Origin of the sequence: Paucibacter sp. TC2R-5 (assembly GCF_025717605.1) — a bacterium.
GTDB classification, from domain to species: domain Bacteria; phylum Pseudomonadota; class Gammaproteobacteria; order Burkholderiales; family Burkholderiaceae_C; genus Paucibacter_A; species Paucibacter_A albus.
Genome location: NZ_JAJIRQ010000012.1, coordinates 1 through 57,671, shown reverse-complemented (window position 1 = coordinate 57,671; position 57,671 = coordinate 1). Strand labels below are relative to the sequence as shown.

Below are 57,671 nucleotides of genomic sequence, written 5' to 3'. Positions count from 1 at the left end.
CCTTCGAGGTGGCGAAACCGGTTCCGCTCTATTCCTACTATGCGCTAGGCGATGTCAACGCCCCGGTCACCGCGCCGGCGTCCCGCCCCACACCATCTTTTGTGCTGATGGGCGGCGGTCCGGATGTGGATGCTGCTTTTCGTTGGTTGATTCAGCGTGCGGCCATCACTGCGGGAAGTGGCGGGCGGTTCGTGGTGATTCGGGCCACGGGGGATGACGCTTACAACCCCTATGTTTTCTATAGTGATGACTCTTTGTCGACTTCGAAGGACGTGAAAGAGCTTTGGGTCGGCGGCGCATCTTCTGGCCTGACGTCCGTTGAAACGCTGGTCATTCCAAGTGTCAAGGCCGCCAATAGCCCAGCGGTCAACGCGATTGTCGCCAAGGCGAACGTCGTCTTCATCGCCGGTGGTGACCAGAGCCATTACGTTCGCTTCTGGAAGGGCACAGCGCTGGAACAAACGCTCAAGGGATTGATGAAAAAGAATGTCCCAATCGGCGGGACAAGTGCGGGCTTGGCAGTACTGGGGCAGTTTGATTATTCGGCGCTTTACAAGTCTGCCACTTCCGAGAAATCGATGCTTGACCCTTACTACAAGGACATTACCTTCGATCCTTCGCCCTTGAGTTTGAGTGGCGGCTTCATCGCGCCGCCCGAGTTGGAGAGTCTCATTCTCGATTCTCACTTTGACAGCCGGGATCGCATGGGTCGCTTGGTGACATTCATTTCGAGAATCGTCGCTCCGACAGCCACTCCGAGCGGTAGTTTCGGATGCAGCGGTGGCGTACTCCCTGCCTCGTCTAGCGGGAACAAGACGGCGCGCGGCATTGGCATCGGCGTTGAAACCGCCTTGTTGGTGCAGGGCAATGGTGTTGGCAACCCCGTCACTGCGACGCGCGTCACCAACCCTTCGACGACGAGTGAAAGCGCGGTCTATTTTGTCCGCCCTTCCGTTCCTCCAAGCGTCTGCAAGCCGCAGCAGCCGCTGTCAGTGTCGACCGTTGAGGTAAGAAAACTGGCGGATCCCACAACCGTGTTCAACCTCACTGACTGGACTGGCGTCCCAACGTACAAGTATGTTGACGTGAATGCGGGCCAGTTGATTCCCGCAGACTGGTACTAGGCTGAATCGTCCGGAGGCTGGCGGCGGGCACCATAAGGATCTGTGCTCAGCCCGCCACAGCCGCTTCGAGCCGCATCGCCAGCAGCTCGGTCGTGGCCCTGTATCAATGGCAACTCATACTGCTTGCACCGTATGGCTGATGTTCAACCTCAGCCACTGGCCGGGCTGCTGAGGCAGCTGGACCTGGTACTCCTGGCCCTGGTGTTCGTAGCGCACGGTGTAGTCGCGCACCTGTTCGCGCTGCGCGCTGACCGGCCGGCAGACATGGACTTGCTGCTGGCTGTAGGTTGCGTAGCTTGCCGCCGGGCTGGACTGTTCTGCCAGGCTTTTGCCGACCAGGGCGCCGGTGGCGCTGCCGGCGGCAATCGCCGCATGCTTGCCATTGCCCTTGCCCACTTGGGCTGCCAGCAAGCCTCCGGCCACGGCGCCGAGCAGCGCGCCGCCGGTGCTGCCCATGCCGGCTTGATGGGGTGCTTGCGGGCTCAGCACTTGCTGAGTCTCGTAGCCGCATTGCTGGCGAGTTTCGGTGATGCGTTCCAGATTGGGCGTGGACGAAATCACGCGCACCAGGGTGCTGCTGCTGCTACCGGCTTGCTGGCCCTGATTCAGGGTCTGGGCGCGCACTTCAGAGGGCAAGGCGGCAAGCAAAACGGCGCTAATTGCCAGCGCCAGCAACGCGGCGGTCAAGTTTTGCGCTGGGCTGCGGCCGGCGATGGCTTGGGGCCTGACATGCGGCTCCTGGATGCGCTTGAGCCGCCTGCCCAGGCGGCAATTGAACTTGTGCTGAAAAGGGCTGGGAGTGGCGGCCAATGTGTGCATGGAGAAGGTCTCGGTCAAAACTGTTGTGTCGATGAACAGCATTGTCAAAAACCCCGGCAGATAAGTCTGTCGTGCTTGCGTGTGCAGACTGTGACGGTTTGTGACCGGCCTGCACCCTGGCTCGGCTGCTTTTCGCGGCCTATTTGAAAGTCCGCGAAGTGTCCTAAGCAGTCGTTCCTTGTCGGTCGAAGAGTGTCAGCCCCAGTTCCGAAGCAGCCAATCGGCAACGACAGGTATCCCAACTGACGGATGATCGCCTGGATGCGCTTGCCGAGCTTGATGTACAGCTCGACTGCTCGAATCCGGGCTTCGTATGAATACATGAACTACCTCCTGGTCGTCCAAGACTTCATCCGCGTCCCCACCGTGCCGACATTTGAGTGAGCCGTCTTTGGTGACCAAGACTTCAGTTCCTATGCGGGCCATCAGTCAATCCGCATGGCTCAACGGAATGTCGGCACTGGTGCCAAAAGTGGCTTAATTCGGCGTCGGCGCCAACAGTTTGGGGGCTAGCGCCCCCAAACCCCCTCAAAAGACCCAAAGAGACCGAAACGTCAAAGCCTCAAAGTGCCCGCCGACGACGCGCCAACAGCACCCCAGTCAAGCCCAGCAGTGTCAAGGCCCAAGTTTGCGGCTCCGGCACCGCGGCGGTCACATCTCCGGGACGCACAGCCAGCGCGTGCAAACGACTGAACTCGTCGAAGTTGGTCTGGATGCCGTAGTAGGTTTTGAAGATCCACGCGCGGTTTGAATGCGGCACGTACTGCGCATACTCCGTACCGGACCAGTAGTAGTTGGACTGCACACCGTCAAAATGCCCAGACAAGGAACTAAAACTTCCACCTGCCGCGTCCCAAATGGCCTTGAATTGGTTACCGCTGCCGGCTGAGAAGCCATTGCCTGTTGGCAAGAACCAACCCTTGAAGTTGGTCTGCGAAGCACCTGCCGATTCAGCCAGGGCCTGGGCCGAACCTGCGGCAGCCGTGGCGCTCCAGAAGCCGGTGCCGATGTTCCAGTCGTTTAGGATCGTCAAGTCAAGCGTCTTGTTGAAGAACATCGCGCACTTGTCCGCGCCGGATACCGTGCAAGTGGCGCTGGCCGTGCCATTGGCCAGGCGACCTTCGAAAGCCGACGTCGCTTGTGCCGCACCCACCAAGGTCATTGCGCCCAGCAAGGCGGCCGTCTTGAAGGTCTTCTTGAGTAGTTGATGCATCGTCTTTTCCCTGGATAAATGGTGTTGAAGGCCAAGTCAATCAGCTCACCCAAAAAGCTCACATATTCACCAGGCGCCGGAGTGTAGCAATGACTGCGGCGGCAAGCCCCCCGCGAATTGAGGGGTTAGGAATGCGAATTCCTCCCAAACATACCCGAGGCCCAGGGCCGACTTTCCGAATCTTTTTTTTGGGCGCTCACTTGCGTGCGCTTGTGTGTTTTGACTCTATCGGGTGCGATGGCGAATGCAAGCAATGGGCACTTCGCCGCCATCCAAACCCCGACGATCCAGCTCAAGCGCCCAAATGCCTTGCCCGCTGCATCGCCTCTTCGCGCGAGCCGATATTGAGCTTGCTGTAAACGCGGTTGATATGCGTCTTGACCGTCGCGACCGAAACAAAGAGCGCGCTGGCGATTTGCTCGTTGCTGTGCTGCTCGCCGATCAGGCGCAGCACCTGCCATTCGCGGCCGGTCAGTCCAGGGGGGGGCGCGGCAAGCGGCGCTGCTTGCGCCTCGCTGCTTGCCGGCTTGGGCGCTGCGTTGCGCAGCAGGGCCAAGAGGTTGTTGGCGCGGCTGCGGGCTTGGGGCTGGTGGACGATAGAGGCCGAGGCCAGCAGCGCGGCCAAGGGGCCGACGAGCTTGGGCGCCAGCCAGCGCGCATCGGCCTCGAGCAGTTCATCGTCGCTGTTCAACCATTGCAGCAGCGCCGGCATGTCGGCGCCGGCGGCCGCGCCCAGCGCTTTGATCAGGTGCAGGCGGCGCAGCAATTGCGGCAGCGGACGCAGCTGCAGCTCGGTCTCGAGGGCCAGCAGGGGTTCGGCGGGCAAGGGCCGTGCCGCCAGCAGCGCGCAGCCGGCTTGCAGCACCGCCAGTTCCAGCTCGTAGAGCGAGCTGCCGGCGAAAGAACCAGTTAGGGCATCTGAGCGAAAGCCGGCGGAGATGCCGGTTAGCGTCGCGTCCTGATGCCGCAGCGAAGCCAGCCAACTCTGCGCATGCAGCAGGCGGTTGCGCCATTTGAAGCAGTAAAAGGCCTTGCGCTCGCGCTGCTCCAGCTCGGCCAAGCCGGCGGCAGCGGCGGCTATGTCGGCCAGGTGGCCGGCGAACAGCTGCTGCGTGGCGCAGTCCAGCAGTTGCGGGAAGGCGTTGTAGGCCTCGTCGGGCCAGGGCGCTTGCGGCTCGCGCAGGCCGAGCTGGCGGCGCAGGCGCTGCGCCTCTTGGGCATAGAGTTCGGCGGGCGCGGCCAGCTCCAAGACCTCATGCACCTCGCTCAAGGCCTGCAGGGCGTCGATTTGCAGCAAGGTCGCGCCGTCGCGGTTGGCACCTTTGAGGGCGGCGCTCAAGGGGGCTATTGCCGCCTGAGGCTGGCCGGCATCGAGCAGCGCCAAGCCGAGCGAGTAACGCGCCAACAGTGCGGGTAGGACCAGGTCGTTGGGAAAGCCCTCAATGGCGATCTGCGCCTGTTGAATGGCGCGCGGCGCTTGGTCAAACATCTGCGCGATACGGGCTTGCAGCGTGGCCCGCAGCGCAGCGCTCAAGCCGGTAGACGCGGGCAGGCGGCGCTCGACTTGATGCGGCTCGCCGGCAACTTCGATGGTCCAGATGTGTTGCAGGCCCAGCAACTCCCCCTGCTGCAGGCGCGGCTGCAAGGCGTTCAGGCTCAGCAACTGGCCCAGCAGCGGGCGGGCAGCGGGGCTGTAGAACAAGGCCCAGCCGGCTTGTTCCAAAAAGTCCAGCTGCTGCGCGGGCGTGCCGTGTTGCAGCACCAGCTCGGCGGCGCGCACGACCTGCTCGGCATTGAGCAAGAGCTGCAGCGCGCGCGGCAGCAGCTCGGCCAAGAGCCGTGCGTCGGGGGCTGGGCTCGGCGCGGCCGGCCCGCTCGCGGCCACCTTCAGCAGCGCCTGCTCGATCTGCTGGGGTGCTTGCGCCAGCAAGGCAGCCAGCGTCGGCACGTCCGCCGCGCCCAGCAGCCCTTGCGCGGCTAGCACTTGCGTCGTCAGGCTTGGGGCGGGTGGGGTCATTGCAGAGCAAACTCAACTGAGGGGGTGGACGCCGGCACGGCGCTTGGGGGCAACAATCGATGACGCAAGTAATGCTGCTGCTCTTGTATTCGCTGCAGCAGCGGCCTGCAGTCTAAGGTCTTGTTTGTTTTCGCCTGTTTTCTCGATGCCTTCTTCTTCCCCTGTGCTGCCTGCTCCCCGTTTACTCAGCGTCGTCTGGCCCTTGTTCATGGAGCTGTGGCTGGCGATGGCGCTGGGCCTGTTCGGCACCACCTTGGCGGCGCGCATCTCCGACGCTTCGGCCGGCGCCTTTGCCTTGGGCCTGCAAGTTTCGGCGACGCTGTTCATCTTGTTCCGTGTCATCGGGGCCGGCGTCAGCGTGGTCTTGACGCAAAACCTGGGCGCCGGCCAGCGCGCGGCGGCCGACGGCGTGGCGCGCGCGGTCTTGGGGGCCAGCACCTGGATAGGCGGCATCGCGGCCCTGGCCGCCGTGCTTGGCGCGGCACCGCTCTTGCGCCTGCTGAATGCACCGGCCGAGGTGATGCCGTTGGCGACGCCCTTCTTGCAAGTCTTGGCGCCGGCCCTGCTGCTGGATGCCTGGAATGCCACGATGTCCAGCGTGATGCGCGCTCACTTGCGCAGCCGCGAGGCGCTGGCCGTGGTGGTGGCGATGCAGCTGTGTCACCTGGCCTTGGCCCTACCCTTGATGCTGGGCTGGGGCTTTGTGCCGGCGATGGGCTTGACCGGCTTCGCCCTGGCGCTGGGCCTGAGCCGGGCCTTGGGGCTGGCGCTGCACCTGCTGCTGTGGCGCGTCCGCCTGGGGCTGCGGCCGCGTTGGTCGGATTGGTGGCGCTTGCCGGGTGCGGAGCTGGCGGCGGTCTTGCACATCGGCCTACCGGGCGCAGCCGAGAACATCGCCTACCGGCTGGCCTTTATGGTCAGCGTCAGCGTGGCCGCCAGCCTGGGCGCCACGGTCTTGGCCACGCAGGCTTATGCCTTGCAGCTGATGAGCTTTGTGATGATGTTCGGCATCGCCACCGGTTTCGCGGTGGAGATCGTGGTGGGCCACATGATTGGCGCCGGGAATCTGCACGCGGCGCATGGCTTGGTGCGGCGGGCGCTGGCGCGGGGCTTGGTGGTCAGTGTGGTCGTGGCGCTGGCTGCGGCCTTGGCCGGGCCGTGGTTGATGGGCTGGTTTACCCAAGATCCGGACATCATCGCGGCGGGTGTGACGCTGCTGTGGCTGACCGTGCTGCTGGAGCCGGGCCGAACCTTCAATCTGGTCGTCATCAATGCGCTGCGTGCCGCTGGGGATGCGCGTTATCCGGTCATCGCCGGCGCGGCCTCAATGCTGGTGGTCTTGGCCGGCGGTAGCTGGTTTTTGGGCGTCCACTTGGGGCTGGGCTTGCCGGGTTTGTGGATGGCCTATGCGCTGGATGAGTGGATCAGGGGGCTGCTGATGTGGCGCCGCTGGGCCACGCAGGCCTGGGTGCCCAGCGCCCGCGCGGCGCATCGGCGGGTGCGGGCAGCTGGCGCTGCTTAGCGGCTGTGTGACGTCAGGCGCGCCAAGGGCGACGCCAAGCTGACGCCCGGCGCGGTGCGTTTGGCGCGTGCTGGGCCGCCAGGGCCGCTGCCGCTTGCTTCCTCCTCGGCGCTGGCGGCTTCATCCAGGCCCAGCAGCGGCGAATCGGCGAGCGGGTCCAGCCCGTCCGCATTGCGGCGCATTGCCACGCCTACCGCCAGGATGTCGATCACCAGCAGGTGCAGGATGCGGCTGACCATGGGCACATGGGTTTCCACATCCTCGGCATGGTCGACGATCAAGGTCACATCGGCCTTGCGCGCCAGCGGCGACTGGCCGGCCGTGATGGCCACGACCAGGGCGCCGCGCTGATGCGCCCGCTCCACCACCTCCAACAGCTCGGGCAGGCGGCCGCTATTGCTGATCACCACGGCCACATCGCCGGGCTTCAGGACATTGGCAGCCAGCAGCTGCAGGCGCGGGTCGGTATAGGCCGAGCTGGGCATGCCGAAGCGCAGGAATTTGTACTCGGCGTCTTGCGCCACCACGCCGTAATGGCCCAGCGCATAGAACTCGATCCGCCCCGCATGCAGCAGCAGGTCTACCGCGCGCGCCATCATGTCGCGGTTGAGCTGGCTGCGCACCTGCAGAATCGCCGAGGCGGTATTGCCCAGCACCTTGGCACCCAGCTCCAGCATCGAGTCGTCCAAATTGACTTGGGTATGCGTGACCGGCACGGTGCCGGTCAGGCCCGAAGCCAGGCGCAGCTTGAAGTCGGACAGGCCCTCGCAGCCCAGCGTGCGGCAAAAGCGGATGACGGTCGGCTGGCTGACCTGGGCGGCGCGGGCAATCGTGGCGATCGGGTCGTTCAGCGCCGAGCGCGGGTGCGCCAGGATGTGTTCGGCCACGCGCAGCTCGGCCGGTGACAGCTCCGCGCGCGCGCGCCTGATCTGGCCCAGCAGGCCGGCGCCGGGCGTGGTCTGCAGATTGCGCAGCTGCGCCTCAAGAATGGCCGAGGCGCCCTTGAAGGTGGCGTGTTCGGCGGTGATGACAAAAGTCGGTATGGCCGAGACATAGGCGGTAAAGCGGCCCTTGTCCTCGAAGCGCGCCCGGAAGCAGGAGCGCGCGAAATACTCGCCCAGCTTGGGCACGATGCCGCCGCCGATATAGATGCCGCCAAAAGCTCCCAGCGTCACCGCCAAGTCGGCCGCCGCCGTGCCCAAGACGGCGCAGAAGACTTCCAGTGTTTCTTCACACAAGGCGTCGCGCTGCTCCAGCGCGCGCAGCGTGATTTCGGGCGCTTGCAAGTCTTCGGCCACTGTGCCGGCGCGCTCGGCCAGGGCGCGATAGATCAAGGCCAGGCCGGGGCCGGACAGCAGGCGTTCGAACGAGACATGCTCGAACTGCTTCATCGCATAGCGCAGCACCGCGATCTCGCGTTCGTCGCGCGGCGCAAAAGCGGTGTGGCCACCCTCGGTGCCCAGCGCCACCCAGGCGTCGGCGGCCGGGATCAGGCCCGACAGCCCCAAGCCGGTGCCCGAACCCAGCAGGCCGATCACGCTAGGCATACGCGCCTGGCCGCCGCCGATTTGCTGCACCTCATTGGCGTTGAGTCTGGGCAGCGCCATCGCCAGCGCGGTGAAGTCATTCACCACCACCAAGGTGTCGAACTTCAGGCGCTGGCGCATTTCTTCGATCGAGAACTGCCAGTGGTAATTGGTCATGCGCACCAAGTCATCTTCGACCGGGTAAGCGATCGCTATTGCCGCATGCTCGATCGGGGTGCTGGCGCTCATGCCGGTCAGGTTGGCCAGGTAGGCGCTGACAGTGGCATGGAAGTCGGGGTAGTCGGCGCAGCGCAGCGAGGCAATCTGGCTGAATTCGCCGGGGCTTGTTTCAAGCGCGAAACGGGCGTAAGTGCCGCCGATGTCGGCAATCAGGCGCGGGCTGTCAAAGGTCGAGGGCATGGTGAGGAGGGCGGGCTGATTGGGCAGAGCTGTGGGTGCGGGCCTGCAAGGCTTGAGTGTGCGCCGCATTATGAGGCTGCCATCAGCGTCAGGCCTTGGGTCTTTTCAGGCCTTGGCGCAGCGCAGAGGCAGGCCCGCTGCAAATGGACGGCGCTGCAGAGGCGCGCATGGAGGTTTGTAGCTGGACTACATTCGCAAATTGCCAGACTTTTGCCGGTGCTTTGCCTTGAATTTGCAGAAAACAGGCCAGTTGGCATTCGTGAATAGCTGAAGATTCAAAGAAATGCTGCGATTCGGGAAAGGCGCTATTGCGCAGGCGATGTAGTTTTGTTACCTTCTGCGCAACAATTCAATGAAGTGCTTGGTGGCGTGGTGTTGGCTGCCGGGGTCTGTATCGGCTTGGGGTGGTCTTGTGCTGCCTTGAGCGTTTCGAGTCGAGAGCTATCGTGCGAGCAAATTCTTTCTGTGGTCGGTTTGTGCTGTCATCCCTGGGAGGGTTGGCATGAGCGCCAGGGCCTACCCCTGTCTGGTGGCTGATATTGGCGGCAGCAATGCGCGCTTTGGCTGGGTGGCCGCGCGCGGCGCCGAGGTCATGCATATCGCGGTGATGCCGGTGTCTGAGCATGCCGGCCCGGTCGCGGCGGTGCAGGCGTATCTGCATGGGCTGCGGCCGTTGCTGGCGCAGGCTGGGCTTGAGTCGGTGCCCCGGCGGGCGGCTTTTGCCGTGGCCACGGCGGTGGTTGGTGATCGTGTGGAGCTGACCAATGGGCATTGGAGCTTCTCGCGTACCGAGGTGCAAGCCTCGCTGGGCCTGGAGTCCTTGTTGGTCTTGAATGATTTCGAGGCGCTGGCGCTGTCCTTGCCCAAGTTGCAGTCAAGCCAAATGCGGCAATGGTGCGCGACCACGGGTGTGCCCGGTTCGGGTCGGTCTGCCAATGCCACGACTTTTGCCGTGATTGGCCCTGGCACCGGCCTGGGCGTAGCTGGCGTGGTGTTTGCCAATGGCGAATGGGTGGCGCTGCCGGGCGAGGGTGGGCATATGACGCTGGCCCCGGCCGATGCCTTCGAGAGCGAACTGCTTGCGCATATGCGTCGCAGTTTCGAGCATGTGTCGGCCGAGCGGTTTTTGTCCGGCATTGGCCTGCCGCTGTTGCATGGCTCGGTGGCGGCGGTGCGTGGGGTGCCGGGCTTTCAGGCGCTCAGCGCCGAGTTGATTGTTGAGCGCGGCTTGGGCGGCCAGGATGCGATCTGCAGTGAAACCTTGGATGTGTTTTGTGCCTTGCTCGGCGGCTTTGCCGGCAATGTGGCGCTGACCCTGGGTGCGCGCGGCGGCGTCTATATCGGCGGCGGCATCGTGCCGCGCCTGGGTGAGCGCTTTTTTGCTTCGCGCTTTCGCGAGCGCTTCGAGGCCAAGGGGCGCTTTCGCGACTACCTGACCCAGATCCCGACTGCCTTGATCATCGACACCTTGGCCGCACTCAGTGGCGCGGCCTTGGCGTTGGAGCAGCAGCATGAGTAATCCAAGCGCGGATGGCTTTCTCTGTAGTTCCACAAGACAGGCTATGTAGTTGAATTACACGACAAAGCTTGGGAATTGGTCTTGAAGTGGCGTTATTGCCTCATTAAGCAGCAAAATCGGGGGTAAACCCGTTGTATTTTTGCTGTAGTTTGCGTGAATTTGGTAGTAGTAAAGCAACGCCTAGGGTTTACGTTTGTATGAATTAAATCTAGTTTTGGTACAAACACGGTTGAGACGTTCGGATCTCCATCCCTTCGCACAACACCGAGTTGTCTGGGTCCACCCCTTTGTTTTTTGACGCTTGAGGAGACAAATCAATGAGTACTTCCGTAGAGAAGCGCAAGCAGATGTCCACACTGCAGCGCGAGATTTTTAAGATCAAACCGGTGGCCATTGGCTGCGGTTTGTTGGCTTTGGCATCGGCTGGCTTTGCCCAGCAGGCTCCAGCTACGCCCAACACCCTGGACACGGTCACCGTGACCGGTATCCGCCGCGGTATCGAGGCGGCCATTTCGGTCAAGAAGAATTCCGATTCGATCGTCGAGGCGATCTCGGCCGAAGACATCGGCAAGCTGCCTGACAACAGCATCGCCGAAGCGATCTCGCGCCTGCCGGGTTTGTCGGCCCAGCGTTCGGCTGGCCGGGCTTCGGTGATCAGCGTGCGGGGCTTGTCGCCCGACTTTGCCACCACCTTGCTGAATGGCCGCGAGTTGGTCAGCACCGGTGACAATCGCTCGGTCGAGTTCGATCAATACCCGTCTGAGCTGTTGGCTGGCGTGGTCGTCTACAAGACGCCGAATGCGGCGATGGTCGGCCAGGGCTTGTCCGGCACGATCGATATGCAGACTGTGCGTCCTCTGAACTTTGGCAAATCGGTGGTGGCCTTGAACGGCCGCATCTCGCAGAATTCGCTCGGCTCTGCAGCCGACTCGAGCGACCGTGGCAACCGCCTCAGCGCCAGCTATATTGACCAGTTTGCCAACCGCACTGTGGGTCTGGCCATCGGCTACGCCCACCAGGAAACACCGGTACAGGAAAACCAGACCGGCACTTACGAACCCTTCTTCGCCAACCCTTCGGACGGCGGCCAGCGCCCCGGCGTGGCCAAGGGTGCCTACATGACCGACGGTGTCAAGGCCTTGCGCCGCACCGGCTCGACCAAGCGTGACGGCCTGATGGCCACGCTGGAATGGAAGCCTTCGGCCGACTTCAGCAGCACGGTGGACATGTTCACCTCCCGGGCGACGCAAGAAGACACCGCCAACCAGTTCGAATCGCATCTGTACTACAACGGCGACTACCCTTGCCAGCCGGCTTGTAACTGGACCTCGTCCACCGTCAACGCGACCAACACCGTGGTCGGCGGCGTTGTGACCAATGTCTACCCACTGGTGCGTGGCCAGTACAACAAGCGCGAAGACAAGATCAACGCGCTGGGCTGGAACAATGCCTTCAAGCTTGGTGGCGCATCGATGGTGGCCGATCTGGGCTACTCCAAGGCTAAGCGCGAAGAGCTCTACCTCGAGAACAACACCCAGTTGGTGCCGTCCAAGCAGTTGGATGTGCTGACCGTGGCCTTCCCGAACGACGGCTTCATGACCATGAACCCGGCGCGTGACTACTCGGACCCGAGCAAGCTCTACCTGCGCAACAGTATTTACGGCTCCGGCTATGGCCGCACACCAAGCGTGGAAGACGAGCTGAAGAGCTTCAAGCTCGCCGGCAAGATCCCCGCACCTGAGTCTCTGAGCAGCTACTTTGCTGACTTTGATATCGGCTTCAACTACGCCGATCGCTCGAAGAAAAAGCGCCAGCCCGAAGGCAATATCAATCTGGGTGCGCAGGGTGAAACCACGATCTCGTCGGAGCTGCAATACGCGCCGGTTGACCTCAGCTTTGCAGGCTCCAATCTGGGCAAGATCCCAGCCTGGAATGTGCCCGGCTCGGTCGCCAAGTACATGAGCTTCAACCCGGTCGAAGACAAAGACTACCTGATCGCCAAGGCCTGGAATGTCTACGAGAAGACCACCACCGCTTACGCGATGGCCAATATCGATTCCAACCTGGGCGGCGTCACGCTGCGCGGCAATGTCGGTGTGCAGGTGCAGAACGTCGATCAATCCTCAAGCGCCAACTATTGGGACGGCACAGCGCCGGCCGGACAGCAAGTCAAGCCTTTCAGCGACGGCAAGAAGTTCACCGATGTGCTGCCACAGCTGAACTTGGTGTTCGGCCTGGGCAATGACCACACCGTGCGCTTTGGTGCGGCCCAGCAGACGGCACGCCCACGGGTTGACCAGCTGCGCGCTGCCCTTGACTTCAATGTCGACAAGGCGACCGGCAAGCCGAGTGCCAACGGCGGCAACCCGCAGTTGGACCCTTGGAAGGCCAATGCCTTCGATCTGTCCTATGAAAAGTACTTCGCGACCAAGGCCTATGTGGCTGTGGCCGCTTACCACAAGGACTTGAAGACCTATATCTACGAAGACAGCCGCGAAGTTGACTTCTCGCCTTTCGTGGCCGGCTATGTGCCGCCTCCCGGTTCGCCACCGGCGCAGAAGGTCGGCCAATTCCGCTCGGCCTACAACGGCAAGGGCGGCAAGCTGCAAGGTCTTGAGTTGTCGGCCTCTTTGCCCTTCAATCTGCTGACGCCGATGTTGAGCGGCTTTGGTCTCACGGCCAGCACCTCGATCACCAACAGCGATATCAAGATCAAGCCCGATCCAGGCAGCGTCAGCGCCGTCGGCGAGGCCAACATCACCTTGCCGGGCCTGTCCAAGAACGTCAGCAGCCTGACTTTCTATTACGAGAACTCCGGCTTCGAAGCCCGAATCAGCCAGCGTCGTCGCTCCGACTTCATTGGCGAAATCGGTAACTTCAATGGCAACCGGACCGTGCGTTATGTGGTGGGCGAGAACATCACCGACGCGCAAATCGGCTACAGCTTCAACCAAGGCAGCCTGAAGGGCCTGGGCCTGTTGCTGCAAGTCAATAACTTGGCCGACGCAGCGTTCCAGACCTATGCTGGCACCAAGGACCGCCCGCTTGAGTACATCAAGTGGGGCCGTACGGTCTTGCTGGGTGCTAGCTACAAGTTCTGAGTCTGAATTGAATCAGCGTTGAGAAAGGCCCCCGCCGGCACGTGATGCCGGCGGGGGCTTGTTTGTTTTCGAGAGTGAGTTCGCCATGCCCAGTCGTCCCAGCACCACCCTTCATCTGAAACGCCGCAGTCTGCTGGCGGCCGCATTGCTATCCGCCTGGCCTCTCAGTTATGGTCAAGCCGCGAAGTCAGCCCTTGCCGACGCCGAACAGTTCTTCCGCCCCGAGCAAATGCTGGGCGCCGAGCTGGCACCTGATGGCAAGCGCTTGGCAATGCGGGTGGTGGGGCCGCATGGGCGGGTGATGTTGTCGGTGTTGGATTTGGGGACGATGAGCTCCAAGGTCGTGTACAGCTCGGACGCGGCCGATGTGCAGCGGGTGGTGTGGGTCAACCCACTGCGCCTGGCCTTCACGCTGGAGGACCGCGAGACCGCGCAGGGCAAGCTGGAATCCGCCCCGGGCTTGTTTGCCGTCGATCATGATGGCGAAAACTACCGGCAGTTGGTCGAACGTCAGCGAGTTTTTGTCAAGGTCGGCAATGACGCCCAACTACAGCCTTGGAATACCTATTTGCTCAATGGCAGCAGCCAGCGCCGCGGCGATGAGGTGCTGGTGCTGCGCCCCGAGGCCTATAGCGAAAAAGATGTTGGCTTCGTCAAGTTGCTGAGGCTCAACACCAAGACCGGGCGCAGCGAAGAGATTGCCGCACCGCTGCACGCGGTTGGTTGGTGGGCGGACGAACACGGCAATCTGAGGGTGGTGCGAACCCGCCAGGGCGAGCAGGGCTCGATTCGCTGGAAAGATCCGCAAAGCGGCGAGTGGCGCGTCTTGAACGAGTTCAATGTCTATACGCAAGCGGGCGAGTTGCAAGTGCGCCATGTCGGCCCCGACGGCAAGCTCTATGTCACAGCGCAGCGGGGCAGCGACAAAGCGGCCATGTGGCTCTTGGACCCGAGCAGCGCTGAATGGTCGGCCAAGCCTTTGGCCTCTTCGCCTTTATTCGATGTCGATGCTGCTGTGATTGCACGTCAGGATAAGGTCTTGGGCCTGCGCTTTACTATTGATGCCGAAGTGACGCAATGGTTGGACGCCGATATGCAAGCGCTGCAGGCGCAGATTGACAAGGTGCTGCCGAACACGGTCAACCGGCTCTCGCCGCCCTGGTCAGGTGATGCGCCCTGGGTCATGATCGAGGCTTTTGCCGATGTTCAGCCCGTGCTGTTCTATCTGTACAACCGCGCGACGAAGAAGTTCAGCAAGCTCGGCGCCTTGCGGCCCGACATCAAGTCGCAGCAGATGGCCACGATGGACCTGCTCCGCATCAAGGCGCGTGACGGCCTGGAGCTGCCGGTCTGGCTGACCCTGCCCGCCGGCTCGGCGGAATCAAAGAAAAACCTGCCCATGGTGGTGCTGGTGCATGGCGGGCCATTTGTCCATGGGCCGAGCTGGCAATGGGATGCGGAGGTGCAGTTGCTGGCCGCGCGGGGCTATGCGGTGCTGCAGCCGCAGTTCCGAGGTACCTTGGGTTTTGGCGAGGCGCATCACAAGGCCGGTTGGCGCCAATGGGGCAAGGCGATGCAGACCGATATTGCCGACGCGACGCGTTGGGCAATTGCTCAGGGCATTGCCGACCCGCAGCGCATTGCCGTCGCCGGAGCCAGTTATGGCGGTTACGCGACGCTGATGGGCTTGCTGCGCGAACCCGAGCTGTTCCGCGCCGGCGTGGCCTGGGTGGCGGTGACGGACCTGGATATGCTGCACACAGTCAACTGGGATGACATCTCGGACGACTACAAAAAGCACGGTATGCCGACCCTGCTGGGCGACCGCGTCAAAGATGCCGCCGAGCTGAAGGAAAACTCGCCGCTGACCCATGCCGCCAAGTTCAAGCAGCCGCTGTTGCTGGCCTACGGCAGCGCTGACAAGCGCGTACCACTGGTGCATGGCGAGGATTTCAGTCGCGCCATCAAGGCGGCCAATCCAAAGGTCGAATACATCGTCTACCCCGACGAAGGCCATGGCTGGCGCGTGCCAGCGAACAAGGTCGATTTTTGGAACCGGACGCTGAAGTTCTTGGATCTGCAGTTGGGGGTGAAATGAGCAAAGGCACTGGAGAGATTTGAGTAGGCTTGCTACGGTCAGATGGGACGTCATGCTTGGGTAGCTTTGCGCATGTATAACAAGCCACATGCGTAAAGTTCTCTTCATCAGTCATCCGAACGTCGTGATCAGCAAAGACGTTCCCGTGCCTCAGTGGCCGCTCTCAAGCCTTGGCCGGGAGCGGATGAGGGCGGCGCTTGGCCAGCCCTGGACGTCGAAAATTTCGTCGCTTTACTGCAGCACGGAGCAAAAAGCCATCGATGGCGCTGAGATCCTGGCGTGTCATCTCTCGCTGCCTTTCACGCCAATCCACGAGCTCGGTGAAAACGATAGATCCGCGACCGGCTTTCTGCCGCCCGAAGAGTTCGAACAGATGGCGGATCAGTTTTTCGCACGACCCGAAGAGTCAGTGCGGGGTTGGGAAACAGCGCTCGCGGCCCAGCAGCGCATCGTTGCGGCGGTCAATGCCTTGGTGCAGGCTGATACCTGTGCCGGCACGATCGCCATCGTTTCACATGGCGCCGTTGGCACGCTGTTGTATTGCCATTTGTCTGGCCAGCCGATTGATAGACGCTGGGATCAGCCACCCAACGGCGGCGGCAATGTCTATTCGTTTCAACTGAATCCGACGCGGGTGTTTTCCTGGTGGCGGCCGATTGATGAGGGCAATGCCTGACCTTATGGTCCCGGCGCGAACATCCACAACACAGCCCGCTCGAACTCGCTGGCCCAGAAGGCCTCGTTGTGGCCGGCGCCGGGCGTGATCTTCAGCGAGAGATTGGCAGGCGGGTGGCCGCCCCGTAGCAAGGCGGCGTTAACTTTCTCCACATTGCTGACCATATTGCCGCCTTCTTTTTCGCCCATCAGCAGATAGAGCCGCGCATCCGTCGCCGCTGGTTTGCCGGCAAAGTGATCAAGCGCAGGCGCGCCGCCGGCCCAGTAGGAGGGCGAGAACACGCCGGCCATCCCAAAGACGCTTGGGAATCGGGTGATCGCATAGTGCGAAATCAGCCCGCCCATCGAACTGCCCATGATGCCGGTGTGGGCGGGCTCAGCTTGGGTACGGTATTGACTGTCGATCATCGGTTTGACGACCTTGACGATGAAATTCACGTAGGCCTCGCCCTCTGGCGCACCGAGTTTCGAGTCTAGGTCGGGCCAGGGATTCAACTCGGTGATGCGCTTTTCCTGGCCGTTATCAATCCCGACCACGATCAGCTCCAGCTTGCCCGCTTTGGCCAAGGCATTCAAGCTCTCATCCACCTGCCATTCGCCAGCATAGGCCGTGGCCACGTCAAACAAGTTCTGTCCGTCGTGCATATAGAGCACCGGATAGCGCTTGTCGCCGGACTCAGCGTAGCCCGGCGGCAGGTAGATGCGCAGCTGGCGCTGGCGGTTCAGGCCCGGCATATCAAGCAGTTGCGGCAGCAGGGAGACGTTGGGCTGCGCAGTTGAGGCCTTAGCCGGCACGACCTTGTCGGGCGTGGCGGCGAGCATGCCGCTGCCATCGCATCCTGTGCAAGACAGGACCAGCGCGAACGAAATCAAGCGTGTGGCGTGGACCAAAGAGCTATTCATGGAGAGACCTTGTAGACGTTGACGGACAAGGGCGCCAAGGGCAGTGTCAAGCGCCCCTGTGCATCAGATTGCGCAGCTGCGGCCTGGGCTGGGTAGGCTGCGATTAGCTTTGCATGAGCCGGCAGCTTGTCGAGGCCGACCTTGCTGGCCTCGGCGCCATAGTTGATGACCACCAAGTTCGTCTGTTTGCCCAGCTTCCGCTGAAAACTCAAGACCTGGCCCTGCGCGTTCGGGGCCTCATAGCTGCCGCGAGCCAGCGCCGGGTATTGCTTGCGCAACTTCAACATCGCTTTGTAGAAGTTCAGGATGGAGGCCGGATCGGCCTGCTGGGCTTGCGCGTTATGGCTGCCGATATTTGGCGCCAGCGGGCGAAACGTTTTGTCGCTGCTGCTGAAGCCGCTGTTGTTGCCGCCCGCGCTCCAGCTCATAGGCGCGCGCAGCGGCTCATCGCCGGGCAGGCCTGCCACACCTGCCATGCCGATCTCCTCGCCGTAATAGATGAAGGGCGTGCCGGGCTGCAGCAGATAGGTGGCGGCTGCCAGCTTGTAGCGGGCTTCATCACCACTCAGCTGATCCCAAACGCGGGCGCCGGCAAAAATGTCGTGATTGGCCAGCATCGTGGCCATGCTGGGCGGCGCGCTCAAGAAATAATCGGCCACGAATTTGATGGCCTCGGACTCGCCGCGTGCGGCCTTGATGACCTGACTCTCGAGGCCGAAGGCAAAAGCGCTGCCGCAGACCTCTGCTGCCGCGTAGACCTTTGGGTTGGCGGTCGCTTCGCAGACGGTGTAGCGATCGGGGTAGCTCTTGATCAGCGCCTGAAAATCTTTGGTCAGACGCCGGCTCTCGGGCTGGTCATTCCAATTGATGGCGTCGTTTTCGATCATGTGCGGCACGGCATCAAGCCTGAAGCCGTCTAGCCCTCGGTTGAGCCAAAAGCGCAGGCTGCTACGGTGGTAATCCACGACGGCCGGATTGCGCAGATTGAAATCCGGCATATGCGGGCCGAAAGTGCCGAAGTAGTGAGCAGATCCTGGCTCGGTCGTGTACCAGGGGTTCTTGCCCCAGATGTCCCAGCCGGTGGGCGCCGTCTGCTGCCACACAAACCAGTCGCGGTAAGGGTTCTCCGGCCCCAGCAACGCCTGTTGGAACAGCGGGTGCGCGGCCGCGCTGTGGTTGAGCACATAGTCGATGATGACGGCGATGCCGCGCTTGTGCGCCTGAAGCATCAACTCATCAAAGTCCGCCAGGCTGCCATATTGCGGCTCCACGCCTCGGTAGTCTGTCGTGGCATAACCGTGATCTTTGTCGGCGCTGGGGCTGATGGGCATCAGCCAGATGCCCTGGATGCCGAGCGTCTGCAAATAGTCCAGCCGCTGGATCAGGCCGCGCAGATCGCCGATGCCGTCGCCGTCGCTGTCCTGGTAGCCGCGCACAAAGATTTCCATGAACACGGCGCCATCGCTCCAGCCCTTGGGCAAAGGCTTGACCGCCCGCGCCATCTTGTGAGGGACCGGGCTCAGATCAATCGGCGCGGCAATCGGAGCCGCAAATGCGCTGCCGAGCAGCAATAGGGGGGAAAGAAGTGCAGCGCGCCGCATCAGATCAGCCCGCCCCATGTGCCGCTTGAATTTTGATCTAGGAACGCTTGCCGCAGCCTTGCCTGCAGTTCTGCACCGAGCGGCCCCATCGTCAAGGCTGCCAAGTTCTGCTTGAAGTGCGCGGGCTTGGACGTGCCGACGATGCAACTGGCAATACCCGGCTGAAAAGCCGTGAATCGCAGTGCCATCGCACTGACTTCTTCTGGAGCCAAGTCAGCCGCCAAGCCCATGGCCTGCCAGCGATCCCAGTACAGGCCTGCTGCATAATCGTCGGGGCGCTGTGCGTGGCGCCAGACCGCGCCGGCCAGCGGCCGCTTGGCGATCACGCCGATGCCGCGCTTGTCCGCGAGCGGCAGGCGTGTGGCCAGATTGACCTGATCGCAAATGCTGATCGAGGTCTGCACCGCGCCAAATGCGCCACTGTTCAATGCAAAGTCCAGCTCGGCGTTGTCGCCCGAATAGGCGGCCACACGCAGCTTGCCGGCTTTCCTGCAACTCAGCAATGCGGCGATCACCTCGCCTTGCTGCAGCACCGCCAGTGGGCAAGAGTGAAGATGCACGATGTCGATCTGTTCGCAGCGCATGCGTGTCAATGCGGCATCAACGCCCTGCACGATGCAGGCCGCGGTCCAGTCCGCCACACCGGGGATGCCGTAGCCGACCTTGGTCGACAGCACATAGTCTTGGCGCCGGTGGGCGATGTGGCGGCCTATGCGTTCTTCAGACAGACCGTAGCCGCGCGCGGTGTCGATCAGGTTCACACCCAGGTCCAGCACCTCGTTCAAGAGCCGACCGGCATCTGCCTCTGTGACTCGTTCGTCGTTGATGTGCATGGCGCCGAAACCCAAAGCGCTGACGCGCAGGCCGGTGTTGCCGAAGTCTCGCAATTGCATGGGATTCTTCTTTATCTTCTTGTCAGTGACTGATCAGCACGCGGCCAAACAAGGGGGGAACGGAGATTTGAAGCTGGCCCTGGTGGTCGGCCTTCAGCCAGCGGCCGCTGAAGGCATCTTTCCAGCGCAGCCCGCGCAAATTCGGCGCTAGCTTCAGCTTGACGGTCTGGGCTTTTGAGTCGTTATTGCTGGCGCTCAGTGCCCAGGTTTTGCCGTCCTGGCGAGCCAGCACGATCACATTGGCGTCCAGGTGCAGTGGCGCTCCGATGGAACCGTGGCGCAGCAGCTTGTGCTTGTGGCGCAGCTGTGTGAGCCTCTTGATATCGGCCAAGAGCGCATTGTCGGGCTGCCCGCCCAGGTCGGCCCAGGGGTAGGTGGCGCGGTTGAACGGATCTTCGCCGCCACCGACACCGACCTCGTCGCCGTAATAGATCGCTGGCGCGCCGGGCAGAGTCATTTGCATGAAGCTGGCCAGGCGCAAACGCTGTTTGGCCAGCGCTTGCGCATCCCGGTCGGCATCGTCCTGCCAGCCCAAATGATGCAGGGCGCGCGCCTGATCATGCGAAGAGAGCAGATTCATCATCGCGAAGAAGGCCTGCGGCGGATAGGCCTCGCGCATCAGCTCGATGTTGGGGTAGAGCTTGCGCGCATCGCCGCCGGCCGCGTAGTCCAGCACGGTGTTGCGGAAGATGTAGTTCATCGACGAATCAAAGCTGTCGCCAAGCAAGAACTTGCTGGCATCGAACCAGGTCTCGGCGATCAAAAAAGCGTCCGCCTTGTGCGTCTTGATGGCCGCTCGCCACTCGCGCCAGAAGTCATCCGGCACCCAGGGCGCCACGTCCATGCGCCAACCAGCCGCGCCCAGGTCCAGCCATTGCAGCATCACCGAGCCTGGGGCGCCGTAGGCAAAGGCACGGAAGGCCGGCGAGCTCTTGTCGATCTCGGGCAGGTCTTTCACGCCCACCCAGCCCTGGTATTGGTCCTCGGGTTTGGCTTGGGCTGCGTCGAGCTTGAACCAGGACGCGTAGCTGGAGGCCGGGTTCAGCGCGCCGTCATCAAAAGCGCCGCCGGCGGGGTAGTTGCCGAAACGGTTGAAGTAGGGCGAGTCGCTGCCGACATGGTTCAGCGAGGTGTCGGGGATCACACGGATGCCGCGCTTGGCGGCTTCGACCGTAAGACGCTTGAAGTCGGCGTTAGTGCCGAAGGCCGGGTCGACTTGGGTGTAGTCGGCGGTGTCGTATTTGTGGTTGCTGGCGGCGCGAAAAATCGGCGTCATATAGATCGCGTTGGCACCCAGTGACTTGATGTAGTCAAGCTTGGCAATGATGCCGGCCAGGTCGCCGCCGAAGAAGTCGTTGTTGTAGGTGTCGTCCGAGCCGTCTTGGGTGTTCGGTTTGGAGGGCTTGTCCAGCCAGTTGGCGTGGAACTCGACGTCCTTGTCCTGGTAATGATCGCGGCCCGGGCGAGGGTCGTTGTCGGTATCGCCGTTGCGGAATCTCTCGGGGAAGATGTTGTAGAACACCGCGTCACGCGCCCAGGCCGGCACCTGGAAGTCGGCCGCATAGACGGTCTGGCGATAGCGCCTGATGCGCTTGGTTTGCTCGGGCAGCGGGTCCACCAGCCCTAGGCCCATGCTGCCTTTTTCACGCGTCCAGTACACCGGGTCACGCTTGTTTTGGTAGACAAAGGTCTTGCCCTTGATCTGGACCTCAAAGTGGTAGCCGTAGATGGCGGGGGCGGCAAAGTTGTGGCTGGCAGACCAGCGCTGCACTTGGTCGCTCTTGCCGACCTTGCTTGCCGTCATCGGCAGACGCGTCGCCTCGCCATACTCCAGCAGCTCTTGATTGCCTTCCAGGCGGCGTTTGGCAATCACCAGCGTGGCCTGCTCGATGCCGGGCAGCGCCCGGAAGCTGTAGCTCACTTGCTTGCCCGGCGTGACAGCGCCAAATGGCGACTTGTCGCGGATGTCGCGCGAGTCGAAGCGGATGCTCAGGGCGACCGGGTCGGTGACGGTAGGCGCGGCAATGAGCTGCGGCGCTTCGCCTGAAAATGGGCTGATTTGAAGGCGAGCCGCGCGACTGTCGCTGAACAGCAGTTGGAACTTGTGTGCACCGCCAAAGCGCTCGCTGAGCGCACCGCCCTTGAGTTTCAATTCTGCCGCGCTGCCGCCAAAGTCTGCGTCGCTCGACCAATCCTCATCGGCGATCTTGAAACTTTGTTCACCGCTCAGCTTGGCGTAGAGCTCATAACGGTCGCAGACATAGACAAAGCGGTGCTCGTCACTGGCGCTCCAGTTGTTAAAGGTGCCGCGCAGAAACAGTTCGCGCTCGCCCAGCGGGCTGGGCTTGCAGCCCTGGGCAAAGACCTGAGCGACGGCGCAGAGCAGGACGGCGCCAATTGCGATTCGACGCATGCCCGACCTAACCCTTGACGCCACCGGCCGTCAGGCCCGAGACGATCCAGCGCTGCGCCAGCAGGAACACCAGCGTGATCGGCAATCCCGAGAGCACGGCTGCGGCGGCAAAGTCGCCCCACAAAAAGCGCTGGTCATGCAAAAAGTACTTGGAGCCCACGGCCAGAGTCAAATGGCTTTCTTCGCGCAGCAGCACCGAGGCGACCGGGTATTCGATGATGCAGCCGATAAAGGCCAGCACGAACACCACCATCAGAATCGGCACCGCCATCGGCAGCAGCACCAGGCGGAAGGCCTGCCAATGGCTGGCCCCGTCGACCTTGGCGCATTCTTCGATTTCGACCGGAATCGTCTCGAAATAGCCCTTGATGGTCCAGATATGGGTGGCCACGCCGCCCAGGTACGCCAGCACCAGGCCGCCATGGGTTTCGATGCCCAGCCAGGGGATGAAATTGCCAATGGTTTCGAAGATCGTGTAGATCGCGACCAGGGCCAAGACAGGTGGGAACATCTGCAGAAGCAGCATCGAATTCAGGATGGGCATCTTGAAGCGGAACTTCAGGCGCGCAAAGCCGAAAGCCGCCGAGGTCGAGATGGCAACGATCAAAAAGGCCGAAATCGTTGCCACCTTGATCGAGTTCCATAACCACAAAAGCACCGGGAAGGGGGGCTGTACCAGGCTGCCATCGGCCGCCTGATAGGGGATGCCCAGCGCCAAAGACCAATGCTCAAAACTGATCTGCGTTGGAATGATGCTGCCTGTGGCGAAGTTGCCGGGCCGCAGGGAAATGCTGATGATGGCCAGCAGCGGGAACAGCGTGATGGCCAGGAAGGCCCACATCAAAGCGTGGGCCGCCCAGACTCGCCAGCGTGCTTGTTTGCCTCGAACGATTGCCATGTGAAGTCCTTAAGCTTGAGCTTTGCGCATCAAGCGCAGATTGATCAAAGACATCGCTGCCACCAGGAAGAAGATCAGCGTCGAGATCGCGGCGGCGAGGCCGAAGTCTGAGCCGGAGTCCTTGAAGGCGATGCGGTAGGTGTAGGACACCAGAATGTCGGTCTGCCCGGCCGGGATCTTGGTGCTCAAGAAATCGGGCCTGCCATCGGTCAGCAGGGCGATCAACACAAAGTTATTGAAGTTGAAGGCAAAGGCACTGACCAGGAGCGGCGCCAAGGGCTTGATGACCAAGGGTGCGGTGATCTTGAAAAAATTGGTCAGCGGGCCGGCGCCGGCAATCGCCGAGGCCTCGTACAGATCTGCCGGAATTGCCTTCAGCAAGCCGGCGCACAGAATCATGATGTAGGGGTAGCCCAGCCAGACGTTGACGATCAGCAGCATGGTCTTGGCCAGCAGCGGGTCGGCAAACCAGGCCGGCTTCACGCCGAACAGCGCGTCCAGAATCGCGTTGATTTCACCGAAGTTTTGGTTGAACAAGCCCTTGAACACCAGGATGGAGATAAAGCCCGGCACCGCGTAAGGCAGGAACAAAAGCGTGCGGTAAGTGGTGCGGCCTTTGAGGTCATCCCAGTTCAGCATCACCGCCAGCAGCATGCCGATGGACGTGGCCAGTACGACGGTCAACAAGCTGAAGATGACCGTCCAGCTGAAGATGGCCAGGAAGGGCCCGCGGAACTCCGCGTCCAGCACCATGCGGGTGTAGTTCTGCCAGCCCACCACGACCTTGAAGCCGGGCTGCAGAATTTCGCCTTCAGCATTTTGAAAATTGCCGATCTCGCGGTTGGCGCTGAAGACTTGGCCATCGGCGAGCCTGGTCAGACTGCCGTCGGCGTTAGCCTGCCAGTTGCGTGTGATGGGGCCGAACTCACGCAGACCCAGATAACGCAAATCGCCCAGACCCGCCGAAGCCGGCAATACTAATTTCAGCTGCATCAAGGCTTCGCGGTGCAGGATTAACTCGTGCAGCGACAAGGCGGGCTGCAGGGGCTGATTGGCGAAGGCTTCCATTTCGACCGCCAACTCTTTGCCCGAGTTGCGCAAAGCAAGCGGTGGCGAGACCCAGGCCGGAGTCTCTTCGGCCCCTCTGAGCGCCAAGCGGAACTCCGACCCAGCGGCATGCAGGGTGAAGGGCTGGGTGAGTTCTTGCACCGCCTCATGCTGATCAAGCAAATAGTCGCGCACGCGCTGCTCGCTCAAGAGATGCGCCGAGGAGTAGTTGGTGAAGCCGATCTGCGCCGTGTAAATCAGCGGGAAGGCAATGAAGATCAGCATGCCGGCGATGCCGGGGAACAAGTAGCGGTAAGCAAAGCCTGCATTGCTGACGTAGACGTAAAACGCAGCCGCGAAAAAACTCAGGGCGCCGACCGCCCACCAAGTCTGGCCGGCGGCGTGGATCATGAAGACCATGTACAGCGAGGCCAGCATGGCCGCGCCTGTGAGCGGCCAGCGCAAGGCCTGCAGCGCGCGCTCCAGCGCGGTGGGAGGCAGCTTGCTGTAGGCGCTGAGTGCGCCCAGGCTTGTGGATGGTTGGGGTGCGGCGTTCATGTGTTTTTCTTGTACTTATTTGGCGGTCTTCAGCAGCATTCGGGCCGAGGCGCCGTCGAGCGCATCCTTGGGGCTTTGCAGGCCGTTGGTGATGGCCTCAAGCGCTGCGTCCATCGCGGTCCAGAAGCGCCCGACCTCGGGGATGTTGGGGATGGCCTCGCCCAGGCGCGCGTTCTCCATGCTGGCTCGGATCAAGGGGTTGACCGACAACTCGGCGTAGAAAGCCTTGTTGGCAGGCACGCCGATCGGCACATCGGCGTCCAGAATCTTCAGCCCTTCCGGGCGCATCAAATGGTTCTCAAGGAACTCGCGCGCGATGTCTTTCTGGGTGCTCGGTGCGGCGATCATGCAGCCGAGTACGCCGACAAAAGGCTTGGAGGGTTTGCCCGCGACCACGGCTGGGATCGGCGCGACGCCGAAGTCGATCTTGGCTTTCTTGGCGTTGTCCCAGGCCCAGGGGCCAGAGATCATCATCGCCACATCGCCCTTGGCAAAGCCGCTTTCCATCTCGGCATAGCGTGCGCCCTTGGGCATATGGCCTTCGCGCAAGAGGCGGGCAATCAACTCGGCGCCGGCCAAGGCGCCGGCATTGTTGACACTGACCTGGTTGGCATCAAGCTCGCCCTTGGCGTCGCGGCCAAAGATCTGTCCACCAGCGCCGGCCAGGATGGACCAGGTGAAAAAGCTCTTGTTGTAGTCCCACAAAATCGCGTGCTTGCCTTGCTTTTGCAACTGCTTGTCGAGCGCGATCAGCTCATCGAATGTGGCCGGTGGCGTAGGCACCAAGGCCTTGTTGTAAATCAGGCCGGTGGTCTCGATCGCGATCGGGTAGCCCCAGATCTTGCCCTGGTAGGCGAAGGCCTTCCAGGCCGCTTCTTCAACTTCCTCAAAGAGCTTTTTGCTCGGGCGCAAGGGCGTCAACAGGCCCGATTTGGCCCATTCGCCGACCCGGTCATGCGGCCAGCAAAAAATGTCCGGCCCCTTGCCCGCGCCGGCAGCTTGCTGGAATTTGTCGGTCGCATCGACCGGATGCTCGACCACGACCTTGACGCCCGAGGCCTTGGTAAACGCATCGCCGACTTGCTGCAGGCCGGTATAGGCCTTGTCGCCGTTGATCCAGACCAGCAGTTTGTGATTACTGCCAGCGTGAACGGCGCCGCTCAATAGCAAGGCGAGCAGTGGGAGGGCGCTGCCTTTCATGTCGGCGTCCCGCCCAGTCGTGGCAAGGCCACGCCCGCCGCGTCAAATACATAGCAGGCCTCGGGCGGCAGGCTCAGGCGAATGTCCTGGCCGGCGCGGATGCGCGTGCGGCCGTCGAATTCACAAGTTAGTGCATCCTCGACGCCCGGGTAGGCGCAATAAGCGTGCGTGGCGCTGCCCAAGGCTTCGACAAAGGTGACCGTGCATTGAATCGCGTTGACCGCCTCGGCCGCAGCTTCGCAAACGACGAAATGCTCGGGCCGCAGGCCCAGCGTGACCTTGTCGCCGGGTTTGGCGCTGGCGGCATGGACAGCCGCGCTGACCACCGCGCCGCTGGCCAAGCGCAGCTTGGCGCCTGCGGCATCTGCTGACACCACCTCGGCCTCCAGGAAATTCATCTTCGGCGAGCCGATGAAACCGGCCACAAACAAATTGACCGGGTGCTCATACAGCTCCAGCGGCGTGCCGACCTGCTCGATGCGGCCGGCATTGAGCACGACGATGCGGTCGGCCAGCGTCATCGCCTCGACCTGATCATGGGTCACATAGACCATCGTCGTCTTGAGCTCTTCGTGCAGCTTGGCGAATTCGTAGCGCATGCGCACACGCAAGGCGGCGTCGAGGTTGGACAGCGGCTCGTCGAACAAAAACACTTCGGGCTTGCGCACAATCGCGCGCCCAATCGCGACGCGCTGACGCTGGCCGCCGCTCAAGTCTTTGGGCTTGCGATCCAGCAGATGCTCGATGTGCAAAATCTTCGCGGCGCCGCGCACAGCGGCCTCGATCTCGGCCGGCGGCACCTTGGCCAACTTCAGGCCGAAAGCCATGTTGTCGTACAGATTCATATGCGGGTAGAGCGCATAGCTCTGGAACACCATTGCAATGCCACGCTCGGCCGGGGGCACCTCGTTGACCACGCGCCCGCCAATGCGCAGCTCGCCGCCGGTGATCTCTTCCAGGCCGGCGATGGTGCGCAAGAGCGTCGATTTGCCGCAGCCCGAAGGGCCTACAAACACCATGAACTCGCCGTCGCGAATTTCCAGGTCTATCCCATGCAGGATCTTGACCTCGCCGTAGGCCTTGGCCACGCCGCTGAGTTGAACATCTGCCATATCTTTGTCTCACGCCTTGTCTTATCTTGGAGGCAATATACCGTTCAAGATGTAGTTTAACAACAGCAAAACTACCTAGGGGCCAGGACTTTGTGGTGGCAAACCTAGGTGTGAGTGAAAAATTCGGGCTTTCACTATGTAGTGAAACTACACAAAATCCTTCGAGTAGGCGATACTTTGGGCCAAGCAGCCATCGCCGAGGGCTTCTTGCCTCGCTAAAGCAGTGCAGCCTGCAAGCTCCGCTGCGATCAAGACCGATTGTCAAGGCCATGAATTCGACCATGCAAAAAATTGCCCCAAGTATTAACAGCGCAAAGAGCGCCAGCCCTATGACTTCCAACGCAGTCCAAAAAGCCGCCCTCAACGAACAATTTGCACTGGCCTATGGCGCTGAGCTGGCGCAGGCCAGCCAGCCCACAGCGGCCGTTGCCATGCGGGCCGCCGCCACCGCGGCGCGCGGCTTGTTGGCCGAGCGGTGGGCGCGCACGCAGGCTGAGGACGCCGCGCGCGACTCTGTGCCGGGTGCTGCGCATCCGGTGCGCCGTGTGCATTACCTGTCGATGGAATTCCTGATGGGGCGTGCCTTGTCGAACGCGCTGGCCGCCCTGGGCTTGGAGCCCGAGCTGAATCGGCTCGTGGCCGCGCAGGGCCAGCAACTCGGCAATGTGCTGGAGCGTGAGCCCGACGCGGCGCTCGGCAATGGTGGCCTGGGCCGCCTGGCTGCATGCTTTCTGGATTCGTTTGCCGAGTTGGGCCTGCCTTCTTTCGGCTATGGCCTGCGTTATCAATACGGCATGTTTGCCCAGGCGATTCAAGACGGACGCCAGGTCGAAGCGCCGGACGACTGGATGCGCCTGGGTCAGCCCTGGGAAGTGCCGCGCGCCGATGTGCGCTATGCGGTCGGCTTTGGCGGCCGGGTCACGGTGGATGAAGCCGGCCAGCGCCATTGGCTGGCGGCCGAGCAGCTCGAAGCGCAGGCCTTTGACTTCATCGTGCCGGCACACCACAGCGAGCGCGTCTCGACGCTGCGCCAATGGCATGCGACTGCTGCCGCGCCCATCGACTTCAAGGCTTTTTGCGCCGGTGACTATGCCGGCGCGGCCCGTCACCGCGTCGCCGCCGATGCGCTGAACTGGGTGCTCTACCCGGACGACAGCAGCGAAGCGGGCCGCGAGTTGCGCCTGAAGCAAGAAGCCTTCCTGGTCAGCGCCTCGCTGCAAGACGTGATCGCTCGCCATCTGCGTGAAGCGGGCAGTCTGGATGGTTTGGGGCGAAGCAATGCGATTCATCTGAACGACACCCACCCGGCGCTGGCCCCGGCCGAGCTGATGCGCTTGCTGCTGGACGAGCATGGCCTGGGCTGGGATGCCGCCTGGAAGATCACGCGCCAAGCGGTGTCCTATACCAATCACACCTTGATGCCAGAGGCGCTGGAGACCTGGGCGCTGTCGCTGTTCGAGGCGCTGCTGCCGCGCCATCTGGAAATCATTTACGAAATCAACGCGCGCTTCTTGAATGAGGTGCGTGCCAAATTCCCCGGCGACGACGCCTTGCTGGCGCGCGTGTCGCTGATCGATGAAGGTCGCAATGGAGGCGAGCGGCGCGTGCGCATGGCGGCCTTGGCCATCGTTGCCTCGCACCGCGTCAACGGCGTGGCCGCGCTGCATTCGGAGCTGATGGTGCAGACCATTTTTGCCGACTATGCGGCCATCTTCCCCGGTCGTTTCCATAACGTCACCAATGGTGTGACGCCGCGCCGCTGGCTGCAGCAGGCCAACCCGCAGCTGTCCACCTTGCTGGACGCGCGTATCGGCAAGGGCTGGCGCCAAGATCTGGCCGAGCTGCGTGCCTTGACGCCGGCCGCCTCGGACGGCGCCTTCCGCCAGCAGTTCCAGGCCGTCAAATTGGCCAACAAGCAGCGCCTGGCCGACCTGATCCGCCGCGAAATCGGTGTACAGGTCGATCCGAGCTGCCTGTTCGATGTGCAGATAAAACGCATCCATGAATACAAGCGCCAGCTCTTGAACATCTTGCATGTGGTCGCGCGTTATCAGGCGATCTTGGCCAATCCTGACGCCGCCTGGGTACCACGCACCGTCATCATTGCCGGCAAGGCGGCCAGCGCCTATGTGATGGCCAAGTCCATCATTCAGCTGGCGCACGATGTGGCGCGCGTGGTCAATAGCGACCCGCGTGTCGGCGACAAACTCAAACTCGTCTATCTGCCCAATTACGGCGTTAGCCTGGCCGAGGTGATCATCCCGGCGGCCGATTTGTCCGAGCAAATCTCTACCGCCGGCACCGAGGCTTCGGGCACCGGCAATATGAAGTTCGCCCTCAATGGCGCGCTGACGATAGGCACCTGGGACGGCGCCAATATCGAGATGGCCCAGGCCATGGGTGAGGAGAATATGTTTGTCTTCGGTCTGCGCACCGAAGCGGTCGCTCAGATCAAGGCGCTCGGTTACGACCCGCGCCTGTATATGGAGCAAAACGCGCAACTGAAGCGTGTCATCGAAAGCATCGCCGCTGGCGAGTTCTCATCCGGTGATGGCGGGCGTTACCGCGCCTTGACCGAGATGCTGTTGAACCGGGACAACTACCTGTTGATGGCTGACTTTGCCGCTTATGTCGACAAGCAGCTGGAAGTGGACGAGCTCTATGCGCAGCCCGAGGCCTGGGGTGCCAAGGCGATTTTGAATGTGGCCGGCATGGGAGACTTCTCCAGCGACCGCACGATTGCCGAGTACGTTGACCGCGTTTGGTCGGTCGCCAGCCTGGGCTGAACGTGATGTTGGCGCAGCGCGAGGTCGATCAGTTGCTGGGCGGGCGGCATGCCGACCCGTTTGCGGTCTTGGGCCTTCATGCGGACTCTGGCGGTCGCATGTGGCTGCGCGCGCTGCTGCCGGGCGCGCGTTCGGTGGACCTGCTGGAGGCCGGCAGCGACAAGCTGGTCGCCAGCCTCAAGCTGCGTCATCCGGACGGGCTGTTCGAAGCCCCGGCCGGGCGGCGCCGCAAGCGCTTTGATTACCGCCTGCGCGTGTGCTGGGGCGATGGCAGCGAGGGTGTTTATGCCGATGCTTATGCCTTCGGTCCGCAATTGCCCGAGCAAGATCTGAGCCTGTTGGCGCGTGGCGAGCACCCGCGGCCCTTCGAGGCGCTGGGTGCCCATCCTCTTATCTTGGGTGATGTAGCCGGCGTGCGCTTTGCAGTCTGGGCGCCAAATGCCAGCCGCGTCAGCGTGGTCGGGAGCTTCAATGGCTGGGACGGCCGGCGCCATGCAATGCGGCGGCGCCACGAGAGCGGCGTCTGGGAGATCTTTGTGCCGCATGTGGCGGCGGGCGATCTCTACAAGTTCGAGTTGCTGGATGCCGGCGGGCAGTTGCTGCCGCTGAAGGCCGACCCCTTTGCCCGCGCCGCGCAGCTGCGCCCCGACACGGCCAGCATCGTCGCCAGCGCTTTGGCGGCGCCTATGGCTTTGCCGGTCGAGCGCGCGGCGGCCAATGCACGCTCGGCGCCGATCTCGATTTACGAAGTGCATGCCGCCTCCTGGCGGCGCGGCGCGGCGCAGTTTCCGACTTGGGATGAGCTGGCCGAGCAGTTGCCGGCCTACGCCGCCGAGATGGGCTTCACGCATTTGCAGCTGATGCCTATCAGCGAGCATCCGTTTGATGGTTCCTGGGGCTATCAGACGCTGGGCCTGTATGCGCCCAGCGCACGCTTCGGCCCGCCCGAGGACTTTGTCCGTTTTGTGGCGGCCTGTCATGCGCGTGGCCTGGGGTTGCTGCTGGACTGGGTGCCGGCGCACTTCCCCTCGGATGCCCATGGTTTGGCGAATTTTGATGGCACGCAGCTGTACGAATATGCCGACCCGCGCGAGGGCTTCCATCGCGACTGGAACACGCTGATCTACAACTTTGGCCGCAACGAGGTGCGCCAATTCCTGGTCGGTAATGCGCTGTATTGGACCGAGCGCTGGGGTGTGGACGGTCTGCGTGTCGATGCGGTCGCGTCCATGCTTTACCGCGACTATTCGCGCCCGGCCGGTGAGTGGGTTCCGAATAGCGAAGGCGGGCGCGAGAACTTCGAGGCGATCGCCTTGCTGCGCCGCATGAATGAGCAATTAGGCTTGCATGCTCCCGGCGCCATCACGGTGGCCGAAGAGTCGACCAGCTTTCCCGGTGTGTCGGCGCCGACCTCGGCCGGCGGCTTGGGCTTCCACTACAAATGGAATATGGGCTGGATGAATGACACGCTCAAATACATGCAGGAAGACCCGGTTCACCGCCGCTGGCACCATGACAAGATGACCTTTGGCCTGGTCTATGCCTTCAGCGAGAACTTTGTGCTGCCGATCTCGCACGACGAGGTCGTGCATGGCAAGGGGGCTATGTTGGGCAAGATGCCCGGCGACGCCTGGCAGAAGTTCGCCAATCTGCGCGCCTATTACGGCTTTATGTGGGGTCATCCGGGCAAGAAGTTACTGTTCATGGGCCAGGAGTTCGCTCAAAGCAGCGAATGGAATCATGACGCCGAATTGCCTTGGGCGCTGCTGGAGCAGCCCGCGCATGCCGGCGTGCAGCGCTTGGTGCGCGATCTCAACCAGCTCTACCGCCAGCAGCCGGCGCTGCACCGGCTTGACTGCGAGGCTGCCGGCTTCGAGTGGCTGGACGCGGCGGACGCCGAGCATTCGGTGCTGGCCTGGATGCGTAAAGACGCTTCTGCACCACCTGTCCTCGTCGTGAGCAACTTCACCCCGGTGCCACGCCATGGCTACCGCCTCGGCGTGCCAGCTGGCTATGCGGGCTGGACTGAAGCCCTGAACACCGATTCTGCGCATTACGGCGGCAGCAATATGGGCAATCAAGCCGGACAGCTGCTTGCCGAGCCCGTGGCCACACAGGGCCAAGCGCAGTCGATTGTGCTGAGCTTGCCGCCGCTGGCATGCCTATTTCTTGTGCCTGCTTGAGACCCTGTTGATTTATGTCTGCATTGCCAACAAAACTTTTACCCGGGCGCCACGAGCCATTGGGCGCCACGCCGCGCGACGGTGGCATCAATTTCGCCGTGTTCTCGGAAGGTGCGACGCGCATCGAGCTGTGCATCTTTGATGCCTCGGGCCAGCGCGAGTTGCGCCGCTATGAGCTGCCCGGCCATGATGATGCGGTCTTCCACGGCTTCTTGCCCGGCCTTGGCGCTGGTCTTGTCTACGGCCTGCGCGCCCATGGCCCTTACGCGCCTGAGCATGGCCATCGTTTCAACGCGCACAAGCTGCTGCTCGACCCCTATGCGCGCGAAATCGTCGGCCATTTCAATTGGGGCCCCGAGCAACATGGCTATGAGTTGGGCCATCCGGACGGCCCGCGCTCCTTCGATACGCGCGACAACGCCTTGCAAGCACTGAAGGCCCGGGTGGCGCCAGGCTTGGAGCCCGCCAGCAGCCCGCGCCTGAATGCGCCGCGCCATGCCACCTCTGACTTGGTGCTGTATGAGGTCCATGTGAAAGGCTTTTCCAAGCAGCTGCCGGGCGTCCCGGCCGAGCTGCAAGGCACTTATGCCGGTCTGGCGCATCCGGCCGCGTTGGCGCATTTCAAGGCGCTGGGCGTGACGACCCTGTCTTTGCTGCCCGTCCACTTCCACATCGACGAGCCACATCTGGCCGACCTGGGCAAGCCCAATTACTGGGGCTATAACAGCCTGGGTTTTTTCAGCCCGGACCCTGGTCTGGCGCAGGCCCGGCACCGGGACGACCCGACCGCCGTGCGGGAGGAGTTCCGTGCGATGGTGCGCGGGCTGCACGCGGCCGGGCTGGAGGTGGTGCTGGATGTGGTCTACAACCACACGCCCGAAGGCAATGAGTTCGGCCCGACCCTGAGCTTGAGGGGCTTGGACAATCGCAGCTACTACCGTCTGGTTGCCGATGACAAAAGCCGTTATGAGAATGTCAGCGCCTGCGGCAATACCGTCAACTGCGCCCATCCACGTGTCGCGCAGCTGGTGCTGGATTCGCTGCGCTACTGGGTCGGCGAGATGGGCGTCGACGGCTTCCGGTTTGATTTGGCACCGGTGCTGGGCCGCACCCACCATGGCTTTGACCCGCAAGCGGCTTTCTTTACCGCCTTGCGCCAGGACCCGCTGCTGGCCGGCGTGCATCTGATCTCGGAACCCTGGGATGCCGGCCATGAGGGTTACCAGGTCGGGCGCTTCCCCGGCCGCTTCCTGGATTGGAATGACAAGTTCCGCGATGCGGTGCGCGGCTATTGGCTGCGCTCGGACAAGCCCAGCGTCGGCCGCGGCGAGTTGGCGCGGCGTTTCATGGCCTCAAGCGATCTGTTCCACCACGGCAGCCGCCGGCCCAGCGCCTCGGTCAATTTTGTCTCTGTGCATGATGGTTATGTCTTGGCCGATGTGGTGAGCTTCTCGACCAAGCACAACTACGCTAACGGCGAAAACAACCGCGACGGACGTGATGGTGAGCTGTGCGCCAACTTTGGGTTTGAGGGGCCGAGCGATGACGCCACTATTCGCGCCACCCGTCTGCGCGTGCGCCGCGCGATGCTGGCCACCTTGCTCTTGGCTCAGGGCACGCCGATGCTGTGCGCGGGCGATGAGATCGGCAACAGCCAGGGCGGTAACAACAATGCCTATTGCCAGGACAACGCGACGACCTGGCTGAGCTGGGCCGAAGCTGAAGCAGATACGCAAGCTTTTGTCGCGCAGCTCTTGGCGCTGCGCCGCCAAGAGCCTTTGCTGCGACACGATGCTTGGTTTGCCTCCACTGGCGACTCCGCTGCACGCCTGCGCTGGTTCACGCCGGCGGGCCAAGAGATGCAGCAGCAAGACTGGTTTGATGCTTCCAGCCATGCTTTCGCGGCGCAGATGTTCGAGGCCGGCGCCAGCCAGCCGCGCCTGATGGTGGTGTTCAACCCCGAGCCCCAAGAGCTGGCCTTCAAACTCAGCGGTGGTGCCTGGCGCTTGGCGCTGGACAGCAGCGCCGTGCTGCAGCCTTCGGATCATCAAATCTTCAACGCAGGTCAGACAATGACCATCCCCGGACGCAGCTTGCTCTTGCTGCGCCACGACTGACTGAGAAACGACGCCATATGAACCTCAATCAACGCTCCGCCGGCGTGCTTTTGCACATCACTTCCTTGCCCGGCCCACATGGCACGGGTGACTTCGGCCCCGATGCTTTTGCCTTTGTGGATTGGCTGCATAGCGCCGGCCAGAGCATCTGGCAGTTGCTGCCGACCACGCCGATAGGCCCCGGCGATTCGCCTTACCAAGGCGTGTCCGCCTTTGCCGGCAGCCAGTGGATGGTGGCGTTTGAGCCGCTGATCGCCAAGGGCTATTTGGCGCCGCCGCATTTGCCGACCGACGGCTTTGACGCACAAGTAGTCGATTACGGCCGCGTGCTGCCCTGGCGCGAGCAGCAGCTGCGCTTGGCCTCCGCAGGCTTCTTCGCCAAGGCCAGCGCCGAGGACCGCGCCGCCTTTGCCGACTGGTGCGAGGCCCAGCAAGGCTGGCTGGATGACTACGCTTTGTTCATGGCGATCCGCTCGCCGCTGAATGGTCTGCCTTGGTGGAGCTGGGCGCCGGCCTTGGCGCGGCGCGAGCCTGAGGCCTTGGCCGCAGCGCGGCTCAGTCACGCCGATGAATACCGCTTCTGGCAGTTTGTGCAATGGGCATTTGACAGCCAGATCGGCGCGCTCAAGGCTTATGCCAATAGCAAGGGCGTCTCCATCATGGGCGACCTGCCTATCTTCGTCGCGCATGACAGCGCCGACTGCTGGTCGCGCCCCGAGCTCTATCACCTGGACGAGAATTTCCAGACCACGGTGGTGGCCGGTGTGCCGCCCGACGCGATGTCGTTGGAAGGCCAGCGCTGGGGCAACCCTCTTTACCGCTGGGAAGCGATGGCGGCCGACAACTACGCCTGGTGGACGGCGCGCGTCAAACGTGCGCTGAGCCAGGCCGATGTCTTCCGCATCGACCATTTCCGTGGCTTTGCCGGCTATTACGAAATCCCGGCCAGCAGCCCCGATGCGAAGCAAGGCCAATGGATCACCGGCCCTGGCCAGGCCTTGTTCGACGCCATCGCGGCGGCGCTCGGCGCTTTGCCCATCGTGGCGGAAGACCTGGGTTTCATCACGCCGGATGTGCATGCGCTGCGCGACGGCTGTGGCTTCCCTGGCATGAAGATTTTGCAGTTCGGCTTTGGCGGCGACGCGACGCATGAGTTCTTGCCGCATATGTGGCCGCGCAACTGTGTGGTCTATACCGGCACGCATGACAACGACACCGTGCGTGGTTGGTGGGACAAGGCCGCGCCGCATGAGCGCGCCTATGCCGGCGCCTACCTGGCTTGCGGCGAGCAGGATGTGCACTGGGCGATGATCCGCGCCTGCTGCAATTCGGTCGCCAATATGGCGGTGTTCCCGCTGCAAGATGTCTTGGGGCTGGGCGGTGAACACCGGATGAATGTGCCCGGCGTCTTGGGCGGCAACTGGAGCTGGCGCTTCACTTGGTCGATGTTGGGGGCCGAGCCGACCCGCGTGCTGGGTCTGATCTCGGCGGCCAGCGGGCGGGCGCCGATTGGCTTGCTGAAATTGCCAGCCTAAGCCAGGAGTTTTTCTGGATGTAGCTCACCCTATGAGCTACTGGCTTTGTACGATGGATGAACTTGCTGGCCTTTTGGCTGCAATCTCAAAAACTACTGTACAAAACCTCAGGTTGCGCCATAATTCGGCCAGCTCATTCAGGAGAACTTCATGGACGCCCCAGTCAAAACCGCCAACACCGTCAACCCAGAGAAGGCCAAGGCCTTGCAGGCCGCGCTCAGCCAAATCGAAAAGCAATTTGGCAAGGGCTCCATCATGCGCTTGGCCGATGGCGAGGTGATCGAGGACATTCAGGTTGTCTCCACCGGCTCCTTGGGCTTGGACATCGCGCTGGGCGTTGGCGGCCTGCCGCGCGGCCGGGTGGTCGAGATTTACGGCCCGGAATCCTCGGGCAAGACCACGCTCACGCTGCAGGTGATTGCCGAGATGCAAAAGCTCAGCGGCGTTTGCGCCTTCATTGATGCCGAGCATGCGCTGGACATTCAATATGCGCAAAAGCTCGGCGTCAATCTGCAAGACCTGTTGATCAGCCAGCCCGATACCGGCGAGCAGGCGCTCGAGATCGTCGACGCGCTGGTGCGCTCCGGCGCGGTTGACCTGATCGTCATCGACTCGGTCGCGGCCTTGACGCCCAAGGCCGAGTTGGAAGGTGAAATGGGCGACTCGCTGCCCGGCTTGCAAGCCCGTTTGATGAGCCAGGCGCTGCGCAAGCTGACCGCCACCATCAAGAAGGCCAATTGCATGGTCATCTTCATTAACCAGATCCGCATGAAGATCGGCGTGATGTTTGGCAGCCCCGAGACCACCACCGGCGGTAACGCGCTGAAGTTCTACGCCTCGGTGCGCTTGGACATCCGCCGCATCGGCTCGATCAAGAAGGGCGATGAAGTGATCGGCAGCGAAACCAAGGTCAAGGTGGTCAAGAACAAGGTCGCGCCGCCGTTCAAGACCGCCGAATTCGACATTCTGTACGGCGAGGGCATCAGCCGCGAAGGCGAGATCATCGACATGGGCGTGATCGCCAAGGTGGTCGAAAAGTCCGGCTCCTGGTATGCCTACAACGGCGAGAAGATCGGCCAAGGCAAGGACAATGCGCGCGAATTCCTGCGCGAGAACCCCGATATTGCGCATGAAATCGAGAACAAGGTGCGCGACTCGCTGGGCGTGCCCCTGTTGGCAGGTAGCGCCGCTGCTTGAAGCTTCGTGAGGCGCCGAGCATGAGCGGTCCAGCCGCCGACTTGAATCTGGTGCAGCGCTTTTGGGCGCTGTACCAGGCGCGTGAATGGGCCGCCGCGCAAGCCTTGCTGCATCCGGAGGCCCATTGCCAGTGGTGGGCGACGTCTGAGCGCTTCGAGGGCGCTGCGGCCATCGTCCATGTCAATGCCGTCTACCCCGAGGGCTGGGCGATTCATCTGCTGGAGTTGAATGCACTCGGCACTGGGGGCCAAGCGTCGGCGTCAGCGGACGCTCAGCCGCGCCGGCGCGTGCACAGCTTGGTGCGGGTTGATCATGGCGCTCAGTCTTTTTACGCCAATAGTTTCTTTGGTCTTGAGCGAGACTTGATCGTCAGCATTGACGAATATTGGTCGGATACGCAGGCTGCGCCGGCTTGGCGGCAGAACGGCAGCTTGCCGGGTTTGATTCCTATGGCAGTAGATCAGCGGCAGGGCCTGTCGCTGCAAGTCGCTGCGTCCTGATAGAACCGAAGTGGCCCCGCCTTGCTGCTGGCCTGCCATGCGCTGCACAAACAGAAATGAAACCGCTGTCCTTGAAAATGCGCGCCATTTCCCTGCTGTCCCAGCGCGAGCACAGCCGAGTCGAGCTTCGCCGCAAGCTACAGAACATTCTGCGCAAAGCTGCTCCGGCCGCTGAAGGCGAGCCTAGCCTTGTAATGGATGCCCAGGCCGAACTCGACTTGTTGCTGGACTGGCTGCAGGCACAGGGTTATTTGAGCGATCAGCGCTTTGTCGAGTCCCGGGTGCATGCGCGAGCCTCGCGTTATGGCAGCTTGCGTATCAAGCAAGAGTTGGCTCAACATGGGCTGAGCTTGAGTGCCGAGGCAATGTCCGAGCTCAAGGCGGCCGAGCTTGAGCGCGCCAAAAGCATCTACTTACGCAAATTCGGAGCCTATGCGCCGCCCGATGCGGCGGCCAAGGCCAAGCAGATGCGCTTCATGACGGCGCGCGGCTTCAGCCCCGAAACGATTCGAAAGCTGCTGCGTTGGGACGACGATTGAAGCTTGTCCAGCCTCACAACATCGCGCAAAAAGCCAGGGTTCATGCTCGTCTTGACAGTTTCGCGAAAGCCTTGCGGCGGCGCAGCATGCTACATTGTGAGCCTGCACATGTCCCTGCCTGCCGACCATTTGGGCCGCAGGCAGTGTTTTGTGTGAAGCCGTTTTCAAGACATGCCCCTATCCAATCCTTTCGCCGAGCGCCGTTTGATGCATCGCCGCGCCATTGATGTGCAGGTGTTCGCGCGCGCCGACGGCTTGTACGACGTCGACGCCGAGTTGACGGACACCAAAACGCGCGATATGGCGGTTGCCGGCGGTACGCGCCTGGCGGGCGAACCCATCCACGCGATGCAGTTGCGCCTGGTGGTGGACGACAAGACCAATATTCTGGAAGCTGGCTCACAAACCAGCTGGATGCCTTACCCCGGCGCTTGTGACCAGCATGGCGATGCCTACGCGGCCTTGGTCGGACTCAATTTGATGCAGGGCTTCAGGCTCGGTGTCAAAGAGCGTTTGGCGGGCATCAAAGGTTGTACCCACCTGACCGAGATGTGTCAGGTGTTGCCATCCGCCGTGATTCAGGCCTTTGCCGGCATCGTGCTGGACACGCGCGAAGGCGGTGCCGACGGCCAGGCGCCGTTTCAACTCAATCGTTGCCACGCACTTCGCATTGACGGGCCAACGGTGCAAACTCATTACCCTCGCTGGTTTCGCAACAGCTCGGCCCTGACGGCCTTGCCCGCTGCGATGCCCGCTTCCACCTCCTCTTCCTGACCTTTCCAAAAGCGAGACCCCTATGAAGATTCACGAGTACCAGGCCAAGGAAATCCTGCGCCAATTCGGCGTGCCTGTGCCGCGTGGCATTCCTGCCTTCACGGTGCAAGAAGCGGTCGAAGCCGCACAGAAGTTGGGCGGCCCGGTCTGGGTCGTGAAGGCGCAGATCCACGCCGGTGGCCGCGGCAAGGGCGGCGGCGTCAAGCTGGGTCGCTCGCTGGAAGACGTCAAGGCACTGTCCGAACAGATCCTGGGCATGCAACTGGTCACGCACCAGACCGGCCCCGTGGGCCAGAAGGTTCGCCGCCTGTACATCGAAGACGGTGCCGACATCAAGAATGAGCTCTACGTCTCGCTGGTCACCGACCGCGGCACGCAGAAGGTCGCCTTCATCGCTTCAAGCGAAGGCGGCATGGACATTGAGGAAGTGGCTCACTCCACGCCCGAGAAGATCATCACCGAGATGGTCGACCCGCTGGCCGGCCTGACCGAAGCGCAATCGCGCAAGATCGCCGCCGCCATCGGCCTGACCGGCGCTTCGATCGACCAAGCCGTCGATATCTTCGCCAAGCTCTACAAGTGCTTCATGGAGACCGACGCGTCGCTGGTCGAGATCAACCCGCTGAACTGCGACTCCAAGGGCAATCTGATAGCCCTGGACGCCAAGTTCAATTTCGACGCCAACGCCTTGTTCCGTCATCCGGAAGTCGTCGCTTACCGCGACCTGGACGAAGAAGATCCAGCCGAAGTCGAAGCTTCCAAGTTTGACTTGGCCTATATCTCGCTGGACGGCAATATCGGCTGCCTGGTGAACGGTGCCGGTCTGGCCATGGCCACCATGGACACTATCAAGTTGTTTGGCGGCGAGCCGGCCAACTTCCTGGACGTCGGCGGCGGCGCCACCGCCGAGAAGGTCACCGAAGCCTTCAAGATCATGCTGAAGAACCCGGACGTCAAGGGCATCCTGGTCAATATCTTCGGCGGCATCATGAAGTGCGACACCATCGCTGAAGGCGTGATCACCGCGTGCAAGGCCGTGAACCTGTCCGTGCCGCTGGTGGTGCGCATGAAGGGCACCAACGAAGACCTGGGCAAGAAGATGCTGGCCGAATCCGGCCTGCCCATCATCGCCGCCGATTCGATGGCCGAAGCCGCGACGAAGATCGTCGCCGCCGTTGCTTAATCTGGCTTAGGCCCACAAGGATAAGAAATCATGTCGATCTACATCAATAAAGACACCAAGGTCATCACCCAAGGCATCACGGGCAAGACCGGTCAATTCCACACCCGCGGCTGCCGCGATTACGCCAACGGCAAGAATTGCTTCGTCGCCGGTGTGAACCCCAAGAAGGCCGGCGAGGACTTCGAAGGCATCCCGATTTACGCCAATGTGACCGAAGCCGCACAAGCCACCGGCGCCACCGTGTCGGTGATCTATGTGCCGCCAGCCGGCGCAGCAGCTGCGATCTGGGAAGCTGTCGAAGCCGACTTGGACTTGGCCATCTGCATCACCGAAGGCATCCCAGTCCGCGACATGCTGATGATCCGCAACCGCATGCGCGCCAAGGAAGCCGCCGGCGGCAAGCGCACTTTGTTGCTTGGGCCTAACTGCCCAGGCCTGATCACCCCGGACGAAATCAAGATCGGCATCATGCCCGGCCACATCCACCGCAAGGGTCGGATCGGCGTCGTTTCGCGCTCCGGCACGCTGACCTATGAAGCAGTGGCTCAGCTGACCGAAATCGGCCTGGGCCAGTCCAGCGCCGTCGGCATCGGTGGCGACCCGATCAATGGTCTGAAGCACATCGATGTGATGAAGGCCTTCAATGACGACCCGGACACCGACGCCGTCATCATGATCGGTGAAATCGGCGGCCCGGACGAGGCCGAAGCTGCGCGCTGGTGCAAAGACAATATGAAGAAGCCTATCGTCGGCTTCATCGCTGGTGTCACAGCACCTGCGGGCAAGCGCATGGGCCACGCCGGGGCCTTGATCTCCGGTGGCGATGACACCGCTGACGCCAAGCTCGCCATCATGGAAGCCTGCGGCTTCACGGTCACGCGCAACCCGTCGGAAATGGCCAAGCTGCTGAAGGGCTTGCTGTAAGGCTTTTAATGATTCTGTGCCAGCCCGGGCGGTGTACCGGCCGGGCCGATGCGCAACATTCGAAAAGGGGCATTCGCCCCTTTTTTCATTCTTAAGCTCGCACTTGCGCTGCTTCGTTATAGTCGGCGGCTGTCAAGACTGCTGCAACTGACAACCCAGGCTACGGCCCCTTTTATTGATGGATACCCTTTTAAGTCCCGAGTTCTGGTTGGCCGTCGGTCAGATCATCATGATCGACATCTTGCTCGGCGGCGACAACGCCGTTGTGATCGCCTTGGCTTGCCGCAAGTTGCCGGCTGCCCAGCGCACCAAGGGCATCATCTGGGGCACGGCCGGCGCAATTGTTTTGCGTGTGCTGCTGATTTTCTTCGCGCTGACCTTGCTGCAAGTGCCCTATCTCAAGATCGTCGGCGGCCTGCTCTTGGTCTGGATAGGTATCAAGCTGCTCGTGCCCGAAAACGAGGAAGAGCATGCTCAGATTCAGGCCAGTGACAAGCTATGGGCGGCGGTCAAGACCGTCATCGTGGCCGATTTTGTGATGAGCTTGGACAATGTGATCGCGATTGCCGGCGCGGCCCAAGGCGCGGGCGGCGACCACCAAATGCCGCTGGTGATTTTCGGTCTCCTGGTGTCGATTCCCATCATCGTCTGGGGCAGCCAGTTGGTGATCAAGCTGATGGATCGCTTCCCGGTAGTCATCACCGTAGGCGCGATGCTCTTGGGTTGGATCGCCGGTACGATGATTGTTGGCGATCCGGCTTTGAAGGCCTGGGTGCCGACTCAGCCGGGGGAGCAAGCCGGCAGCGCCATGGTTGTGCCGGCGTGGCATTACGGCTGCGGAGTTGTTGGCGCCTTGTTGGTGCTGGCTGCGGGCAAAGTATTGGCGGCTCGAAGCAAAAAAACCGACTAGGCAAAAGGGCGCACGAATGAAGGGCTTCTGGCGGCGAATTCTCGGTAAATCCAGCTCTCCGGCGGGGGGCGAATCGATGCTGTCAGCCGCCGATGGGGCATCCGTTTTAGCTGTTCAAGCCACCAAGGTGGCCGTCGGCCTGCAGGGTTACGAGTTGCAGCGCGAACTCGGTCGGGGCGCGATGGCGGTGGTTCACTTGGCCCGTCAGCTCAGCAACGGCCAACTGGTCGCTATCAAGCGCCTGTCGCTGCAGCGCGAATTTGCAGCCGAAGACTTGGTCGATGTACGCCAGCGCTTCATGCGCGAGGCGCGCGCCGCCGGGCATCTGCATCACCCCGACATCTTGCAGGTGCTCGATGCCGGTGAAGCCGGTGAGGACGCCTGGATCGCGATGGAGTTCGTGCAGGGCAAGGATCTCAGCCATTACACCCGTGCGGATCAACTGCTGCCGGCGCGTCAAGTGATTCGGATAGGCGCCCGGCTGGCGCGGGCCTTGGACTATGCGCACCGGCAAGGGGTGGTGCACCGGGACATCAAGCCGGCCAATGTGATGTTGGATGTGCAAAACGATGTGCTGAAGGTGATGGACTTTGGCATCGCCCGCATTGCCGACGGCAGCCGCACGCGTACCGGCTTGGTCCTGGGCACGCCTTCCTTTATGTCACCCGAGCAATTGGCCGGGCTCAAGGTGGACGGGCGCAGCGACCTTTACTCGCTGGGCGCCATGATTTACCAATTGCTGACCGGCCATCTGCCCCATCAGTCGGACTCGATGGCGCGCTTGATGTACCAGATCGCCAATCAGACACCGGCCGATGTGCGTCATTACCGGCCCGGCCTGCCCGAAGCCTTGGCCTTGGTGTTGGCGCTGGCGCTGGAGAAACGCCCCGAGTTGCGCTATGCCAGCGGCGAGCAGATGGCGCAGGATCTGGACGCCGTACTGTTGATGCAAGGATGGGACGAAACGACTGCGCCCCCTGCGCCGGCACAAATCCCCAGCGAGGCGATTGAAACTGCCGATTCTTTCGCACAAACAGTCCGCTTAAATACGCAGGAAGCAGGGCAGAATCCTGCAGAACTGCAACCGAAGACAAAGCCATGACCCTGGAGTTTTTCAGCGCCACCGATGTGGGCCGCGCACGCGACAACAATGAAGACTCGGTCGCCATGGACGAGGCGGTCGGATTGGCTGTGCTGGCCGATGGCATGGGCGGCTACAACGCCGGTGAAGTGGCCAGTCAGATGTTGACCAGCTTCATCCGCGCCGAGCTCGGCCGCTGGCTGAAAGAGTCGGCCAGCAGCGCCAGTGCTGTGGATGTGCGGCGGGCGATGGACATCTGTGTTGATAATGCCAACCGCGCGATCTTCAACGCCGCCAACACCAACCCGCGCTATGCCGGCATGGGCACGACCTTGGTGGTCGGCGTGTTCCGCGAGGAGGGCCTCTTGATGGGCCATGTCGGTGATTCGCGTGCTTACCGCATGCGTGCCGGCCATCTGACGCAAATCACCCGTGACCACTCGCTCTTGCAGGAGCAACTCGATGCCGGTCTGCTGACCGCTGAAGAAGCAGCCCAGTCCAGCAATAAAAATTTGGTCACCCGCGCTGTCGGCGTCGAGGATTCGGTGATGCTGGAGCTGCATTTGCATGAAGTGCAGCCTGGGGATGTCTACCTATTTTGCTCGGACGGCCTGTCCGATATGCTGGACGATGCAGCCATCTGCCAGTTGCTCTTAAACCACCCATCTTTGTCGGAAGCGGCGCAGGCCTTGATTGACGGCGCCAATGACATGGGTGGCCGAGATAATATCGCCCTGGTGTTGGTTCGCGCCGAAGGTCGGGTCAAGCCAGAGGGCCGAGCTTGGTGGCCGTTTGGGCGGCGCTGAACTGGGCTGAAGAATATGAGTGGTGCTGCTAGGCAGCGCAGACGCAAGCAATAAGACAACAGGATCGAGGTCAAAGCATGGGCAAACTGGTGGTTTCGCTCGATGGGGTGGTGATTAAAGATGTCCAAATTACCAAGGACAAGACCACGCTTGGGCGCCGGCCGTACAACGACATCGTGATCGACAACCTGGCGGTCAGCGGCGAGCATGCCGTCTTGCAGATGGTTGGTGGAGATGTCTTTATCGAAGATTTGAATTCGACCAACGGAACCTATATCAACGGCAAGGCGATCAAAAAGCAATTGCTCGCGAACAGCGACATTGTTGAAATCGGCAAGTACAAGATCAAATATCTGCTTGAGGATGCCGGCGATTACGAAAAGACCATGATCTTGAAGCCCGGTGCGGCCTTGCCGACCGCCTCTGGCTTGCCTTCGGGATTCGGCACCTTGACGGGCGCGGCCAACGCCTCGACCGCATCGATCAAGGTTTTGAATGGCGCGGCGGCAGGCCGTGAGGTCAGCTTGACCAAGGTCGTGACCACGGTCGGCAAGCCGGGTGTGCAAGTCGCCTCCATCACCAAGCGGCCCAGCGGCTACGTCTTTGCCCATGTCGAAGGGGTGGCACGGCCCAGCGTCAACGGCGCACCCTTGACAGGTGAGTCGGTCGCACTCAAGAACGGCGATGTGATTGAGTTGGCCGGCACGCAGATGCAGTTCATCAATGCCTGAACTCAGCGCCTGAAGACTAGCGTCGGCCTCGATGCCGGCGCCCGAAGTGGCCACAAGAGGCCCGAAATGCCGCGAAGTGGCCTAAATGGGGTGCCCAAGCTCCGTTCAGTCTGGGAATACCCTGGTGTTTTGGGGCGTTCTGAATCCAGGCGGCCATGCACAATGGCAGCTCTGCATCCTCCTCTCCTTGCCCGAGCCCAGCCGTGAGTCAGCGCCCTCTCTCATCTGCAGCACCGCTGGACGCTGTAGCGGCCGACCTCCCGTCCGCCGCTGCAGCAACACCAGCCTCAGCCCGCCTCGGTTCGATCCGCCTGCGCTTGGCCCTTGCCGTCGTCTCGGTGAGCCTGTTGCTGGTCTGCGCGACTGACGCCCTTCACCTGCGCTATCAAATGCAGCAGCAACTGGCATTTGAGGTGGGACAGGGCTCCTTGCCTGGGCGCGATGAGCAAGCCAAGGCGCGCGGCTTGGTGTATCAGACCTCCTCAGACTTGGGCGTTGGGCGAAATGACTTGGGCCGGCAATCGGAGGCTTTGCAAAGGAATTTTTGGCGCGAGCAATTGCCGGCCATGCTGTGGCGCGATCTGAGCCTGGTGCTGCTGCTGAGTCTGGTCTTGATCTTTGTTTTGGACCGCATGCTGTTGCGGCCTCTGCAGCCGCTGCGTCGATTGGCCAGCCACGCCGATACCTTTGACTCCACCTTGCCGCCGCCGCAGGAGCCACTGCAAGCGCAGTCGCAGCCGAATGAATTGGCGCGCATCTCCCACTCGATCACGCGCGCGCAGCAAAGCCTGTGGCTGCAGCTGCAAGAGGAGCAAGCCCGCGCCGAGCAGTTGCGACTGGAAGTGAGTCGGCAGCAAGAAGCACTGCGCTCGGCCGAGCAGTCATTGGCGCAAAAAAACTTGGAACTGGGTCGGCTCAGCCGCATCGATGAGCTGACCGGCCTGGCCAATCGGCGGGAGTTTGATGAGGGTCTCAGGCGAGAGTTCAAACGCGCGCAGCGCCAACGTGGCCATTTGGCGCTGGCGGTCTTGGATCTGGATCATTTCAAGAATTTCAATGAACGTTACGGCGTTGCGGCTGGCGACGCGGTGCTGGCACGTTTTGCGCAACTGCTGTCGGTGCGCTTCAAGCGCGATACCGATCTGGTGGCGCGACTCGGCGGCGAGGAGTTCGTTGCCCTGCTGCCGGGCTTTGGGCTGGACGTCACCCAGGGTTTGCTGGAGCAATTGCGTGAAGACCTGCGTGAGCTGAAAGTGCCGCATGAAGGTGGCGTGAGCGGCCGGGTGCTGACCGTCAGCGTCGGCTTGGCCGCCTACAGCCCGGCGCACCCCTATTTGAGCCCGCATGCCTTGATGCAGGCTGCCGACGAAGCGCTTTACATCGCCAAGCATGCCGGCCGCGACCGCCTCAGCCTCGCGGCATCAAGCGGGCATCCTTAGCCCGCTGTCGGTTCTCGTCAGCGATCGCGCTCGAGCGCCTGCTGCATCTGGTCGCTGACGCGACGTGCGGCGCGCAACACCAGGGCTTCGTCCAGTGAGGCTTGCGGAGCGATATCGCTCGCCACCTCATCTAAACGCTCGGGATGCAGCAGCAAGGCCCAGGCAATCGTGGAGATGGCGCTAACGCCGCGGCGTTGCAGAGCCTCGGGCATCAGCAGCGTGGCTTGAACTTCGACATGGTGCCGGACACTGGCCACTGCGGCCGGCGCCAGTCCCCAGCTCTCGCACAGCGCCGCGCCCAGTGCGTCGTGACTAACGCCGAAGGCCGTGTGTTCGAGTTGCACCAATTCGACGTCGCTAGCCGCCGCCCGCAACATGGCCGGGTAATGCGCCGGCGCATGGCGATACAAGACCGCTTTGCCGCACTCCTCAAACAGACCTGCCGAATGCGCGGCCCAGGGGTCGATGCCCAGCATCTGCCCCATGCGGCCCATCAGCAAGCCGCGCTCGGCGGCGCGCTTCCAGACCGGCTCCAGCTCAGCCGCAGGCGGGAACGCGGCGCGCAAGCCCATCTCGAAAGTAATCGAGGCGACTTCGCGCATGCCCAGGTAGGTCAGCGCCTGATGCACGGTCTGGACGCGGCCGCGCAAGCCATAGAGTGAAGAGTTGACGGCCTTCAAGACCGCCGCCGCCAGCGCCATATCGGTCTCGACCAGGGAAGACATCGCCAGTAAATCTATGTCCTCGGCCGCCATCAACAGCGATAGCTTGACCAAGACCTCGGGCTGAGTCGGAATTTCGATGTCAAGCGTGCGCAATGTTGGATCGACGGGCATGGTGAGGAACCTCCTGAAACTTGTGCGATCTTAGTGCTTAGCGCGGCTGTTTTGCTGGCGGCGTAGCGCAAGTCTTTGCAAGCAACTGTTGTATCGCAGGGTTAGCGCAAGAAGGCATCCCAGCCCGTCTTCAGGATCAGCGCACTGACCACCACGATGAACATGCCGCGCACAAAACCGGCACCACGCGCCAGCGCCATGCGCGTGCCGACCAAGCTGCCGGCCACATTGGTGACGGCCATCACCGCTGCGATATGCCACCAGATATGGCCCTTGTAGGCGAACAGCGCGATGGCGGCCGCATTGGTGGCCGTGTTCATCAGTTTGGCAGTGGCCGAGGCATGCAAGAAGTCGTAACCCAGCAAGCGTACGAATAGAAATACAAAGAAGCTGCCGGTGCCCGGGCCAAAGAACCCGTCATAAAAGCCCACGATCAAACCGATGCCACCGGCGGCCAGCGTTTCGGTGCGGCCGCTGAAGCGCGGCGCGTGCTGGCGGCCCAAGTCCTTGCGCGCCAGGGTGTAGATCAGCACCAGAGCCAAGATCAACGGCAAGGCGCGGCGCAAAAAACTCGGGTCTATCAAGGTGACCGTCCAGGCGCCGGCGAAGCTCCCGGCCAATGCGATCGCTGCGGCGGGCAGCAATGCCGACCAATTCAGCGAGACTCGCCGTGCATATTGCGCCGTAGCCCAGGCTGTGCCCCAGATCGACGCGCCCTTGTTGGTACCGAAAAGTGTGGCGGGTGCCGCTTGAGGAAACACGCCGAACAAGGCCGGAACCAGAATCAAGCCGCCGCCGCCGACCACGGCATCAATAAAGCCTGCCATCAGGGAGGCCAACGCGACGGTCAAGAGTTCAAGCATGCAGGGGAAGAGAGGGGCAGGTGACGCGCAGCATCAAACTGTTGCCGAAAAGAAAAACGGGTCGCTGAAAACTGATTTCAGCGACCCATTGATTGTGACAGTGTCACTTTATTGTTTGTACTGCTTCGCTCGAGATTGTCTCCTCGGCCGCCCTAGCATCCGGGTCGCGGACGCTTCGAGTGAACGCAATGTAGACGCGGGCCAGCATGCCCGCACTTGGGGTTTTTACGGGCAAAGTGCACCGACTTGGCGGTGTTGGTGTGTGCTCACTATTTGAAATTCATTGATTTCATTGAAGTCTTTGTATTCCATGCTTGCACTGCTTTAGTTCACGACTGCTTCCACCATGCCTGATTTCTGTGGTGTTTTCGCACACACTCAAGCCAGCCTTGACGCGCTTTTCGATCTTATTCGGTCGCGTTGGGGCCTAGATGGCTCGAACAGGGTGCCAGGCACAACTCATCTTTCGCTTTGTCACCCAGTTGGACGCGAGACAATTTGGTCTATGTATGCATTCAGCACAGCCAACCCTTGCGCTTCAGGGCGCAGCCTCTCGCGCATGCTCGGCTGCGCCTTGCTCTTGTTTCTCAGCGCTTGTGGGGGCGGCGGTGGCTCTGCCACCAATGCTCAGGAGACGTCACCGCCTACAAGCACGCCGGTGCCGATCGGGAGTGCCAACAGCACCTTGGGCTTCAGTCTGCCTCGGGGTGGTCTCGGTGCCGCCGAACTGGCGGTCATCGTGGTCGACGGCGACGCGCAATCCGAGGCGATCGCCAGCTATTATCAAACGGCGCGCGCCATCCCGTCCGCCAACATCATCCGGGTCAAGCTGAACACCGCATCTGCGACGATCTCGGCGCCCGACTTTGCGGCCCTGAAGGCCGAAGTTGACGCCAAGCTGCCTGCCGGCGTGCAGGCCACGCTGCTGACTTGGACGGCGCCGTCCCGCGTGGTGGGCTCTTGCGCGATGAGCATCACCAGTGCCATGGCCTTTGGTTTTGACAGCAAGTATTGTGGCGGTTGCTCCAGCACCGCGTCGTCCAGCTACTTTGATTCCGAGTCCAAGCAGGCCTGGGTGGATCACAAGATCCGCCCCTCGATGATGCTGGGTGCGGCGACTCTGGCCGCCGCCAAGACCCTGATCGACCGAGGTGTGCGCGCCGACGCCAGCCAGCCCGCCGGCGACGGCTATTTGCTGCGCACCAGCGACGAGGCACGCAGCGTGCGCTTTTCCGATTACACCGGCCTGCCCGCCGCCTGGGCCGGGCGGCTGAAGCTCAATTACATCGACAACTCGGCAGGCGCAGCGGCCGACTTCATCGAAGCCAAGATCGGTGTCTTGTTCTACTTCACCGGTCTGGCCAACGTGCCCAAGTTGAGTAGCGTGAGTTTCAGGCCCGGTGCTGTGGCCGATCATCTGACTTCCTACGGTGGCTTGCTGCCTAGCTCCGGTCAGATGCCCATCACCGACTGGCTGGATGCCGGCGCCACGGCCAGCTATGGCACTGTCGAGGAGCCCTGCAGCTACACCCAAAAGTTTCCGCAAGCCTCCGTCTTGATGGATCATTATTTTCGCGGTGAGACCGTCATCGAGGCCTATTGGAAATCGGTGCAATGGCCGGGCCAGGGCCTGTTCGTCGGCGAGCCGCTGGCGCGGCCATTTCCCGACAGCCCCAGTTTCACCTTGGACAAAACGCAATACCTGATCAGCACGCGCGCACTGCGCCCCAAGGCGAGCTACAGCCTCGAGTACCGCGCCGGTGCAGCAGGGAGCTGGACCGCCCTGGCCACCTTCAACGTCAGCCGAGCGGAAGCGCAGACCTTGCGCTCGCCGCTGCCCCCGGCCAATGCCACCGAGTTGCGCTGGCGCGGCCCATGCGCTAACGATTCGACCCTGCAATGCACGCTGTGAGCGGCAGGCTTTAGCGCGGCGCTGGGCGAGTGGTCGGCCAGGCAGGCAAAATGAGGCCCCCTCCAGGCGTTTCTATGTCCCCCCAGTCCTCTTTGCCCACTGCCATGCGTGTGCTGTCCGTCATCCCACCGATGACCCAGCTCAACACGCCTTACCCTTCGACCGCCTATCTGACCGGTTTTTTGCGCTCGCGTGCTGTCGATGCGGTGCAAGAAGACCTGGCCCTGGCCTTGATGCTCAAGCTGTTTTCGCGCGCCGGCTTGCTGTCGCTGCGTGAGGCCATTCATGCCTTGCCCTTGGACAAGCGCACGCCCCTGGTGCAAGGCTTCGACGCTGCATTCGAGGTCTATGTGTCGACCATTGGGGCCACCATCGCCTTTTTGCAAGGGCGCGACCCGACCTTGGCGCACCGCATCTGCGGCCGCAACTTTTTGCCCGAGGGGCCGCGTTTTGCCTCGCTTGATGTCTATATCGACGAAGACGGTGGCGATCCCTTGGCCTGGGCTTTTGGCGCTTTGGGCTTGCAAGACAAAGCGCGCCACCTGGCCACGCTCTACCTGAACGATCTGGCCGATGTGCTGCGCGACGCGGTCGACCCGCGCTTCGAGTTCGTCCGCTATGCCGAGTCGCTGGCGACCAGCCAGCCGACCTTCGAGCCACTGGCCCAAGCGCTGGCGGCACCGCTGAATCTGGTGGACACCACGCTGCAAGCGCTCGCCCTGGCGGCGATGGAAAAGCACCAGCCGCGCCTGGTGCTGCTGTCGATTCCCTTTCCCGGCGCGGTCTACGCGGCATTCCGGATCGCTCAGTTCATCCGCGCAGCCCATCCCGGCGTGGTGATCGCCTTGGGTGGCGGCTTCGTCAATACCGAGTTACGTGAGCTGACCGAGCCGCGCGTGTTTGACTACTTTGACTATGTGACCTTGGACGCCGGCGAGCGGCCGTTGCTGGCGCTGCTGGAGCACCTCAATGGCAAGCGTTCCAAGCAGCGGCTGGTGAGGACTTTTGTCAGAGAAGAGGGCCAGGTCAGGTACATCAACTTTGTCGAGCCGGACATTGCCTTTGCCGAAGTCGGCACGCCGACCTGGGACGGCCTGCCGCTGGACCGCTATCTGTCCTTGCTGGACATGCTCAACCCAATGAACCGACTCTGGTCGGACGGCCGCTGGAACAAGCTCACCGTCGCGCATGGCTGCTACTGGAAGAAATGCAGCTTTTGCGATGTTTCGCTGGACTACATCTCGCGCTACGAGGGCACTTCGGCCGCCACCTTGGTCGACCGCATCGAAGCCATCGTCGCCGAGACCGGCCAGACTGGCTTTCACTTCGTCGATGAAGCCGCGCCGCCCAAGGCCTTGAAGGCGCTGGCGGCCGAGCTGCAGGCGCGCAACACCAGCATCTCCTGGTGGGGCAATATCCGCTTCGAGAAATCTTTCAGCCCCGAGCTGTGTCAGCAGTTGGCCGATAGCGGCTGCATCGCCATCTCGGGTGGCCTGGAAGTCGCTTCCGACCGGCTTTTGACGCTGATGAAAAAAGGCGTTTCGGTCGAGCAGGTCGCGCGCGTCACGCGCGGCTTCACCGATGCCGGCATCCTGGTGCATGCCTATCTGATGTATGGCTTTCCGACCCAGACCGTGCAAGACACCGTCGATGCTTTGGAATATGTCCGTCAGTTGTTCGAGCAAGGCTGCATACAAAGCGGCTTCTTCCACCGCTTTGCCTGCACGGTGCACTCACCGGTGGGGCGCGATCCAGCCGCATATGGCGTGAGCTTGCGGCCCCTGCCGCCGGTCTCATTCGCCAAGAACGATGTTGGTTTTATCGACCCGACCGGGGTTGACCACGACCGCTTGGGAGTCGGGCTGAAAAAGGCCATCTACAACTATATGCACGGCATCGGGCTGGAAGAGGATGTGCGGACCTGGTTCCCCTTCAAGGTGCCCAAGTCGACGGTGGCGCGCAACCGCATTGCGCGCGCTTTGAGTGTTTCGGGTCAGGGTTGAAAGCGGCTTGATTGTTGCGCAACAAAACCGTCGAAGCCCTTGAGCAAATCATCGAAGGCGGCTGACGGCCCTTCCAACTGCTGTAAAGCCAAGACGCTGGCCTCCAGCGTCGAGAGCTGATGGCCCAGCTGGGCCTTGCGCACCGTGTAGCGCGAGGCCGGTGGGTCCAGCAGGGCGAGGCGGGGCAGATGCTGGAGCAAAGGGTTGAGCAGCAGCATCTTGCGGCTTTTGCGCCAAGTGGCATCCAGCACCACCAGTTGTCGGCAGGCCGCTGCGGCCATCAAGCCTGGGCTGATGTGTGGACGATCCTCCGGATACAGCAGCCAAGTTGAACCAGCCTCAGTTCTTGCCAAGGCCTGCGCCAGTTCTTGTGGGTCAAAGCGCTCGCCGACCCAGATGCGGCCATGCCGCAGCGACATTTGCAAGAGCGTGGCCGAGCCCTTGGCGTGGCCCTGCTCCAACGGATGTTGAAGCAGCAGCAGCTCGACCCGGTTAGCGACCGGTCTGACCCATTCGCAGATGCAGGCCGCCTGTGGCCTCTGGCATTTCGGGCATTGGGCCCGAGTCGACCTTCTTGGGTGGCCTTCTGGCTGATCTTTCACAGCTCGGTGCGGTAGCGGCATGGCCTTCAATGGGACAAGGCCAACGCGTTCAGGCGCGCCTCGATCTCTTTGATCATTTGCTTGTAAGCCCGCCCGTCGACGCCGCCATAGCGCTGCAAGAACTCGCCTTCGCTCAGAAACTCCGGCAGATCGGACACGACCGGCATGAAGGCACTCTCGGGCAGGCCACCGCTGAGCAGTGATTGCAATTTCTCCGGCGATTGTTCGGACAGCAGCCCGAAACGCGTGCCGGCCCGGTCGGCGGCGATGTCATTGAAGCTGAAGCCGCTGCCGCCGCGCGAGTCGGACAGCTCCTTGTAGACGCCGATCGCATCCGCAAGCGGCCCGCCGCCTTCGACCGCCAATGCCGCCGAGACCAAGAAATGCATGGCGAAGTCGTCGCGGCCGTTCAGCGTCACTTGCAAAGGCAGCGGCCGTGGCCAAGCCTGCGCTGCCGGCATCACGCGCGCCCAGCTCTCCCCGGTGGCGTAAAGCGCCAGCGTCAGAATGGCGGCGCGGTTTTCCGCCGCCGCCTGCGCGCTCAGACCAGCGCTGCGCTGCTGGGCCAACACAAACATCGGCGGCATCAAACTCGCTAAAGAAACCGGTTGACCTGCCGGCAATGTTTGCACCCAGGCCGCCAAATGCGCCTGGTAGGCCAGCGCGCGTTGCTGCTCGGCCGCCGGCCACAAGGAGGACATCACGCGTGCCATGCTGTCTTTGTTCCAGCGGTATTTGATTTGCAATAGCTCCTCGGCAAAGCCAACCCGCTCGACCATATCGCCCAGCAAAACATCGCTCAGCGGGAGGTCAAGCAGGGCGGGTAGTCTTTGCATGGCGCGCTTCATGCCCCAGTTGGCGAGCCCGGCCGGTAGCGGCAGCCGGCCGATGCGAAAGCGGGTGAATTCCGGCAGCGCCTTGCCGTCTTGCAGCTCGGCGTCCAGGTTCAACCACAGGCCCAGCTTCGCCACCGGCCAACTGGCCTGGAAATGAGCCCGGCCGGGATGCAGCTGCATCTGTGCTGCCGCATGGCCATAGACCTTGGCTGCCTGACCCAGCATCAAATTGAGCTCCTGCTCGCGCAAGCTCAACAGGCGCTGCGCCCCCGTCTCAAGTTGGCGCGGATCATTGCGCCGCAAAACATCTTTGGCTTGTTTGACATCGGCTGGCTGCAGTTCGGCGGCAAGGGCGACCAAGGGCGTGCGCTGCAGGCTCAAAGCGAGGGCCAGGCCAATCAGCAGCAAAAGGCCCAGGCCAAGGCCGAGCAGAATTCTTCGGATCGATACAAATCGCATGGGCAGCAGTCTGCCAGCAAAGCAAGGACAGACAATGACGGCCATGTCCATTGCTCCCGATTTCGACCTTGCCCCGCGCATCTGGCCGCCCACCGAAGCCGAGCTGGCCCGATTGTTCGAACGCCACCGCCTCCAGCGCGGGCGCAGCTTGCAGGCGCAGATTCTGGCGCTGCAGCAAGACGAGTCTGGTGCCAGTGCGCGGGTGGCGGGTGGCGGCGAGCAGGTCTACGAGCTGGCGCTGCAAGGCTTGGCGGGCGCCGATGGCCGGCCGCATTACAGCGCCCAGTGCAGTTGCCGAGTCAGGCATTTTTGCGAACATGCGGCCGCCGTGATGCTGAAGCTGCAGATCGCAGCCGACGCGCCGCAGCGCGCCGCCTTGCTGCAGACCTGGGTTGCCGCACTGCGCCGCAAGGCCGGGCGCGATGAGCTCAAAACCCTGCCCCGCCTGCCCGAGGCCGATGCCGCCAAGTTGATGGATATGCTGCTCAGCGACCAAGCGCCGGCCGCGCCAGCGCCGGCCCTTGCGCCCGCACCAGCACCAGCACCTGCGCCCAAAGGCGAGCCGGCCCGCTTTCGCCCGCGCCTGAACCTGCGCACGCTCAGCCGAGGCGACGGGCTGCTGGGCTTGGCGCCGGGCGGCAAGCTGGGCCCGCGCGGCGATGCAGTGACCGTCGCGCAGGTCGACTGGACCTATGCGGACGCCCGCGGCTTGCTTTGGGACACGCCGGCGCCGCGCTCGCTCTTGAATAGCCGGCCGCCGCCGACCCAGGTCTTGGGCCAACGGCTGCTGGCGCGCGATTTATTGGCCGAGGCCGAGGCGCGCGATCAGCTCTGGAGCTGCGGCCTGATCCCGTTGGACGGCGAGCTGCTGCAATGGCGGCACAGCGATAACGCGGCCGGCTTGGGGTCTTTATGGACGCTGACGCAAGAAGATTTTTTCGCCGAATTCTGGCTGGAGCGCGTGCCCGAGCTGGAGGCCAAGGGCTGGGCCATCGTCGTGCAGCCCGGTTTTGCGCACCGGCCGGTCGCCCCCCAAGCCTGGCAGTTAGACATCAAACGTCTCGGCCTGCCGGCTCGCGAAGGCTCTTGGCTGCTGAGCTTGGGGGTCGAGATCGAGGGCGAAATGCTCGATCTGGCCCCCATGATTGCCGACCTGCTCAAGCGTGATGCACGCTGGCTGGACGCCGAGGCCATCGTCGCCATCGACGACGACGCCATCATCGTGCTGCATGCCCCGGGCGGGCGCCGCATCGAGGCGCCGGCCGCCGTGTTGAAGCCCATTGTGGCGGCGATGGTGGACCTGCTGACCGACCCGCGTCGCCGCGAGGGGCCGCTGCCCTTGAGCGACTGGGACGCCGCCCGCTTGATGGGCGTGATGGATTTGGATCAGCGCGCGGGCTGGCAGATCCACGGCGACGCCGACCTGCGTCTGATGGCCCAAAAACTGCTGGCCGCCGGCGAGCCGCGCTCGGTGGCGCCGCCGCTTGGTTTGGGTCTGACGCTGCGGCCCTATCAGCTGAGCGGCTTGGCCTGGCTGCAATACCTGCGCGAACAGGGTTTGGCCGGCATCCTGGCGGACGATATGGGCCTGGGCAAAACCGCGCAGGCCTTGGCGCATCTGCTGCTCGAAAAGCAGGCCGGCCGGCTCGACCGCCCAGCCTTGGCCGTGCTGCCGACCTCGTTGCTGTTCAATTGGCAGGCCGAGGCCGCGCGGGTCGCGCCGCAGCTGCGTGTGCTGTCCTTGCAGGGGCCGCAGCGCGCACTGCATTTCCCTCATTTGACTGACTATGACCTGGTGCTCAGCACCTATCCGCTGCTCTGGCGCGACGCCGCCGCGCTGAGCGCCCAGCCCTGGCATGTCTTGATTCTGGACGAGGCGCAGACGGTCAAGAACGCCAGCAGCCGCGCGGCGGCCGCCGTGCGGAAATTGAAGGCCCGGCATCGCTTGTGCCTGACCGGTACACCGCTGGAGAACCATCTGGGCGAGCTCTGGGCGCAGTTTGACTTTTTGATGCCGGGCTTTTTGGGCGACGCGCGCAGCTTTGCCCGGCTTTGGCGCAAGCCGATCGAAACCAATGGCGAGACCTTGCGTGCCCGGCTCTTGGCGCAGCGGGTGCGGCCCTTCATCTTGCGCCGGCGCAAGGAGGACGTGGCGACCGAGTTGCCGCCGCTGACGACCGTGACGCGGCGCGTGCAGCTCTATGGCCAGCAGCGCGATTTGTACGAAAGCGTGCGGGTGGCGGCCGACAAGCAGGTGCGGAGGGTGTTGGCGCGGCGCGGTTTTGCCGGCGCGCAGATCTCGGTGCTGGATGCGCTGCTCAAGCTGCGGCAGGTTTGCTGTGATCCCTACCTCGTCAAAGGCTTGGCCATGGTGAACGAACGCCCCCAGGCCGCCGCCGCGCGCCGGCTGCCCCCCGAGGGGGTGAAGCAAGCTCGGGGCGGCCCTTCACTTCCTTGCGAGATGGAGCGCGCCAAGCTGGAGCTGTTGAGTGAGATGCTGCCCGAACTGCTGGCCGAGGGCCGACGCGTGCTGGTGTTTTCGCAGTTTGCCGAGATGCTGGCGCTGATCGCCGAGGAACTGGACCGCTTGGCGCTGCCCTATCTGACGCTGACCGGCGCCACGCCGGTGACCGCACGCGGCGAGATCGTGCGGCGCTTTCAAGCGCAGGAGCTGCCCCTGATGCTGATCAGCCTCAAGGCCGGCGGCGTCGGCCTGAATCTGACGGCGGCCGACACGGTCATTCATGTCGACCCCTGGTGGAATCCGGCCGTTGAAGCGCAGGCGAGCGCACGTGCGCACCGCATCGGCCAAGACAAGCCGGTATTCGTTTACAAACTGGTGGTGGCGGGCAGCATCGAGGAGCGGATGCTGGAGCTGCAAGCGCGCAAATTGGCGCTGGCGGAAGGGGTGCTGGGCAGTGACGAGGCGGAGGGCGCCAAGTTCACTGCGCAGGATTTGGAACTGCTGATGGCACCGCTGAGCAGCTGAGCGGTGCTTGGCCGCACCGGCTTGGTGCGGCCAAAAGCCTTAACGCTTGCGGTCGAAGCGGATCGCCCGGGCCAAGCTGCGGCGGTCGCTGCCGAAGTTGCCGGCTTCAAAAGCCTCGTGCTTGCGGCCCTTGTACTCGGCTTGGCCGGCTTGAAGCTCTGGGCAAGGCATGCGGCGGGGCTGTGGTTCGGACGAATGTTGTTGCGTTTTCATGGCTATTGCCTTTGCTACTGCGGGTGAGATTCCAACAATCTCGCTCCGTCTGAGGGCACAACGCGAGCTAAATAGGTGCGGTTGACAGCTGTGCACCATTTTGTTGAAGTTTTTCCATCGGGGTCTTTACCCGGCCGGGCGTCGCCAGTTTGCAACGCAGACCCCATGCCTTGCGGCAGGGCCGGCCAGCATGGCTATGCTTAGCACCATGATGATTGCCACCGATGCCCATGACCGCTGCGCGCAGACCACCTTGGTGGCCTGTCTTTGCGCCGCTTGGTGCCGCACCTGCGACGCTTATCACGAGGTGATTGCCGCTTTGCGCCAGCAGTATCCCGATTTCCGCTTTGTCTGGGTTGATATCGAGGATGACGAGGAGTTGGTCGGCGACCTGGAGGTCGAGACCTTCCCGACCTTGCTGATTGGCGTCGGCGAGCAATTGCGTTTTATGGGGCCGGTCACGCCGCATTTGGCCACCGCTCAGCGGCTGGTGGCTTCGGCCGCCGAGATGCCGGCCGCTGCTGCCAGCCCGGCCGCGCAAGCCTTGTTGGTGCGATTGCAGAGCAGTTGTTAGGGATGAGTTGAAAATTTGGGGAGCCGTCTGCTAGTTCGTTTTCCGCGCTTGGCGAAAATTGAGTTGGCAAATCGAACCCGACCCCGTTTTTTCTATTCGGACGCATTGGCTCATAGGCGCGGTTTGAATCGATTGTTCTCCCGGCACGATGCCGGGTCTCGGCCCGGCGGCCGACCCACCTCTCTTGCCTCGCCAAGAGAGGTGGGCCAGAGAAGGCGACCCTGCCGCATGGCCCTGCGGGTCCGCTCGGTGCTCAAATTTGCCGGGCCGCGCCCAACTCACTGCGCTACGCTGCGTTCAAACAAGGGGCGCGTAACCAGTTCTTGAAGTCGCTTCGCGACGCCCAGCAAATTCACCGCTCCTTGCCCATGCAGAAGGGGGTGAACTCCAAAGAACTCAGCTCGCTGCGCGTCGCCTCGATGGGTGCTGCGCTGCGCTAGCACCTTTCAAACCGGCGCTTTTGGGTGCAGGCCTTGCCTTCATATTCAAGACCTGACCCCGGCCTTCTCTCGGGCTGCCTTGATCCTGATGGATGACTGGTGCGCTGCGGCGCAACCATGGATCGAGAACCAAGTGCGCGGTGAGTTTGACGAAGTGGAATGAATGCAGTCTTGAGAGAAAGGAATGCGCTCTTGCAGTGCAGGAGCGTGTATTTGTTACTTGACGGGGCGGCTAATGGGTGACCCCATCGGTGCCATCGGTGAATTCAAGACCACAATCGGTGGTCGCGCAAAGACATGAAGGAATATTACTGTGCCATTGATAAGCGGAATATTAATAGTACTTGGCGTTGGGTGTGGAGTATTTGCCGGCGACCTATTTCCGCCCAAAATGGCGGAGCGTATTCGAGCAAAGGAACTTCGTCAGCGAATAATTCTTGGTGAAGATGTAACACCAGCTGAGCGCTTCGAAATATCGGCTGTGAATTCAACATTATTTTTCTTTGCTCTAAGTTGGCTGATTACGTCAATTGGTATATTGAGACCGCTGCATAACCCGCTCCGCAAACTCGCCCACCTC

At 62.3% G+C, this 57,671-nt stretch carries 43 protein-coding genes (1 of these 43 running past the window's edge); 26 read left to right on the top strand and 17 right to left on the bottom strand.

Annotated features, from left to right (window positions below):
* A protein-coding gene (locus tag LNV08_RS21890; RefSeq protein WP_263535873.1) for a cyanophycinase crosses the window boundary here: on the top strand, nt 1-1,124 show its 3' portion. Its footprint begins 112 nt before the window's first position; the window shows 1,124 of its 1,236 coding nt (coding positions 113-1,236); its start codon lies beyond the left edge, outside the window; its stop codon occupies nt 1,122-1,124.
* 114 nt (nt 1,125-1,238) lie between these two features.
* On the opposite strand, the gene LNV08_RS21885 is transcribed toward LNV08_RS21890, so the two are convergent.
* The 3 genes from LNV08_RS21885 to LNV08_RS21875 all read right to left on the bottom strand — a co-directional run bounded on the left by LNV08_RS21885 (nt 1,239) and on the right by LNV08_RS21875 (nt 5,173).
* The gene (locus tag LNV08_RS21885; RefSeq protein ID WP_263535872.1) at nt 1,239-1,943 is read right to left on the bottom strand and encodes a glycine zipper 2TM domain-containing protein; all 705 of its coding nucleotides are present in this window, start codon (nt 1,941-1,943) and stop codon (nt 1,239-1,241) included.
* 562 nt (nt 1,944-2,505) lie between these two features.
* A complete protein-coding gene (locus tag LNV08_RS21880) occupies nt 2,506-3,156 on the bottom strand; it encodes a PEP-CTERM sorting domain-containing protein (protein ID WP_263535871.1) in 651 nt (216 codons plus the stop codon).
* Nucleotides 3,157-3,448: 292 nt separating this feature from the next.
* Complete coding sequence (locus LNV08_RS21875) at nt 3,449-5,173, bottom strand: helix-turn-helix transcriptional regulator (protein ID WP_263535870.1); 1,725 nt, start codon at nt 5,171-5,173, stop codon at nt 3,449-3,451.
* Between the two features lie 145 nt (nt 5,174-5,318).
* Between LNV08_RS21875 and LNV08_RS21870 the strand changes: the two genes are divergently transcribed.
* Nucleotides 5,319-6,695 carry an MATE family efflux transporter gene (locus tag LNV08_RS21870; RefSeq protein WP_263535869.1) on the top strand — a complete coding sequence of 459 codons (1,377 nt, stop codon included), beginning with the start codon at nt 5,319-5,321 and terminating at the stop codon, nt 6,693-6,695.
* Here LNV08_RS21870 and LNV08_RS21865 read toward each other — a convergent pair.
* Nucleotides 6,692-8,641: a glucokinase gene (locus LNV08_RS21865; RefSeq protein WP_263535868.1), complete on the bottom strand. Its 1,950-nt coding sequence runs from the start codon at nt 8,639-8,641 to the stop codon at nt 6,692-6,694. The two genes, LNV08_RS21870 and LNV08_RS21865, sit on opposite strands and share 4 nt — an antisense overlap.
* Nucleotides 8,642-9,143: 502 nt before the next feature.
* Here LNV08_RS21865 and glk point away from each other — a divergent pair.
* From glk to LNV08_RS21845, 4 genes are all read left to right on the top strand, one after another.
* Nucleotides 9,144-10,160: a glucokinase gene (glk, locus tag LNV08_RS21860; RefSeq protein ID WP_263535867.1), complete on the top strand. Its 1,017-nt coding sequence runs from the start codon at nt 9,144-9,146 to the stop codon at nt 10,158-10,160.
* Nucleotides 10,161-10,477: 317 nt separating this feature from the next.
* Nucleotides 10,478-13,261: a TonB-dependent receptor gene (locus LNV08_RS21855; RefSeq protein WP_263535866.1), complete on the top strand. Its 2,784-nt coding sequence runs from the start codon at nt 10,478-10,480 to the stop codon at nt 13,259-13,261.
* A gap of 85 nt (nt 13,262-13,346) precedes the next feature.
* Nucleotides 13,347-15,359: an alpha/beta fold hydrolase gene (locus tag LNV08_RS21850; protein WP_263535865.1), complete on the top strand. Its 2,013-nt coding sequence runs from the start codon at nt 13,347-13,349 to the stop codon at nt 15,357-15,359.
* 88 nt (nt 15,360-15,447) lie between these two features.
* Nucleotides 15,448-16,035 (top strand): histidine phosphatase family protein, encoded by a 588-nt coding sequence (locus tag LNV08_RS21845; protein ID WP_263535864.1) that lies wholly within the window; start codon nt 15,448-15,450, stop codon nt 16,033-16,035.
* Nucleotides 16,036-16,037: 2 nt separating this feature from the next.
* Here the strand turns inward: LNV08_RS21845 and LNV08_RS21840 are convergent, their stop codons facing one another.
* The 8 genes from LNV08_RS21840 to LNV08_RS21805 are packed head-to-tail and all read right to left on the bottom strand — an operon-like array spanning nt 16,038 to nt 26,659.
* Nucleotides 16,038-16,937, bottom strand: a complete 900-nt coding sequence (locus tag LNV08_RS21840; protein WP_263535863.1) for an alpha/beta hydrolase — start codon at nt 16,935-16,937, stop codon at nt 16,038-16,040.
* On the bottom strand, nt 16,934-18,556 hold the full coding sequence (locus LNV08_RS21835) for an alpha-amylase family glycosyl hydrolase (protein ID WP_263535862.1): 1,623 nt from the start codon (nt 18,554-18,556) through the stop codon (nt 16,934-16,936). The genes LNV08_RS21840 and LNV08_RS21835 overlap by 4 nt, the downstream gene beginning before the upstream one ends.
* The gene (locus LNV08_RS21830) at nt 18,538-19,431 is read right to left on the bottom strand and encodes an aldo/keto reductase (protein ID WP_263535861.1); all 894 of its coding nucleotides are present in this window, start codon (nt 19,429-19,431) and stop codon (nt 18,538-18,540) included. The genes LNV08_RS21835 and LNV08_RS21830 overlap by 19 nt, the downstream gene beginning before the upstream one ends.
* 22 nt (nt 19,432-19,453) lie before the next feature.
* Nucleotides 19,454-21,844 (bottom strand): glycoside hydrolase family 13 protein, encoded by a 2,391-nt coding sequence (locus LNV08_RS21825; RefSeq protein WP_263535860.1) that lies wholly within the window; start codon nt 21,842-21,844, stop codon nt 19,454-19,456.
* A 7-nt stretch (nt 21,845-21,851) separates the two neighbouring features.
* Nucleotides 21,852-22,742: a maltose ABC transporter permease MalG gene (malG, locus tag LNV08_RS21820; protein ID WP_263535859.1), complete on the bottom strand. Its 891-nt coding sequence runs from the start codon at nt 22,740-22,742 to the stop codon at nt 21,852-21,854.
* 9 nt (nt 22,743-22,751) lie between these two features.
* The gene (gene malF / locus LNV08_RS21815) at nt 22,752-24,347 is read right to left on the bottom strand and encodes a maltose ABC transporter permease MalF (RefSeq protein ID WP_263535858.1); all 1,596 of its coding nucleotides are present in this window, start codon (nt 24,345-24,347) and stop codon (nt 22,752-22,754) included.
* Between the two features lie 15 nt (nt 24,348-24,362).
* Nucleotides 24,363-25,547, bottom strand: coding sequence for a maltose/maltodextrin ABC transporter substrate-binding protein MalE (malE, locus tag LNV08_RS21810; protein ID WP_263535857.1), 1,185 nt, complete (start codon nt 25,545-25,547; stop codon nt 24,363-24,365).
* Nucleotides 25,544-26,659 (bottom strand): ABC transporter ATP-binding protein, encoded by a 1,116-nt coding sequence (locus LNV08_RS21805; protein ID WP_263535856.1) that lies wholly within the window; start codon nt 26,657-26,659, stop codon nt 25,544-25,546. The genes malE and LNV08_RS21805 overlap by 4 nt, the downstream gene beginning before the upstream one ends.
* A gap of 329 nt (nt 26,660-26,988) precedes the next feature.
* Between LNV08_RS21805 and LNV08_RS21800 the strand changes: the two genes are divergently transcribed.
* The 15 genes from LNV08_RS21800 to LNV08_RS21730 all read left to right on the top strand — a co-directional run bounded on the left by LNV08_RS21800 (nt 26,989) and on the right by LNV08_RS21730 (nt 45,364).
* Nucleotides 26,989-29,445, top strand: coding sequence for a glycogen/starch/alpha-glucan phosphorylase (locus tag LNV08_RS21800; protein ID WP_263535855.1), 2,457 nt, complete (start codon nt 26,989-26,991; stop codon nt 29,443-29,445).
* A 5-nt stretch (nt 29,446-29,450) separates the two neighbouring features.
* The gene (gene glgB / locus LNV08_RS21795) at nt 29,451-31,628 is read left to right on the top strand and encodes a 1,4-alpha-glucan branching protein GlgB (RefSeq protein WP_263535854.1); all 2,178 of its coding nucleotides are present in this window, start codon (nt 29,451-29,453) and stop codon (nt 31,626-31,628) included.
* A 14-nt stretch (nt 31,629-31,642) separates the two neighbouring features.
* Nucleotides 31,643-33,745, top strand: coding sequence for a glycogen debranching protein GlgX (glgX, locus tag LNV08_RS21790; RefSeq protein ID WP_263535853.1), 2,103 nt, complete (start codon nt 31,643-31,645; stop codon nt 33,743-33,745).
* Complete coding sequence (gene malQ / locus LNV08_RS21785; protein WP_263535881.1) at nt 33,628-35,280, top strand: 4-alpha-glucanotransferase; 1,653 nt, start codon at nt 33,628-33,630, stop codon at nt 35,278-35,280. Before glgX ends, malQ begins: the two co-directional genes overlap by 118 nt.
* A gap of 150 nt (nt 35,281-35,430) precedes the next feature.
* Nucleotides 35,431-36,477: a recombinase RecA gene (gene recA / locus LNV08_RS21780; protein WP_263535852.1), complete on the top strand. Its 1,047-nt coding sequence runs from the start codon at nt 35,431-35,433 to the stop codon at nt 36,475-36,477.
* Between the two features lie 20 nt (nt 36,478-36,497).
* On the top strand, nt 36,498-36,977 hold the full coding sequence (locus LNV08_RS21775; RefSeq protein WP_263535851.1) for a hypothetical protein: 480 nt from the start codon (nt 36,498-36,500) through the stop codon (nt 36,975-36,977).
* A 56-nt stretch (nt 36,978-37,033) separates the two neighbouring features.
* Entirely contained in the window at nt 37,034-37,516 is a 483-nt protein-coding gene (gene recX, locus LNV08_RS21770; RefSeq protein WP_263535850.1) for a recombination regulator RecX, read from the top strand.
* Nucleotides 37,517-37,687: 171 nt separating this feature from the next.
* Nucleotides 37,688-38,290 (top strand): DUF2889 domain-containing protein, encoded by a 603-nt coding sequence (locus tag LNV08_RS21765; protein WP_263535849.1) that lies wholly within the window; start codon nt 37,688-37,690, stop codon nt 38,288-38,290.
* 22 nt (nt 38,291-38,312) lie between these two features.
* The gene (sucC, locus tag LNV08_RS21760; RefSeq protein WP_263535848.1) at nt 38,313-39,473 is read left to right on the top strand and encodes an ADP-forming succinate--CoA ligase subunit beta; all 1,161 of its coding nucleotides are present in this window, start codon (nt 38,313-38,315) and stop codon (nt 39,471-39,473) included.
* Between the two features lie 30 nt (nt 39,474-39,503).
* Nucleotides 39,504-40,397, top strand: coding sequence for a succinate--CoA ligase subunit alpha (gene sucD / locus LNV08_RS21755; RefSeq protein WP_263535847.1), 894 nt, complete (start codon nt 39,504-39,506; stop codon nt 40,395-40,397).
* Between the two features lie 178 nt (nt 40,398-40,575).
* A complete protein-coding gene (locus LNV08_RS21750) occupies nt 40,576-41,307 on the top strand; it encodes a TerC family protein (RefSeq protein WP_263535846.1) in 732 nt (243 codons plus the stop codon).
* A gap of 76 nt (nt 41,308-41,383) precedes the next feature.
* Nucleotides 41,384-42,409 carry a serine/threonine-protein kinase gene (locus tag LNV08_RS21745; RefSeq protein ID WP_263535845.1) on the top strand — a complete coding sequence of 342 codons (1,026 nt, stop codon included), beginning with the start codon at nt 41,384-41,386 and terminating at the stop codon, nt 42,407-42,409.
* Nucleotides 42,406-43,194, top strand: a complete 789-nt coding sequence (locus LNV08_RS21740) for a Stp1/IreP family PP2C-type Ser/Thr phosphatase (RefSeq protein WP_263535844.1) — start codon at nt 42,406-42,408, stop codon at nt 43,192-43,194. Before LNV08_RS21745 ends, LNV08_RS21740 begins: the two co-directional genes overlap by 4 nt.
* Nucleotides 43,195-43,271: 77 nt before the next feature.
* Nucleotides 43,272-43,925 carry an FHA domain-containing protein gene (locus LNV08_RS21735; protein WP_263535843.1) on the top strand — a complete coding sequence of 218 codons (654 nt, stop codon included), beginning with the start codon at nt 43,272-43,274 and terminating at the stop codon, nt 43,923-43,925.
* 203 nt (nt 43,926-44,128) lie between these two features.
* Nucleotides 44,129-45,364, top strand: coding sequence for a sensor domain-containing diguanylate cyclase (locus LNV08_RS21730; RefSeq protein ID WP_263535842.1), 1,236 nt, complete (start codon nt 44,129-44,131; stop codon nt 45,362-45,364).
* A gap of 17 nt (nt 45,365-45,381) precedes the next feature.
* Here LNV08_RS21730 and LNV08_RS21725 read toward each other — a convergent pair whose 3' ends face one another.
* The gene (locus tag LNV08_RS21725; protein WP_263535841.1) at nt 45,382-46,200 is read right to left on the bottom strand and encodes an HDOD domain-containing protein; all 819 of its coding nucleotides are present in this window, start codon (nt 46,198-46,200) and stop codon (nt 45,382-45,384) included.
* A 101-nt stretch (nt 46,201-46,301) separates the two neighbouring features.
* Entirely contained in the window at nt 46,302-47,063 is a 762-nt protein-coding gene (locus tag LNV08_RS21720) for a sulfite exporter TauE/SafE family protein (RefSeq protein WP_263535840.1), read from the bottom strand.
* Between the two features lie 505 nt (nt 47,064-47,568).
* On the opposite strand from LNV08_RS21720, the gene LNV08_RS21715 reads away from it, so the two are divergent.
* Both LNV08_RS21715 and LNV08_RS21710 read left to right on the top strand, forming a co-directional pair.
* Nucleotides 47,569-48,975, top strand: a complete 1,407-nt coding sequence (locus tag LNV08_RS21715) for a TIGR03790 family protein (RefSeq protein ID WP_263535839.1) — start codon at nt 47,569-47,571, stop codon at nt 48,973-48,975.
* A 104-nt stretch (nt 48,976-49,079) separates the two neighbouring features.
* Nucleotides 49,080-50,978, top strand: coding sequence for a B12-binding domain-containing radical SAM protein (locus LNV08_RS21710; protein ID WP_263535838.1), 1,899 nt, complete (start codon nt 49,080-49,082; stop codon nt 50,976-50,978).
* Here the strand turns inward: LNV08_RS21710 and LNV08_RS21705 are convergent.
* Together LNV08_RS21705 and LNV08_RS21700 are read right to left on the bottom strand one after the other, a co-directional pair.
* The gene (locus LNV08_RS21705) at nt 50,969-51,601 is read right to left on the bottom strand and encodes a tRNA-uridine aminocarboxypropyltransferase (RefSeq protein WP_263535837.1); all 633 of its coding nucleotides are present in this window, start codon (nt 51,599-51,601) and stop codon (nt 50,969-50,971) included. The two genes, LNV08_RS21710 and LNV08_RS21705, sit on opposite strands and share 10 nt — an antisense overlap.
* A gap of 5 nt (nt 51,602-51,606) precedes the next feature.
* Nucleotides 51,607-52,875 carry a hypothetical protein gene (locus tag LNV08_RS21700; RefSeq protein ID WP_263535836.1) on the bottom strand — a complete coding sequence of 423 codons (1,269 nt, stop codon included), beginning with the start codon at nt 52,873-52,875 and terminating at the stop codon, nt 51,607-51,609.
* 43 nt (nt 52,876-52,918) lie between these two features.
* Between LNV08_RS21700 and LNV08_RS21695 the strand changes: the two genes are divergently transcribed.
* Nucleotides 52,919-55,864, top strand: coding sequence for a DEAD/DEAH box helicase (locus LNV08_RS21695; RefSeq protein ID WP_414858787.1), 2,946 nt, complete (start codon nt 52,919-52,921; stop codon nt 55,862-55,864).
* 39 nt (nt 55,865-55,903) lie between these two features.
* Here LNV08_RS21695 and LNV08_RS21690 read toward each other — a convergent pair whose 3' ends face one another.
* Nucleotides 55,904-56,077 (bottom strand): hypothetical protein, encoded by a 174-nt coding sequence (locus LNV08_RS21690; protein ID WP_263535835.1) that lies wholly within the window; start codon nt 56,075-56,077, stop codon nt 55,904-55,906.
* A gap of 208 nt (nt 56,078-56,285) precedes the next feature.
* Here LNV08_RS21690 and LNV08_RS21685 point away from each other — a divergent pair, with 208 nt between their 5' ends.
* Together LNV08_RS21685 and LNV08_RS21680 are read left to right on the top strand one after the other, a co-directional pair.
* Entirely contained in the window at nt 56,286-56,651 is a 366-nt protein-coding gene (locus LNV08_RS21685) for a thioredoxin family protein (RefSeq protein ID WP_263535834.1), read from the top strand.
* 753 nt (nt 56,652-57,404) lie between these two features.
* The coding region (locus LNV08_RS21680) for a hypothetical protein (RefSeq protein ID WP_263535833.1) at nt 57,405-57,671 on the top strand (267 nt) is incomplete at its 3' end.

What these genes read in the sequence shown, in the direction of transcription:
- LNV08_RS21885 (WP_263535872.1), bottom strand. Translation starts at nt 1,943, where the DNA reads ATGCACACATTGGCCGCCACTCCCAGCCCTTTTCAGCACAAGTTCAAT.
- LNV08_RS21880 (WP_263535871.1), bottom strand. Translation starts at nt 3,156, where the DNA reads ATGCATCAACTACTCAAGAAGACCTTCAAGACGGCCGCCTTGCTGGGC.
- LNV08_RS21875 (WP_263535870.1), bottom strand. Translation starts at nt 5,173, where the DNA reads ATGACCCCACCCGCCCCAAGCCTGACGACGCAAGTGCTAGCCGCGCAA.
- LNV08_RS21870 (WP_263535869.1), top strand. Translation starts at nt 5,319, where the DNA reads ATGCCTTCTTCTTCCCCTGTGCTGCCTGCTCCCCGTTTACTCAGCGTC.
- LNV08_RS21865 (WP_263535868.1), bottom strand. Translation starts at nt 8,641, where the DNA reads ATGCCCTCGACCTTTGACAGCCCGCGCCTGATTGCCGACATCGGCGGC.
- glk (WP_263535867.1), top strand. Translation starts at nt 9,144, where the DNA reads ATGAGCGCCAGGGCCTACCCCTGTCTGGTGGCTGATATTGGCGGCAGC.
- LNV08_RS21855 (WP_263535866.1), top strand. Translation starts at nt 10,478, where the DNA reads ATGAGTACTTCCGTAGAGAAGCGCAAGCAGATGTCCACACTGCAGCGC.
- LNV08_RS21850 (WP_263535865.1), top strand. Translation starts at nt 13,347, where the DNA reads ATGCCCAGTCGTCCCAGCACCACCCTTCATCTGAAACGCCGCAGTCTG.
- LNV08_RS21845 (WP_263535864.1), top strand. Translation starts at nt 15,448, where the DNA reads ATGCGTAAAGTTCTCTTCATCAGTCATCCGAACGTCGTGATCAGCAAA.
- LNV08_RS21840 (WP_263535863.1), bottom strand. Translation starts at nt 16,937, where the DNA reads ATGAATAGCTCTTTGGTCCACGCCACACGCTTGATTTCGTTCGCGCTG.
- LNV08_RS21835 (WP_263535862.1), bottom strand. Translation starts at nt 18,556, where the DNA reads ATGGGGCGGGCTGATCTGATGCGGCGCGCTGCACTTCTTTCCCCCCTA.
- LNV08_RS21830 (WP_263535861.1), bottom strand. Translation starts at nt 19,431, where the DNA reads ATGCAATTGCGAGACTTCGGCAACACCGGCCTGCGCGTCAGCGCTTTG.
- LNV08_RS21825 (WP_263535860.1), bottom strand. Translation starts at nt 21,844, where the DNA reads ATGCGTCGAATCGCAATTGGCGCCGTCCTGCTCTGCGCCGTCGCTCAG.
- malG (WP_263535859.1), bottom strand. Translation starts at nt 22,742, where the DNA reads ATGGCAATCGTTCGAGGCAAACAAGCACGCTGGCGAGTCTGGGCGGCC.
- malF (WP_263535858.1), bottom strand. Translation starts at nt 24,347, where the DNA reads ATGAACGCCGCACCCCAACCATCCACAAGCCTGGGCGCACTCAGCGCC.
- malE (WP_263535857.1), bottom strand. Translation starts at nt 25,547, where the DNA reads ATGAAAGGCAGCGCCCTCCCACTGCTCGCCTTGCTATTGAGCGGCGCC.
- LNV08_RS21805 (WP_263535856.1), bottom strand. Translation starts at nt 26,659, where the DNA reads ATGGCAGATGTTCAACTCAGCGGCGTGGCCAAGGCCTACGGCGAGGTC.
- LNV08_RS21800 (WP_263535855.1), top strand. Translation starts at nt 26,989, where the DNA reads ATGACTTCCAACGCAGTCCAAAAAGCCGCCCTCAACGAACAATTTGCA.
- glgB (WP_263535854.1), top strand. Translation starts at nt 29,451, where the DNA reads ATGTTGGCGCAGCGCGAGGTCGATCAGTTGCTGGGCGGGCGGCATGCC.
- glgX (WP_263535853.1), top strand. Translation starts at nt 31,643, where the DNA reads ATGTCTGCATTGCCAACAAAACTTTTACCCGGGCGCCACGAGCCATTG.
- recA (WP_263535852.1), top strand. Translation starts at nt 35,431, where the DNA reads ATGGACGCCCCAGTCAAAACCGCCAACACCGTCAACCCAGAGAAGGCC.
- LNV08_RS21775 (WP_263535851.1), top strand. Translation starts at nt 36,498, where the DNA reads ATGAGCGGTCCAGCCGCCGACTTGAATCTGGTGCAGCGCTTTTGGGCG.
- recX (WP_263535850.1), top strand. Translation starts at nt 37,034, where the DNA reads ATGAAACCGCTGTCCTTGAAAATGCGCGCCATTTCCCTGCTGTCCCAG.
- LNV08_RS21765 (WP_263535849.1), top strand. Translation starts at nt 37,688, where the DNA reads ATGCCCCTATCCAATCCTTTCGCCGAGCGCCGTTTGATGCATCGCCGC.
- sucC (WP_263535848.1), top strand. Translation starts at nt 38,313, where the DNA reads ATGAAGATTCACGAGTACCAGGCCAAGGAAATCCTGCGCCAATTCGGC.
- sucD (WP_263535847.1), top strand. Translation starts at nt 39,504, where the DNA reads ATGTCGATCTACATCAATAAAGACACCAAGGTCATCACCCAAGGCATC.
- LNV08_RS21750 (WP_263535846.1), top strand. Translation starts at nt 40,576, where the DNA reads ATGGATACCCTTTTAAGTCCCGAGTTCTGGTTGGCCGTCGGTCAGATC.
- LNV08_RS21745 (WP_263535845.1), top strand. Translation starts at nt 41,384, where the DNA reads ATGCTGTCAGCCGCCGATGGGGCATCCGTTTTAGCTGTTCAAGCCACC.
- LNV08_RS21740 (WP_263535844.1), top strand. Translation starts at nt 42,406, where the DNA reads ATGACCCTGGAGTTTTTCAGCGCCACCGATGTGGGCCGCGCACGCGAC.
- LNV08_RS21735 (WP_263535843.1), top strand. Translation starts at nt 43,272, where the DNA reads ATGGGCAAACTGGTGGTTTCGCTCGATGGGGTGGTGATTAAAGATGTC.
- LNV08_RS21725 (WP_263535841.1), bottom strand. Translation starts at nt 46,200, where the DNA reads ATGCCCGTCGATCCAACATTGCGCACGCTTGACATCGAAATTCCGACT.
- LNV08_RS21720 (WP_263535840.1), bottom strand. Translation starts at nt 47,063, where the DNA reads ATGCTTGAACTCTTGACCGTCGCGTTGGCCTCCCTGATGGCAGGCTTT.
- LNV08_RS21715 (WP_263535839.1), top strand. Translation starts at nt 47,569, where the DNA reads ATGTATGCATTCAGCACAGCCAACCCTTGCGCTTCAGGGCGCAGCCTC.
- LNV08_RS21710 (WP_263535838.1), top strand. Translation starts at nt 49,080, where the DNA reads ATGCGTGTGCTGTCCGTCATCCCACCGATGACCCAGCTCAACACGCCT.
- LNV08_RS21705 (WP_263535837.1), bottom strand. Translation starts at nt 51,601, where the DNA reads ATGCCGCTACCGCACCGAGCTGTGAAAGATCAGCCAGAAGGCCACCCA.
- LNV08_RS21700 (WP_263535836.1), bottom strand. Translation starts at nt 52,875, where the DNA reads ATGCGATTTGTATCGATCCGAAGAATTCTGCTCGGCCTTGGCCTGGGC.
- LNV08_RS21695 (WP_414858787.1), top strand. Translation starts at nt 52,919, where the DNA reads ATGTCCATTGCTCCCGATTTCGACCTTGCCCCGCGCATCTGGCCGCCC.
- LNV08_RS21690 (WP_263535835.1), bottom strand. Translation starts at nt 56,077, where the DNA reads ATGAAAACGCAACAACATTCGTCCGAACCACAGCCCCGCCGCATGCCT.
- LNV08_RS21685 (WP_263535834.1), top strand. Translation starts at nt 56,286, where the DNA reads ATGATGATTGCCACCGATGCCCATGACCGCTGCGCGCAGACCACCTTG.